The 52,651-nt window shown below is 62.6% G+C and carries 44 protein-coding genes (1 of these 44 running past the window's edge); 27 read left to right on the top strand and 17 right to left on the bottom strand.

Annotated elements, in window-relative coordinates:
• Positions 1–40 precede the first annotated feature (40 nt).
• Entirely contained in the window at positions 41–2,812 is a 2,772-nt protein-coding gene (locus VIZ63_RS02560) for a TonB-dependent receptor (RefSeq protein WP_331607920.1), read from the bottom strand.
• A gap of 430 nt (positions 2,813–3,242) precedes the next feature.
• Between VIZ63_RS02560 and VIZ63_RS02555 the strand changes: the two genes are divergently transcribed.
• From VIZ63_RS02555 to VIZ63_RS02540, 4 genes are all read left to right on the top strand, one after another.
• Positions 3,243–3,881 carry a sigma-70 family RNA polymerase sigma factor gene (locus VIZ63_RS02555; RefSeq protein ID WP_331607919.1) on the top strand — a complete coding sequence of 213 codons (639 nt, stop codon included), beginning with the start codon at positions 3,243–3,245 and terminating at the stop codon, positions 3,879–3,881.
• Entirely contained in the window at positions 3,878–6,430 is a 2,553-nt protein-coding gene (locus tag VIZ63_RS02550) for a serine/threonine-protein kinase (RefSeq protein WP_331607918.1), read from the top strand. The genes VIZ63_RS02555 and VIZ63_RS02550 overlap by 4 nt, the downstream gene beginning before the upstream one ends.
• 242 nt (positions 6,431–6,672) lie before the next feature.
• Positions 6,673–6,822, top strand: coding sequence for a hypothetical protein (locus tag VIZ63_RS02545; RefSeq protein WP_331607917.1), 150 nt, complete (start codon positions 6,673–6,675; stop codon positions 6,820–6,822).
• Between the two features lie 204 nt (positions 6,823–7,026).
• Positions 7,027–7,182, top strand: coding sequence for a hypothetical protein (locus VIZ63_RS02540; protein ID WP_331607916.1), 156 nt, complete (start codon positions 7,027–7,029; stop codon positions 7,180–7,182).
• A gap of 15 nt (positions 7,183–7,197) precedes the next feature.
• On the opposite strand, the gene VIZ63_RS02535 is transcribed toward VIZ63_RS02540, so the two are convergent.
• The 3 genes from VIZ63_RS02535 to VIZ63_RS02525 form a co-directional block, all read right to left on the bottom strand.
• On the bottom strand, positions 7,198–9,225 hold the full coding sequence (locus tag VIZ63_RS02535) for a M13 family metallopeptidase (RefSeq protein WP_331607914.1): 2,028 nt from the start codon (positions 9,223–9,225) through the stop codon (positions 7,198–7,200).
• Between the two features lie 110 nt (positions 9,226–9,335).
• Entirely contained in the window at positions 9,336–9,953 is a 618-nt protein-coding gene (locus tag VIZ63_RS02530) for a GIY-YIG nuclease family protein (protein WP_331607913.1), read from the bottom strand.
• 243 nt (positions 9,954–10,196) lie between these two features.
• The gene (locus VIZ63_RS02525; RefSeq protein ID WP_331607912.1) at positions 10,197–11,339 is read right to left on the bottom strand and encodes a metallophosphoesterase; all 1,143 of its coding nucleotides are present in this window, start codon (positions 11,337–11,339) and stop codon (positions 10,197–10,199) included.
• Between the two features lie 167 nt (positions 11,340–11,506).
• On the opposite strand from VIZ63_RS02525, the gene VIZ63_RS02520 reads away from it, so the two are divergent.
• From VIZ63_RS02520 to VIZ63_RS02505, 4 genes are all read left to right on the top strand, one after another.
• The gene (locus tag VIZ63_RS02520; RefSeq protein ID WP_331607911.1) at positions 11,507–12,070 is read left to right on the top strand and encodes a hypothetical protein; all 564 of its coding nucleotides are present in this window, start codon (positions 11,507–11,509) and stop codon (positions 12,068–12,070) included.
• A gap of 325 nt (positions 12,071–12,395) precedes the next feature.
• Positions 12,396–12,896, top strand: a complete 501-nt coding sequence (locus VIZ63_RS02515; protein WP_331607910.1) for an ECF-type sigma factor — start codon at positions 12,396–12,398, stop codon at positions 12,894–12,896.
• Between the two features lie 41 nt (positions 12,897–12,937).
• Positions 12,938–17,500 (top strand): serine/threonine-protein kinase PknK, encoded by a 4,563-nt coding sequence (locus tag VIZ63_RS02510; RefSeq protein ID WP_331607909.1) that lies wholly within the window; start codon positions 12,938–12,940, stop codon positions 17,498–17,500.
• A gap of 11 nt (positions 17,501–17,511) precedes the next feature.
• Positions 17,512–17,778 (top strand): DUF4242 domain-containing protein, encoded by a 267-nt coding sequence (locus VIZ63_RS02505; RefSeq protein ID WP_331607908.1) that lies wholly within the window; start codon positions 17,512–17,514, stop codon positions 17,776–17,778.
• Positions 17,779–18,195: 417 nt separating this feature from the next.
• On the opposite strand, the gene VIZ63_RS02500 is transcribed toward VIZ63_RS02505, so the two are convergent.
• Positions 18,196–19,404, bottom strand: coding sequence for an acyl-CoA dehydrogenase family protein (locus tag VIZ63_RS02500; RefSeq protein ID WP_331607907.1), 1,209 nt, complete (start codon positions 19,402–19,404; stop codon positions 18,196–18,198).
• A gap of 212 nt (positions 19,405–19,616) precedes the next feature.
• A complete protein-coding gene (locus VIZ63_RS02495) occupies positions 19,617–20,465 on the bottom strand; it encodes an aldo/keto reductase (protein ID WP_331607906.1) in 849 nt (282 codons plus the stop codon).
• Positions 20,466–20,660: 195 nt separating this feature from the next.
• Here VIZ63_RS02495 and VIZ63_RS02490 point away from each other — a divergent pair, with 195 nt between their 5' ends.
• The 9 genes from VIZ63_RS02490 to VIZ63_RS02450 all read left to right on the top strand — a co-directional run bounded on the left by VIZ63_RS02490 (position 20,661) and on the right by VIZ63_RS02450 (position 27,473).
• On the top strand, positions 20,661–21,392 hold the full coding sequence (locus VIZ63_RS02490; RefSeq protein ID WP_331607905.1) for an RNA polymerase sigma factor: 732 nt from the start codon (positions 20,661–20,663) through the stop codon (positions 21,390–21,392).
• Between the two features lie 21 nt (positions 21,393–21,413).
• Positions 21,414–22,748, top strand: a complete 1,335-nt coding sequence (locus tag VIZ63_RS02485) for a hypothetical protein (protein ID WP_331607904.1) — start codon at positions 21,414–21,416, stop codon at positions 22,746–22,748.
• Positions 22,749–22,943: 195 nt separating this feature from the next.
• Entirely contained in the window at positions 22,944–23,204 is a 261-nt protein-coding gene (locus VIZ63_RS02480; protein WP_331607903.1) for a GIY-YIG nuclease family protein, read from the top strand.
• Between the two features lie 86 nt (positions 23,205–23,290).
• Complete coding sequence (locus tag VIZ63_RS02475; protein WP_331607902.1) at positions 23,291–23,647, top strand: YciI family protein; 357 nt, start codon at positions 23,291–23,293, stop codon at positions 23,645–23,647.
• The gene (locus VIZ63_RS02470) at positions 23,647–24,864 is read left to right on the top strand and encodes an RNA polymerase sigma factor (protein ID WP_331607901.1); all 1,218 of its coding nucleotides are present in this window, start codon (positions 23,647–23,649) and stop codon (positions 24,862–24,864) included. Before VIZ63_RS02475 ends, VIZ63_RS02470 begins: the two co-directional genes overlap by 1 nt.
• Before the next feature lie 129 nt (positions 24,865–24,993).
• Complete coding sequence (locus VIZ63_RS02465) at positions 24,994–25,188, top strand: hypothetical protein (RefSeq protein WP_331607900.1); 195 nt, start codon at positions 24,994–24,996, stop codon at positions 25,186–25,188.
• 20 nt (positions 25,189–25,208) lie between these two features.
• Positions 25,209–25,913: a glutathione S-transferase N-terminal domain-containing protein gene (locus VIZ63_RS02460; protein ID WP_331607899.1), complete on the top strand. Its 705-nt coding sequence runs from the start codon at positions 25,209–25,211 to the stop codon at positions 25,911–25,913.
• Between the two features lie 153 nt (positions 25,914–26,066).
• Complete coding sequence (locus tag VIZ63_RS02455; protein WP_331607898.1) at positions 26,067–26,477, top strand: DUF6491 family protein; 411 nt, start codon at positions 26,067–26,069, stop codon at positions 26,475–26,477.
• Between the two features lie 153 nt (positions 26,478–26,630).
• Positions 26,631–27,473, top strand: a complete 843-nt coding sequence (locus tag VIZ63_RS02450; RefSeq protein WP_331607897.1) for a DUF2306 domain-containing protein — start codon at positions 26,631–26,633, stop codon at positions 27,471–27,473.
• A 125-nt stretch (positions 27,474–27,598) separates the two neighbouring features.
• Here the strand turns inward: VIZ63_RS02450 and VIZ63_RS02445 are convergent, their stop codons facing one another.
• A complete protein-coding gene (locus VIZ63_RS02445; protein WP_331607896.1) occupies positions 27,599–28,870 on the bottom strand; it encodes an Hsp70 family protein in 1,272 nt (423 codons plus the stop codon).
• A gap of 584 nt (positions 28,871–29,454) precedes the next feature.
• On the opposite strand from VIZ63_RS02445, the gene VIZ63_RS02440 reads away from it, so the two are divergent.
• Positions 29,455–30,012: an NAD(P)H-dependent oxidoreductase gene (locus VIZ63_RS02440; RefSeq protein ID WP_349261106.1), complete on the top strand. Its 558-nt coding sequence runs from the start codon at positions 29,455–29,457 to the stop codon at positions 30,010–30,012.
• A gap of 149 nt (positions 30,013–30,161) precedes the next feature.
• Here VIZ63_RS02440 and VIZ63_RS02435 read toward each other — a convergent pair whose 3' ends face one another.
• On the bottom strand, positions 30,162–30,806 hold the full coding sequence (locus VIZ63_RS02435; RefSeq protein ID WP_331607894.1) for a hypothetical protein: 645 nt from the start codon (positions 30,804–30,806) through the stop codon (positions 30,162–30,164).
• Positions 30,807–31,027: 221 nt separating this feature from the next.
• Between VIZ63_RS02435 and VIZ63_RS02430 the strand changes: the two genes are divergently transcribed.
• Entirely contained in the window at positions 31,028–31,975 is a 948-nt protein-coding gene (locus VIZ63_RS02430) for a response regulator (protein WP_331607893.1), read from the top strand.
• 547 nt (positions 31,976–32,522) lie between these two features.
• Here VIZ63_RS02430 and VIZ63_RS02425 read toward each other — a convergent pair.
• On the bottom strand, positions 32,523–32,795 hold the full coding sequence (locus VIZ63_RS02425) for a hypothetical protein (protein ID WP_331607892.1): 273 nt from the start codon (positions 32,793–32,795) through the stop codon (positions 32,523–32,525).
• 351 nt (positions 32,796–33,146) lie between these two features.
• Here VIZ63_RS02425 and VIZ63_RS02420 point away from each other — a divergent pair, with 351 nt between their 5' ends.
• Positions 33,147–36,080, top strand: a complete 2,934-nt coding sequence (locus VIZ63_RS02420; RefSeq protein WP_331607891.1) for a choice-of-anchor I family protein — start codon at positions 33,147–33,149, stop codon at positions 36,078–36,080.
• A gap of 107 nt (positions 36,081–36,187) precedes the next feature.
• On the opposite strand, the gene VIZ63_RS02415 is transcribed toward VIZ63_RS02420, so the two are convergent.
• From VIZ63_RS02415 to VIZ63_RS02400, 4 genes are all read right to left on the bottom strand, one after another.
• The gene (locus VIZ63_RS02415; RefSeq protein ID WP_331607890.1) at positions 36,188–37,345 is read right to left on the bottom strand and encodes an acetyl-CoA C-acetyltransferase; all 1,158 of its coding nucleotides are present in this window, start codon (positions 37,343–37,345) and stop codon (positions 36,188–36,190) included.
• Positions 37,346–37,370: 25 nt separating this feature from the next.
• The gene (locus VIZ63_RS02410; RefSeq protein ID WP_331607889.1) at positions 37,371–38,156 is read right to left on the bottom strand and encodes an enoyl-CoA hydratase/isomerase family protein; all 786 of its coding nucleotides are present in this window, start codon (positions 38,154–38,156) and stop codon (positions 37,371–37,373) included.
• Between the two features lie 300 nt (positions 38,157–38,456).
• Positions 38,457–38,801 (bottom strand): hypothetical protein, encoded by a 345-nt coding sequence (locus VIZ63_RS02405; RefSeq protein WP_331607888.1) that lies wholly within the window; start codon positions 38,799–38,801, stop codon positions 38,457–38,459.
• Between the two features lie 56 nt (positions 38,802–38,857).
• Complete coding sequence (locus VIZ63_RS02400) at positions 38,858–39,175, bottom strand: non-heme iron oxygenase ferredoxin subunit (RefSeq protein ID WP_331607887.1); 318 nt, start codon at positions 39,173–39,175, stop codon at positions 38,858–38,860.
• 227 nt (positions 39,176–39,402) lie between these two features.
• Between VIZ63_RS02400 and VIZ63_RS02395 the strand changes: the two genes are divergently transcribed.
• Both VIZ63_RS02395 and katG read left to right on the top strand, forming a co-directional pair.
• Entirely contained in the window at positions 39,403–40,587 is a 1,185-nt protein-coding gene (locus VIZ63_RS02395) for an MFS transporter (RefSeq protein WP_331607886.1), read from the top strand.
• A gap of 206 nt (positions 40,588–40,793) precedes the next feature.
• Positions 40,794–43,016 (top strand): catalase/peroxidase HPI, encoded by a 2,223-nt coding sequence (katG, locus tag VIZ63_RS02390; RefSeq protein WP_331607885.1) that lies wholly within the window; start codon positions 40,794–40,796, stop codon positions 43,014–43,016.
• A 1,023-nt stretch (positions 43,017–44,039) separates the two neighbouring features.
• Here katG and VIZ63_RS02385 read toward each other — a convergent pair.
• Entirely contained in the window at positions 44,040–44,432 is a 393-nt protein-coding gene (locus VIZ63_RS02385) for a GFA family protein (protein ID WP_331607884.1), read from the bottom strand.
• 232 nt (positions 44,433–44,664) lie between these two features.
• Between VIZ63_RS02385 and VIZ63_RS02380 the strand changes: the two genes are divergently transcribed.
• From VIZ63_RS02380 to VIZ63_RS02365, 5 genes are all read left to right on the top strand, one after another.
• Positions 44,665–44,892: an addiction module protein gene (locus VIZ63_RS02380; protein WP_331607883.1), complete on the top strand. Its 228-nt coding sequence runs from the start codon at positions 44,665–44,667 to the stop codon at positions 44,890–44,892.
• On the top strand, positions 44,892–45,188 hold the full coding sequence (locus VIZ63_RS25565; RefSeq protein WP_414703738.1) for a type II toxin-antitoxin system RelE/ParE family toxin: 297 nt from the start codon (positions 44,892–44,894) through the stop codon (positions 45,186–45,188). The genes VIZ63_RS02380 and VIZ63_RS25565 overlap by 1 nt, the downstream gene beginning before the upstream one ends.
• Positions 45,185–45,823 carry an NUDIX domain-containing protein gene (locus VIZ63_RS02375; protein WP_331607882.1) on the top strand — a complete coding sequence of 213 codons (639 nt, stop codon included), beginning with the start codon at positions 45,185–45,187 and terminating at the stop codon, positions 45,821–45,823. Before VIZ63_RS25565 ends, VIZ63_RS02375 begins: the two co-directional genes overlap by 4 nt.
• Positions 45,824–45,859: 36 nt before the next feature.
• The gene (locus tag VIZ63_RS02370; protein ID WP_331607881.1) at positions 45,860–46,477 is read left to right on the top strand and encodes a DUF3237 domain-containing protein; all 618 of its coding nucleotides are present in this window, start codon (positions 45,860–45,862) and stop codon (positions 46,475–46,477) included.
• Positions 46,478–47,222: 745 nt separating this feature from the next.
• On the top strand, positions 47,223–48,851 hold the full coding sequence (locus tag VIZ63_RS02365; protein WP_331607880.1) for an AMP-binding protein: 1,629 nt from the start codon (positions 47,223–47,225) through the stop codon (positions 48,849–48,851).
• Positions 48,852–48,978: 127 nt separating this feature from the next.
• Here VIZ63_RS02365 and VIZ63_RS02360 read toward each other — a convergent pair whose 3' ends face one another.
• The 3 genes from VIZ63_RS02360 to VIZ63_RS02350 all read right to left on the bottom strand — a co-directional run.
• A complete protein-coding gene (locus VIZ63_RS02360; RefSeq protein ID WP_349261105.1) occupies positions 48,979–50,985 on the bottom strand; it encodes an acetyl/propionyl/methylcrotonyl-CoA carboxylase subunit alpha in 2,007 nt (668 codons plus the stop codon).
• Positions 50,986–51,009: 24 nt separating this feature from the next.
• The gene (locus VIZ63_RS02355; protein ID WP_414703739.1) at positions 51,010–52,548 is read right to left on the bottom strand and encodes a carboxyl transferase domain-containing protein; all 1,539 of its coding nucleotides are present in this window, start codon (positions 52,546–52,548) and stop codon (positions 51,010–51,012) included.
• Between the two features lie 83 nt (positions 52,549–52,631).
• On the bottom strand, positions 52,632–52,651 hold the 3' end of the coding sequence (locus VIZ63_RS02350; RefSeq protein ID WP_331607877.1) for a hypothetical protein. Its footprint extends 184 nt past the window's final position; 20 of the gene's 204 nt are visible here — the last part of the coding sequence; its start codon lies off the right edge, out of view; its stop codon occupies positions 52,632–52,634.

Raw genomic sequence — 52,651 nt, 5'->3', positions numbered from 1 at the left:
GGCAGTACCGCAGCGGCCCGGTGGCACTCTTCGCAGGAACTTACTGGAACGAATACTTCAGACCCACGCTGAAGCTGCGTCCGATCGCGCCCTGCTGGTGGAACACAGGGTTGTAGTTCAGTCCTCCATACGTGTACGGATCGAACGGCGCCTTGGTATCCAGCAGGTTCTTGATACTGGCGTTGAACTCCCACGCCTCGGCGTAGGTATACGAGCCGCGCAGGTCGACGGACGTGAACGAATCCACTTTGCAATTGTTCGGCACTGAACCGTCCGGGTTGTAGACGCCGCAGACCTTGCCGGCCGGATCGGCCACCACGTAGTAGCCCTCGCCCGTCGTGGTCGTGTACGTGCCGTCTTCCACGTCGACCAGCGTTTCGCCTTCGTGGTCGATCATGTCCATGCTGCTGACATAGCTGACCGCGCCGGTGAGCGAGAGATCGCCGTAGTCCCAGGTGAGTTGCAGACGGCCTCGATCCGCTGGTGTACCGCCAGCGGCGCTCAGCACATAAGGACCGTGCGTGCCTGCGTATTCCAGCGCATCACTGCCCGGCACCTGGCGTTCGAAGCTGAGCACATGGGTCCACACGAGCGCCGCGGTCAACGTGCCGGCGCGGCCCATCTCGAAGCGGTGACGCAGATCGAGGTCGAAGCCATCGGTGTTGGTCGTGTTGGCGTTGACGAACGGTGCAGCGATCGTGGCCAGGTCACCGAACTCGTCGTAGAAAAGGAATGAGTTCGGTACGAGGCCGGGAATTCTCGAATCCGGCACACCGTTGACGGGCAGATCACCCACGACCACTGCCTGATCCGCTGAAACGATCTCGTTGTCGCGATCGATACGATAGTAGTCGACAGACAGGCTGGTGCCCTGGAACGGCTCATAGACGAGACCGAACGTGTACGCCTTCGCCTCTTCGGGCTTCAGATCAGGATTGCCGGTGGTGAGGATGCCGATATTGGTGAAGCCAAACGATGCGCTGTCGCCGCTTTCGGCCGGACCGGGCGCGCGAAAGGCTTCCTGGTAGGTGCCGCGTACCAACAGCTGCGAGAACGGTTTGAGCGTCACTCCCAGCTTCGGCGTGGTCGACGAGCCATAGTCGTCATAGTGATCGAAGCGCAGCGCTGCATTGAGCCCGAGCCAGGACGTCACCGGCGCATCCACCTCGGTGTACGCCGCGTACACCTTGCGGTCCTTCGAATAGGCGGAGTATCCGAGTCCAACGAGTTCGCCCGTGTCGGTATACGGCGTCGGCGGCGTGTCGATTTTTTCGCTGCGCCACTCCGCACCCACCGCCACACCCAGACGACCGCCGCGCAGATCGAGCAGCGAGCCTGAGACACGCCCATCTGCCATCGCCACCGAACTGCTCGGTTCGCGCACCAGCGTGGGCGAAATCCGATCCAGCAGCGCCTGAGAGTTCAGCGCCGGGTTGATACGGAACTCACCGGAGTTCAGCGCCGCCTGCAATACCGGGTGACGCAAGTAACCGGTGCTGGTGTCGGTGAGACGATTGTCGATATAGCCGACACCCGCGTCCCACTCCCAGTCGCTGCCGATCTCGCCCGTCAGGCCGACGATGCCGCGGAAGACTTCGGTTTCCTGCTCGCCATTGCGTCCGCCCAGCATGGTCGTGAGCAGACTGAGCGTGCGGGCGACGCCGGTCGGATTGTCAGGATGCCCCGCGGGCAGCACGGTGGTGTGCACGATCGGACTGGCGGGATTGGCCGGGTCGAAGACGCCATTGTCGTTCACGCCACCCGGCGTACCAACGGAGGTCACGTGCGAAGTGAAGTAGCCGAGTTCGGCATAGCCTTCCAGCGTGTCGCTGAACTGCAGGCTGCCGCGCGCCAGCACGTTGAACCGCTCGACTTCCGGCGCGATCTGGATGTAGTCGATCGTGTCGAAGACACACACGCCGGTGTCGGCGGAAACCTCCGGGCATGGCAGCAGATTGGTGCGGTCTTGGGGCTGGCCTCCGGGCACGCGCACCGATCCGTATGGCGTTACCCCGCTGAACGCGGGAACGCCGGGCGAGAAGTTACCGAAGCCGGCCGCCCGCGCACCCTGCCGGTTGTCGAAGAAGCCGATGCTGCGCAGATCGCTCGTGCCGAGATAGCCGCCGCGATCCCCTTGCGCGATGGCTTCTTCCTTCAGCGCCTCCACGGCGACATAGCCGCTGAAACGCTCGCTGCTCGTGCCGCCCATCGCAGACAACCGGTACGTGTCGCCGTCGCCGCGCGATGTCACGCCGGTTTCGCCGGAGATCGTCAGTCCGTCGAATTTGTCGCGCAGGATGATGTTCACCACGCCCGCCACCGCATCGGAACCATAGATCGCCGAACCGCCATCCTTCAGCACTTCGATGCGTTCCACGGCGTCGAACGGAATGGAGTTCAGGTCGACGAATGTACGCACGCCATCGTCGGCCAGGCCGTAGCTCGCCATGCGCCGGCCGTTGACGAGCACGAGCGTCGAATTCACGCCGAGACCGCGCAGCGAAATGCCTGCCGATCCGGCCGCGAAACCGCCGGTGGCTGCCGTTGGAATCGATCCCTGGTTATCGGCCTGGATCACGCTGCGGATGACATCGGCGATGTTGGTCGCGCCGGTTCGCTCGATGTCCTTGCGATCGACGACCTGCACCGGCGATGCGGTTTCGTCGTCGACGCGACGAATGCGCGAGCCCGTCACGACGATCTCCTGGATCGACGCGTCCTGCGCGAAAGCCTGCGGACCGCCCGTCACGCCGACGCATGCGAGCAGCGCGCAGTGAATCGCTCGCCGCAGCAAAAGGGTGTTCGTGCTCATACCGTCAAGATCTCCTGATGTTGGTGTAGCGGTACGCCAGCCGATGCGCGGCAAGCACGCGACCGCCATGCCGGACTTCCTGTCATGTCGTTTTCGTGGGCGTGGCAGGGCACGGGTTGGCGTTGCCGATACCTGGGTCAGCGGCAATCGCAGGCGAACCAGCTCATTTTTCTTTCGAAGCCATCGATTGAGCCGGTTTGCGACCCGTTTACGCTTTGAGACAGAACGACTGCGTCGCGCGACGGATGCGCCGTGAAGCGACGGCGCTGCGTGGGATCATTCACGAGGGCTGCCGGGTACTGGGCTGCGGGCCAGAATAGGAGCAGAAACCTCTGTTCTCCTCTGGTCCTCTCTGGCCAGCAGCCCAGTACCCAGCGCCCAGCAGCCCGCGCTCAGCACCCGGCACCACCACAAACTTGACCAAGTGCCCATGGACACACCTGCCCAGAGCGTCACGCAACTGCTCCAGCAATGGCGCAACGGCAACACCGCGGCAATCGCGAGCCTGATGTCGCTGCTGTACCGGGAATTGCGCGCGATGGCGCGTGAGCATGTGCGGCGCGAGCGCAGAAGCCACACCCTGCAGGGAACGGCGCTGGTGAACGAAGCTTTCATGCGACTGGTGAAACTGCGGTCGGTCGATATCCGCGACCGCGCTCACTTCTTCGCCGTCGCCTCGACCGTCATGAGACGCATCCTCGTGGATCACGCACGCGCGCGACTGAGCCGCAAGCGCGGCGGCGATGCGGTGCGGGTCGCCGGCGAATCCCTGGAACGCGTCCTGCACAGTGATGGCCTGGAGGCTGATCTGCCAGCCGTCGATTTCGACCCTGCCTTCGTGTTGCTCGACGCCGATCGCAGCGGGGACATCACTGCGCTCGATGATCTGCTGTCGCGACTGCAGACGTTCGACGCGCGTCAGTCGCAGGTGGTGGAGATGCGCTACTTCGGCGGTCTCACCGTGGAACAGACCGCGCAGGCACTGGACATCTCCGAAGCGACGGTCAAACGCGAATGGGTAGCCGCCCGCGCCTGGCTGCGGCGCGAGTTCACACGGGCCACCCAATGACGCCTGATCGCTGGCAAGTCGTGAAGGGCATGCTCTGCGCAGCGCTGGAGCAGGATCCGCAGCACCGCGAGCGCTGGCTGCAGCGAGCATGCGCAGGTGATGAGACCCTCCAGCGCGAAGTCCATTCGCTGATCGCCGCCCACGATGGGCCCGCGGACTTCCTCGATGCGCCGGTGGTGGAGCACGCGAGTCTCGCACTGCCCGCGACAGATTGGACCGGACGCATCGTTGGCCGTTATCGCATTCTCGACGAGATCGGCCGCGGTGGAATGAGTGCCGTGTTCCGTGCCGCCCGACTCGAAGAACAGTTCGAACACGAAGTCGCCATCAAGCTGCTCCACCGCAGCCACGATCCCGCCGGGCTGATGCGGCGCTTCCGCGCGGAACGACAGATCCTGGCCCGGCTCAGTCATCCGAACATTGCGCACCTGCTCGACGGCGCCAGCACCGAGGACGGTGTGCCCTACCTGATCATGGAGTACGTGCGCGGCGAACCCATCGATGCGTATTGCGAACGCCGCCGCCTCGGCCTCGCTGCGCGGCTGCGGCTCTTCCGCACGCTCTGCGACGCTGTGCATCATGTACATCGCCACCTGATGGTCCACGGCGACATCAAGTGCAGCAACGTGCTGGTCAACGAAGACGGCATCGTGAAGCTGCTCGACTTCGGGATCGCACGACTGCTCGATCCGGAGCACGGCAGTGCCTGTCACGCGCACACCTGCACCATTGCGCTCACGCCGGAGTCCGCCAGTCCCGAGCAGATTCGTGGCGAGCCCCTCACGACTGCCAGCGATATTTATTCGCTCGGCATCCTGTTGCACCGGCTGCTGACCGGGCAACCGGCCTACGAGCCGGATTCCGATGCCTACTACGAACTGACGCGGCACATCTGTGAACAGCCGCCGCGCCGCCCGAGTCTCGCGCTCGAGGAAACGACCGCTCCCTATTCATCCGCGCAGTTGCGCGGCGATCTCGACAACATCGTTCTCAAGGCGCTGCACAAGGACCCGGAACGCCGCTACGGCTCGGTCGAGCTGCTGTCGCAGGATATCGCCTGGCACCTGGGCGGCTTTCCGATCGCGGCCGCGCCGGAAAGTCGACGCTATCGACTGCAGAAATTCGTCGGCCGCAATCGCGCCCTGGTCGCCGTGGGCATGCTGTTCGGCCTGTCACTGGTGATCGGTATCGTCGCCACGAGTTGGCAGGCGCATGTGGCCGATCGCGAACGCCAGCGCGCGCAACGCCATTTCGACGACGTACGCGGTCTGGCGCAGACCTTCATGCTCGACGTGCATGATTCGATCACCTCACTGCCGGGCACGTTACCCGTCCGGGGAAAAATCATCGGTCACTCCCTGCGCTATCTGGATGAACTGGCGAGGGAGCGAGCCGATGATCCCGAAGTCCGGCGCGACCTCGCACGAGCCTATGAACGCATCGGCGATCTGCAGGGAGACGTGATGGCCACGAACCTCGGGAACAACGAATCCGCGCTGGTGAGTCTGCGCAGATCCCGCGACATGCGCGAAGCGCTCTGGTCCCAGGGCGTGCGCGACGATGCGCTGTTGCGCGAGCGGCTGTTGATCGAGTTGAAGCTGGCGCAATACAGCCAGGCGAATCGTTCGATCGGGGATGCGCTCCGATATGCCGACGCAGCTGCCGACCTGGCACACACGCTCACGCAACGGCCACACGTCACGACCGAAGACATTCGCCTGGGCGCCAATGCACTGGTCGTGCGCGGCACCATTCAGGCGATGAACGGTGCACTCGATGCGGGCCTGGAGGAGATGGATCGGGGCATACGGATCTTCGAGCAGCAGATAGGTGCCGGCAACTCACAGATCAATATTCGCCGCGGTCTCGCCAATGCGCTCTGTCGCCGTGGCGATCTGCTGGCCAAGGTCGGCGGCCGCTACGAGCCGGCCTATCCTGTGCACTTGCGGTCGTTCGAGCTGTTCGAAGCACTGATCCAGGAGTACCCGCTCGATGTGCATCTCCGGCACGAGGCGGCGCTGGTTCTCATGGATCTTGGCGACATAGCGGCACGCACCGGTCGCACACAGGAAGGTCTGCTCAGACGTTCGGATGCCGTCGAACGTCTGCGCGCCTTGTCCGGTTCGGAGCCGTTGCGCGAAGAACTGCGTTTCACACTCGGCTGGGCTTTGGGCGAACTGGCGGCGTCCGTCCAGGAGCAGGGCCAACACGTCCAGGCGGCCCGGTACCTGGACGAGGCGCAGTCGCTGCTGGGGAGCCTGTCGGGTGCGGCCGCGACGCGCCTCAACACCACGCAATTCCTCATGGCCATCAATGACCTGAAACTCGGCAAGCTCCGCATGGCACAGGCGGATGCGGTACAGGCCTCGCGCGATCGACAGGAAACCCTATGGAGCGAGGCGCATGCACTCGTGCAGCGGTCCACCCAGGTATTCAACGTCGCGAAGGACGATGCGGTACTCGCAGCAGAGGCTGTGGAGCACCTGCGCACGGCAGAGGCCGCGCTGCATGCATGCAATGAATCGTTGCGACGATTGCGACGGGTCTGACGGAGGGCTGCTGGGCGCTGGCCTGCTGGACTGCTGGCCAGCATCGGAACAGAGCCTCTGTGCTTCTCTGGCCAGCAGTCCAGCGCCCAGAGCCCAGCCCGCCGCTCAGCGGCCGCGTTCGCCGGCATTCCGCTGCGGCTTACCGGCAATTTTGATTCCGCTGTAACCCTGGAGGCCTCTGGCGTGTCCTAACGCTAACCCGCAACAACGCGGTCATCGCAGAGACAGATCAGGAGATCGCCATGTTTACCGTCACCAGCCGCAAAGTTCAGAACGCCATTTGCATGATGCTGTCGGCTGTCATCGTCAGCGCCAGCCTGTCCCTCGGTGCATTCGCGACCGAGTACGCAGCGCACAACGCCTACGCCGTGACGGTCACGCAGCTCTCGTAATCCCCCGCCCCCTGCCGGCGTTGCCTATCACGGCGCGCCGGCAGACTTTGGCTCCGAGCGAGAACGGAGTTAGAAGTTGAAGAAGATCTCCCTCTGATGATCCGATTCCTCTTCTTACGACAGGCAACAGACCCGCCCTTGGTCAGTACTGACCTTGTCACGCCGCCGATACATTGCGCTGCCTACAGACGATTGGAGATTGCGATGTTTGGCCTGTCGAGTATCAGCTGGAATGTTCAGCGCACTGTTTGCCTGGCGCTGACCGCCGCCATTGTCGTGACCAGCCTCATTGGCGGTGCCTATGTCGCGAATCACGCGGCGCATCCTGGTTATTCCGTGACGATCACGCAGCTGGCGTAGCAGCGACGTACGTCGTCACCAGACGTCGCAATGCTGTTCCGGTGGCCTCACCATCGGCGAACCGGCCTTGCAGGCAAACGCCTGCTGGAACTCGGGCAAGTTGGATAGCGGACCGATGACCCGATATTTCGCCACCGGGTGCGGATCGCCCTGCACCATCTTGCGGGCGAACTCCGGTCGCGCCGCATCGCCGCGGAACTGTCCCCAGGCGATGAAGAACTGCTGATCCTGAGTGAAGCCATCGACGTCGCCGGCCGGCGGCTTGCCGCGTTGTGAAATCTTGAAGGCACGATAGGCGATGCGGGCACCTGCCAGGTCGCCGATGCTCTCGCCCAGCACCAGCTTGCCGTTGTGGTGAATGCCGGGTTCGATGAAGTAGTTGTCGAACTGCTTCACGACACACTCCCCGCGTGCCTGGAATTTCTTCAGATCCTCGTCGGTCCACCAGTTCTTCAGACGTCCCTGGGCATCGTATTGCGCGCCCTGATCGTCGAATCCATGACTGATCTCGTGCCCGATGACGACGCCGATCGCGCCATAGTTGACGGCGTCGATCGCATCCATGCTGAACGCGGGTGGCTGCAGGATGCCGGCAGGAAATACGATCTCATTCAGCAGCGGGTTGTAGTACGCATCCGAAGTCGGCGGCGTCATGCCCCAGCGACCACGATCGACCGGCTGGTTGATCGTGTCGAGATTGTCTTTAACCCCGAACTGCCGCGCGGCCACGACAGACTCCCAGTACGCATTGCGGTCGATCGGCACCGCGCTGTAGTCCTTCCACTTGTCGGGATAGCCGATCTTTGGATCGAACGTTGCGAGCTTCTTCAAGGCTTTCTGTTTGGTCGTCGCACTCATCCAGTCGAGACCGTCGATCGTCTCGCTCATCGCCAGGCGCAGATTCTTCACCATCTCCTGCATGCGACCCTTGGCTGCGGGCGGAAAATATTTCTCGACGTAGAGCTTGCCCAGCGCCTCGCCCAGCAGGCTGTCCGTCGTCTCGACGCAGCGTTTTGCACGTGGCTTTCGTTCCTTCGCGCCCTCGAGGTACGCATCGCGGAACGCAAACGTCTCCTGCGCCAGCGGATCCGACAGTGAAGGCGCCGCCGCAGACAGCAGCTGCCACTCGAGGTACGTCTTCCAGTCAGTCACCGGCGCAGCCGCCAGCTGCCGGTTCATCTCTTCCATGAACTTCGGCTGCGTTACGTTCAGGTCGGCGGTGCCAACACCCATCGACGCATAGAAGGCCTTCCAGTCGAACTGTGGCGTGAGCTGCTGCAGCTGCGAAAAACTCATCTTGTGATCCGTCGCTCTCGGATCGCGCAGCGCCACGTTCTCCAGGGACGCCCTGGCCAGTTCGGTTTCCATGCGCAGCACGGTCTGCGCTGCCTGCTGCGACGTCTTTTCGTTCGCGCCTGCGAGCACGAACATCTTGCTGACGTGGTCGAGATACCTGACGCGGGCTTCCTTGAAGCGGTCCTCGTCCTTCACGTAGTAATCGCGATCCGGCATCCCGAGGCCCGCGGCATAGATCTGCGCGATGACGTTCGACGGCTCGTGATTGTCGGATTCGCCCAGGAACGCGAACGGCGCATAGACACCAATGCTCTGCAGCTCGGCGATGACCCGCTGTACATCCTGTGCAGTCTTCATGCGCTCGATCCGTGTCAGCAACGGTTGCAGCGGCTTCACACCAAGCTCGTTCGCCCGCGCCTCATCCATGCAGCCCGCATAGAAGTCACCCGTGAGCTGTTCCACACTGCCACGCGGCGCATTCGTCGCAGCCGTCGCTTCGAGGATCGTCTGCAGGCGATCCTTGGATGCCTCGCCGGCCGCCCAGCGGCGACTCCAGCGCGGCATCGATGCCGGAATCGGGTTCTCCGCGCGCCACTTGCCATTGGCGAACTCGAAGAAGTCGCCGCAGGCATCTGCCTTGCGGTCGATGTCACCGAGCTCGACGCCGTGCAGCTGGTCTTGCGCCAGTACAGCCGCCGGGATCGAACACACCACGAGGGCCGCGAAGGTCGTTACAGGATTGCGCATCGATTCCTTCTCCAATGAAGTGCACGAACACTATAGGCCGGAGCCGCAACGGCGGCGACCAGCGGACGCGACAGACAGTGCTCCAATTGCGGCGGACACCTGGCGGACAGTCAGGCCGGGAGCCGACTCGTCTGCATCACGAACTCGCGCGCGTGTGGATCATCGGCAAAGAGCGGGATCCCCAGATACCGGCAGGCGTCGAGCCAGTCGCGTAACGGCCGCAGCGCCTCGAACGGCTGGCGAGTTCCCGATGCATAGGCAAAGGCATCGCACACCAGCTGCGCCTGCCTGCAAGCCCACTGCTCGAATGCTGCTGACGAATGAATCAACTCATTGCGGATGAAGTCCGCTGCAGTCGCGAGTCGCAAGTTGCCGTCGAGCGCATCGATCGATCGCAGTCTTTCTTCCGCCAGTCCGAACTGCGGCGCACCGAACCATTCCGTAAAGCCGCCGGCTTCCCGCGGCACCCAGGACGGGCAATCGATACACGCCTGCGCCAGTACCTGTTTGAGTTCGGCTTCGAGCGCGCGCGCCGCATCGATCGAATCCAGTCGCAGCACCAGCGATTGATGCAGATCGAACCGTTCGAAGTAGCGCGGACTGAAGGTGTGGATCCGCTGCAGCGGATTGTTCGAGAACCCGACTTTGAACGCGGAGCAATCCGTCAGCGCAAACAGGTACACGAACCAGGCGAGGCTGTGACCTGAGATGACGTCGCGATGATCCATCTCACGGACCGTCAGTCGGGATGTTGGCGGGTAACGACGGCGCTCTCGCAAATGCAGAGCGTGCGGCCCCGGCAAGTGCAGAAAGGATCGCGGCTCCAGTGAGGCGCCGTCGAGTAAACGCTGTCATTGGACAATGTTAGCGGGTAAGAACGGCGCGGTCCTCCGACAGCGAGAGCTCGCACGGCACCCGTTCGACCAAAGTCGAATCCACGAGGGAAAAAACGGACACTCCGGAGACTCCTCTCAGCGCTTCGCCACCAGGCGAATACGCGTGATCTCCGACGGCGCACCGAATCTCTTCGGCGGCCCCCAGTAACCCGTGCCGCGACTGACATAGATCCAGAGCTGGTTCAGCCGGTGCAAACCGGCAGTGAATGGCTGCTGCAGCGGGACGAACAGATTCCACGGCCAGAACTGTCCGCCATGCGTGTGACCGGAGAGTTGCAGATCAAAGCCCGCATCCGCTGCGGCCGCTGCGGAGCGGGGTTGATGCGCCAGAAGAATCCTGACCGCCGCATTGGCAGGCGCACCGATCAGTGCGGCGGCCGGATCGCTGCGCTGCTGCGGATCGAAGTGATGAGCGCTGTAATCCGTCACACCCGCGACGACAAGTGCGGCTTCGCCTCGGGCGACCACCACGTGCTCGTTCGTCAGCACTTTCAGGCCCAGACGTCGCAGTTCACGCGTCCAGGCGGGTTCGCCCGAATAATATTCGTGATTGCCCGTGACGAAGTAGACGCCATGGCGCGCCGTCAATTTCGCCAGCGGCTGCACATCCGCCGCGAGTTGCGGCACGGTGCCGTCGACCAGGTCGCCCGTAATCGCGATCAGGTCCGCATCGAGTGCGTTGGCTGCGTCCACGATGGCATCGACATAGCCGCGCTTGATGGTCGGGCCGACATGCACGTCGCTGATCTGCACGATCGAAAAGCCGTGCAGTCCTGCGGGCAGGTTGGCAATCGGCACATCGACATCGACGACGCGCGCACGGCGACGGGCATTCACCAGGCCAACGACCGTTGCGGTCACTGACAGCGCGACGACGAGCAGCGCAGAAATATAGGTGGCGGAGGCAGCCCGGTGCGGCGCAAACAGCGCGAACACCAGTAAGGTGATGTCCCGCAACAGTGTCAGCACCAGCAGCGACGAGAAGAATCCCATCATCAGCATGCCCGCCCACGAGACCCGGTCCGCCAGCGATTGCCGCTCGATGGATCGGGTCATCATGCCCAGGGGCATCAACAGACTGGAGGCGACCAGGACCGCGACGCCAATCGCCCAGCCGAGCGGCGTCAGCCCCAGGTCCGGCAGCAACCGACTCCCTATATAGAAGTGCAGCAGCACCAGGACGGCGATTGCAGTCAGGAACGAACGGCTGGGGCGCACTGTAAGGGAGTGTTTTCCAGGAGGCAGGGCCGTTCAGTATCGGGCCCGGCCGGCCGGTTTCAAGGCAAAACACCTGACTGCGAGCGAATTCCCCGGCGAACCCTTCACGCCAGACGCAATGCAACCGACAATGTCCGAGCTCAGCGGTCAGCGAAGAACAAGATCCCATGCTCAAGGATTATCTGAAGCAAGGCGTACGCATCGAAGGCCTCTTCGATCTCATCAGCAAAGGTCAGGACGCCTTCGACGGCAGCTGGAGCTACGAGCACCACCTGACCTCCCGCAACCTGATCAAATTCTTTGCCGACGACTCGGGCCAGAACCCGATCCGTGTCCTGCCGTACAAGCGCGGCGAGAATGCCAGTACACCCATGGCCGGCGGCGAAGTGATCTCGGGTGAATTCACCGGCTGCATCATGGGCATCTACAAGGGCCGTGGCATCGCCACCGTCAATCATGTGGATACCGAAAAGAACGGCGACGGCGAGATGCCGCAGAAGGAGGCGTGGCTGAAGCTCAAGAAGACGAGCGGCTTCGAACTCTTCAACGAGTGCTCGACCCTCGGCCTGATTCCTGCGTTCATCCGCGGCATCAAGGACAAGAAGCTGATGAAGTACGGCACCGGCATCGTGATCCTGTGCGTGGCCTCACCGACGAAGTACTACAGCATCACCAAGGCCGCGGTGTTCAGGGACAGCGAACACAACTACAAGGTGCTGAAGATTCTCTGAAGACGGTTAAAAAAGAAGACATGGCGGCCGACTGCGTCGGCGAGGGGGCCTGCGGCAGGGAAGCTAGCGCAGGGAGGCCTGACGGCAGGGAAGAGAGATCTTTATCTTCCCTGCTGACGAACGTCAGCCTTCCTGCCAACAGCCCCCTTGCCGAGGGCCTCCATGTGATCGAAGGAAATCCCGCGGGACCTACCAAGTCGGCCGCCATTTCAGATGAGCCCGAATCGCCACAAAAACGGCTTCTAGCAGCGTTGCCGCTCGCCCTACCGCGATGCGAGCCGTTGAGCGCCTTTCAGGCAGGGACTAAGATCGGATCGAGGTGCCCATGGATGAGTTGTTCACGCTCGTGTATGCGGAATTGCGCAGGATCGCCGGGCGGCAACTGCGGGGCGAACGCTTCGGGCACACCCTCTGCACGACGGCGCTGGTACATGAAGCCTGGTTCGAGCTGTCGAAACTCAACCGCATCCAGTGGCAGAGCCGTTCCCACTTTCTTGCCCTGGCCGCACAGGCTATGCGCCGGGTGCTGATCGACTATGCGGTGGCCAGGCGTACCCAGAAGCGTGGTGGCGGTAAAGCCGTCGAATCTCTCGAAGCAGATGCGCTGCTGGTCGTGCACGAACGTGCCGACGATTTCATTGCGCTCGATGAAGCCCTGCAGCGCCTGATGGCGCTCAACGAGCGACATGCGCGCATCGTCGAGTGTCGTTTCTACGGCGGTATGAACGTCGATGAAACCGCCGAAGCGCTCGGCATCTCCGCTGCCACGGTCAAACGCGACTGGACCCTTGCCCGCGCCTGGCTCAACAAGGAGCTCGGCACATGAACAGCCGGGAGACAGACTCCGCAACGAGGACACACACATCGATGTCCGCCGCGCGCTGGTCGCGAGTCCAGGACGTGTTCACGGCGGCTATCGAATGCGAAACGGCACATCGCCCTGCCCTGCTGGCCCGCGAGTGTGATGGAGACGTGAGCCTGCTCCACGAAGTGGAGTCGCTGCTGCAAGGTCACGACAGCGCCGGTCTGATCGATGGCCTCGCGCGGGATCTGGAAGTGCCGGGCCACTGGCGAGCCCATGTCGATGCGATGGAATGGACGGGGCGCAGAGTGGCTCACTATGAAGTGCTGAGCCCGCTGGGCGCAGGCTCCATGGGGTGGGTGTACAAGGCCAGGGACGAGCGCCTGGACCGTACCGTCGCGCTGAAATTCCTGCCGCCGCACCTGAGCGCTCGCATCGAAGCCAAGGAACGTTTGCTGCTCGAAGCGCGCGCCGCCGCGGCACTCGATCATCCGAACATCTGCACGGTGCATGAGATCGGCGAGACCGCCGACGGACAGATGTTCATCGCCATGCCGCTGTATGAGGGCGAAACGCTGGAGATGCGTCTCGAGCGCGGCCCGGTCGCAGTCGCCGAACTGATCCGCATTGCCGCGCAGATCGCGAACGGTCTCGCCAAGGCACATGTGCACAGCATCGTGCATCGTGACATCAAGCCTTCCAACGTCATTCTGCTGCCCGATGGAGCGGTCAAGGTCCTCGATTTCGGTGTCGCCGCAATGGGTAATGCTGCGGGCAGTGACTGTTCGGGAGCCGCGATGGGCACGCTGGCCTACATGAGCCCCGAGCAGCTGCGCGGCGATCCGGTGACTCATCAGACCGATATCTGGTCGCTGGGCGTCGTCCTGCACGAGATGGCGAGCGGGACACGGCCCTTCCAGGGTGAGAGCGCGCGCGAACTCAAGTCGTCCATCGTCACCACGGATCCGCGGCCGCCGAGCGCCCGCCGCACCGAACTGCCCGGTGAGCTGGATGAAATCATTGCCCGAGCCCTGGCGAAGAACCCGGAGCAGCGCTACGCCTCGATGGCATGCATGGCGGCGGAGCTGGCTGCGCTCGCCGAACACGAACGCTACACGACGCCTGCGACGACGCGATCCACCGACGGCTCCACCAGCGTGTCGTCGGCGGGTGAGCGGCGCCGTGGCGTCGTGCTGATCACGATGGTGTCGGATTACGCAGCGCTCGTTGAGCGGCACACGCCCGACACACTCGAACGCCTCATGGACGACATCCGCGGTGCGGCAGTGGAGATCGTGCGCCGGCATGGTGGTCTGGTGAATCACGCCCACGATGAGGAGATCGTCTCGCTCTTCGGCGTGCAGGCAGGACACGAGGATGACGATCTGCGCGCAGTGCGCGCGGCGCTGGAACTGAGCACACGCACATTCGCGATCGCTCCTGCCGAACCGGGCGAGCCCGCTTCGCGCGTGTATGTGCAGTCCGGCCTGCACGCAGATTCGCTCGTGGTGCAGCGGCTGAATGCCGGGCCGCGGCGCTATGCCGTCACGGGCAGCGCCATGCAGGTCGCGCAACGCCTTGCCATGCTGGCATCGCGCAATGCCGTGCTCATCAGCCCCGAATGCCGGCGTCTCATCACGCCGTTCATCGAGTCGGAGCCGCAGGACCCCGTACCGCTGCGGACTGGCGATGCGCCCGTCACGCCATACCGGGTGCTCGGTGAATCGGGACTGCAGACACGTCTTGAAGCTGCGATGCGTCGCGGCCTGTCGACATATGCCGGACGCCACGCCGAACTCGAAACGCTGTTGCAAAGGTACTCGCAGACGCGCGACGGCCTGGGACAAATTGCCTTGATCATCGGGGAAGCCGGGGTCGGCAAAAGCCGCCTGCTCTATGAATTGCAGGAACGCATCGGTGCGAGTGACGTGCGCATTCTGCAAGCACGATGCCGTTCTCATGGCGGCGTTGCGCCGTTCGTGCCATTCGTGGACATCCTGCGTCAGGTCCTGCGGCTGGCGTCCAATCAGATCCGCCCCGACGTCGAAGCCGATGTCGTGGCGCGCATCCGTACCTTGGGCTCGGCATTGGAGCGCTTCATCCCGCTATACCTGCACCTGTTGTCCCTCGTCAGCGAGAGCCATCCGCTACCGCGCGAACTGCGCGGCGAACACTTGCAGCAGGCCATGCCCGAGGCACTGGCTGCGCTGTTCGCCTCGTTGACGGCACAGTTCACGACGGTATTGCTGCTGGAAGATTGGCACTGGAGCGATGAAGGATCCCGGGAAGCATTGCATCGATTGGCCGAGACCGTGTCGGCTCATCCACTGTTCGTGGTCATCACCAGCCGGCCCGAGTCGGTCGATCGCATCGAGCAGGTACGCGCCGCAACGCGTCTGCAGCTTGCGCCCCTGGGCTTCGATGCGTCGGTGACGATCATGCAGGACGTACTGCACGTCGACCGCGTTGCCGAGACATTGGCGCGACGCCTCTACGAGCGCACGGGCGGCAATCCGTTCTTCCTGGAAGAAACCTGCCGCACGTTGCTCGAACAGGGATCGGTCGCCACCGAGGACGGCGAAGGCGTGGCCGCCGGGGGTGTCGAGGCGTTACGACTCCCGGATACCGTTCAGACGGTCATCCGCACGCGCCTGGATGCGCTCGACAAGCACTCGCTCGAGGTACTGCGTATCGCATCCGTGATCGGGCGCGAGTTCACGCGTCCCTTGCTCGTCGAGATCGCCGAGCGGACGCTGGACGTACCGCGATCGCTCGAACGACTCGGCACCGCGGGACTCATCCAACAGATCAGCGTCGTGCCGGAAGTGGCGTATCGATTCAAGCACGCGCTGACGCACGAGGTGACCTACGAGAGCTTCCTGGGTCATCAGCGACGGTCCTGGCACAGTGTCATCGGGCGCGCGATCGAACGACTCACGCCGCAGCACGGCGATGAGCAGGCAGAACTGCTTGCCTACCATTTCGGGCGCGCCGAAGCGTGGCGACCCGCGATGCACTACGGCCGCCGCGCCGCCGATCGCGCCCGCGCACTCGGACAGTTCGCCGATGCACTCGCCATGCTCGATCGCGTGCAGCATTGCCTGACGCAACTGCCCGATGACGAGGAGCGGGCCGATCTGACGGCCGATGTCATGCTGGAGCAGGAACGACTGTGCGAAACACTCGGCCAGCGCGGACGGCAGCAGCAGATCGTGGGTGAACTCATTGCGCTGCTGGCGCCCCGCGGCGCATCGGCGCGACTCGCTCAGGCTTACTTGCGTCAGGGCGATCTGCTGACGCTGCGCAAGCACTTCGATGCCGCGGATCGTGCGCTGGGCACGGCATTGCGGGTGAGCCGCGAGCATGGCGATGCCGGGCTCGAACGTCATGCGCTGCGCAGCATCGGGCTGTTGCGCTGGCACGATGGACGACACGCCGAGGCGCTGGCCATCACCGAGCGTGCACTGATGATCGATCGTGAACGTTGCGACGAACTCGCCGTCGCGGGCGACCTGGCGAATCTCGGCATCATCCTCAAGAGCATGGGAGAACACCCCCGCGCGATTGCATGTTTCGAGGAAGCCCTCGCCATGCCTGTGCTCATGCAGGATCCTTCCCTGCTCCTTTACAGCCTGCAGAGTCTCGCCAACGTCTACCGGATGCTGGGCCAGCAGGACCGTGCACTCGAATATCTGCGACGCGCCAACGCAACGTCCCGCGATCATCTGTTGCCGATCCAGCGATCGTTTCATCTGATGGCGCTGGCCCATATCTGTCTGCAACAGGACCGGATCGACGAATCGCTGCAGACCTATCGTCACGCGATCGAACTCAGCCGCCGGGCCCATCACGCCGACGGCCTGGTGCAGGCACTGCGCACGCTGGGCGAAGTGCTGCTGGGTCTGAACCGGGACGACGAGGCGCTGCCTCTGCTCACAGAGGCGGCAACCCTGTTCGCCCAACTCGAGGATCGGGCAGGCGAGATCGAGGTCCGCAGTCACGGGGCAGCCATCCTCGAACGCAAGGCGCTGCCGCGCGAAGCGGCGATCGAGTGGGAGAAAATGCGCGACTTGTGCATTGCCGTTGGCAACGCGGCAGCGGAATTGACAGCACTCGAAGGTCTTGCACGCACAGCTCGCCAGCTGCCGGATACTCCCGGGGAGACGATTACACGGCTGGAAGCAGCACTGACCCTCGCCACCAGGCTTGGAGCGACGCGACGCGAACTGGTCCTGCGCAACTTGCTCGGCATCGAGCACTGGCAACGCGCCGACTATGCGCACGCCTTGCGGCATTACGAAACAGCACTCGGCCTGGCACGAGCACTCGAGGACCGTACCGCCGAAGGCTTGATCCTCAACAGTCTCGGCGTCACGCTGAGCCGATTGGGCCGGCACGAAGAGGCTCGGACGGCCCTCGAGGAAAGCGTCGAGCTGAACGGCGCCACGGGCGAGCATCTGCTGCAGGCTCACGCGCTCGCCGCACTGGGCGAAGCGTGTCAGCTGGCCGGCCGATCTGCCGAGGCACGTTCCTGCCTGGAGCGGTCGCTGGCGATCCGTCGCAGCCTCGACGATCGGATTGGCGAAGAACATCTGGTACAGCGTCTGGCGCAGATACCCGCTTGCTGAAGGAGTAAGTCATGCCCCGATACGTCATTGAGCGCACCGTTCCTGCGCTTTCGCGTGAGGAACTCGCGGCTGCCGCGCGCCGCTCCATCGCCGTGCTCGAAGGCATGCCGGAGGTGCGCTGGATCCGCAGTTACGTCTCCGACGCCGAAGGCAAGATCTACTGCGAATACGACGCACCCAGCCCCGAAGCAATTCGCGAACACGCAAGGCGCGCGGGTCTGCCCGTCGATCGCATCGCCGAGGTCGCACTGGAGATCAGCCCGGCGATGTTCGTGTGAGGGAGAAGGTGCTGGGTGCCAGGCGCCAGGCGCTGGTAAAGACTCAGGGGCTGCCGCGGGATCCGGGTGCCCAACATTCTTGTGGGTTCGACTTCAGTCGAATGTCAGAAGGGTCGCGCGCCTGCGGCGTAAACGTCCGGCTAAAGCCCAATGGCACTTACTTAAAGCCGGAAGCCGCACTCCTCTCGTCATTTGTGGGTCCGGCTTCCCCGTGGGATTCCCGTTGGTCACAGCCGGACATTCGAAGAATTCAGATGTTCGACTAAAGTCGAACCCACAATAAGAGGCTGAAAGAGCCTTAAGTAAGCGCCATTGGGCTAAAGCCGGACCCACACAGGCGCCGTTAAACAAGTTCTGATTCCGAAGCCTGGAGCCTAGCGCCTGGCGGCTTCTCCTCGCGCCTGGCGCCTTTCCTCCTCACCCCCACCGCGGTGTTTCATCCGGACTGATCCCCAGCAGCGTCTTGGCCATGAGTTCGTGCGTGAACATGGAGTTCGCCGGGTGAATGCGCCCGAGTCGCGCGTCACGGAACAGCTGCTCGAGCGCACTGCGACGAAAGATCCCGAACCCGCCGCCCAGTTCGAACGCGAGATCCACCACACGCCACGCATCCTCGACCGCGTGATACTTCGCCGAGACGATCTTCGCGGGCCACGACGCGCCGTGATCGACACCGTCGGACCAGTCCTTCGCGACGCTTTCCAGGTGCGGTTCGATCGTATCCAGCAGCAGGCCCATCTGGGCCACGCGGTGCTGCACTTCGGCGTGATAGTGCATCGGGCGGGACAGCGCGATCGAGCGCCGGGTCTTGATCGACTGGACAGTGAGATCCAGCGCGCGACGCGCCAGTGCGTAGTAGATGTTGCCGAAGCCCAGCAACGCCCACGCAAACACGCCGAGCACGAACGAATCCAGCCCGGCAGCGCCCGCAGGCACGACCCGCACGATGTAGCGATCTGGAACGAACGCGCCATCCAGAATCGTGTCGTCGCTGCGAGTGGCACGCATTCCCATGACATCCCAGGTTTCTTCGATCCGATAGCCTTCCGTATCGCGCGACATGAATCCGTGGACGATCTTCGGTGCGGCGGGATCGCTCGTGTCCATCCCGTGGACGCCGAGGTAGGTCCATACGGGTGACAGGCTGCCAAACGATTTTCGGCCGGTGAATCGATAGCCGCCTGCGACGCGTTCGGCCTTGGTGGTCGACAGCAACACCGGAATGTCATTGCCGCTTTCGGCGTGGCCTGCGGCAAAGACTTCACCCTTCGCGGCTTCCTCGAGCAACCATTGCAGCGAAGTATCGCCGGCACGGAACAGATCCGCGGCCACACCGGTCCAGTACACATGCATGTTGATGGCCAATGCAGTCGGTGCGGCGTAGTACGCCAGCCGGCGCTGTTGGCGCACCACCTCGGCGAGCGACATGCCGAGCCCCCCGAATTCGACCGGCACGGCGATCCGCAGATAGCCCGAATCGCGCAGCTCCTCGAAATCCTCCGTGAAGAAACGGTTCTGCCGGTCGTACTCCGGCGCGCGCTGCGCAAACCTCGACAGCATCTCCTCATCGAGCGGATCGGTTGGCGACCGGCGCAGTGTCTTGGCGTCGTCGATGCGGGCGTTCATCAGCGTTCCTCTCTGAGTTGAATTCAGGTTGGCGATCCGCGCCTCGCGGGCGGCGGATCTTCAGAGGGCAAAGCACCTCTTTCCAATGTCAGGAAGCCAGAAACGTGTGCCGATCGGCTCAGCACACAACGCAGCCGTACCTTGCGCTGCAGCGACGATCAGGTTTAGGGCAGCTTACGCCGGGCGAGGAATGCGGGGGAATCCCGGAAGACTCATTCGAGCAGCCGGGTGATCGCATCGCGCTCCGAGGCGGTCAGCTCGAACCCGAAGATCGCGAGGTCGTCGCGCAGATGCGCCGTCGACTTCGTCCCCGTCAGCGGCACCACGCCTTCGTGGGTCAGGTAGCGAAACAGGATCTGGGCGGGAGTGCTGGCATAGTGCTTCGCCAACGACTGCAGGGTCTCGCTCGCGAGCAACTGCGGATTGGCACTGAGCGTCCAGAAGCTCTGATACAGGACGCCGCGCTCCCGGCAGTAGGCGCGGATCTCCCGGTCGTAGCCCGTGTCGGCGTAGAAACGATTCTGCAGCACCGCGGGTTTGATGCGCGCTGCAGCATCGATCCGTTGCAGCACGGACAATTCATAGCAGTTGCTGATGCCCAGTTGCCGCACGATTCCCTGCTCCACCAGCGATTCCATCGCCCGCCACACCTGAAGGGTCTGCGCCAGTGTCTGCATCGGCGAGTGCAGCACCAGACTATCCAGGTACGTCGTCTGCAGATGGCGCAGCGAGGCGGCGAATGACTGCTGCACCTGCTCTGGAAGTGACGCGCGAGGATCGTAAGGAACCCGTTGCGGATCCTGGCCCGACAGCGATGTGAACTTGGTCTGCAGGTACAGATCCGTGCGCTTCAGCCCATCGCTCAGGCAAGCCGCAACGCCGTCACCCACCCCCGCCTCGTGATAGTGCTTCGGCTGACACGCTGTATCGATGCCGCGAAAGCCTGCGCGGATTGCCTGCGAAACCAGCGCGGCGGTCTGCTCCTTCTTCCACGCAGTGCCGTAGAGCAGCGCCGGGACCTGCACACCTGAACGAGACTGCACCAATGGAGTGGTTGGCATGGAGGGTCTCCGGTCATCCGGGTTTCATGGAACATTCGTCGATTCTCCGCGGAGAGAAGCACGTACACCAGGGAGTACAGAATTCGAAAAGTTTGCGGACCCGGTTTCTGCGGCTTTTTCAGTGCCGCAGGACCCGGTGCGGGAACCTTCCGGTCACGCGCCAGCATTGACTCTCCTGCAGGCACGGCTGAATCCATGATCGACCCGCACATCAATTCGACCAACGCGGCACTCAGGCGCAACAGGATCGGCGCGCTGGCGCAGTGCAGCGACGACGAACTCGTCGCTGCGGCGCGCCAACGGCACAACGCCGCCTTCGAAGCACTGATGCGCCGCTACAACCGTCGCCTGTTCAGAGTGGCGCGCAGCGTTCTACGCGACGCAGCAGCCGCCGAAGATGCGGTGCAGGAGTGCTACGTACAGGCATTCACGCACCTGCATCGATATCGACCCGGGGCCTTCGGCGCCTGGCTGACCCGCATCGCCCTCAACGAAGCCCTCATGATGAAACGTCGCCTGCGACGCACGACGGTGTCGCTCGATGACATCGAGGAGCAGGCCGATAGGTACCTCGCCGACGAATCGCTGACCACCCCGGATGCATCGCAGGAGACGAGCGCCAGGCAACTGCTCGAACAATCCATCGATACGCTGCCGCAAGCGTTTCGCACCGTGTTCCTGCTGCGCGCCGTCGAACAGCTGAGCATCGCAGAGACTGCAACGTGTCTCTCCCTCAACGAAGCCACGGTGAAGACGCGCTTTCATCGGGCACAGATTCGCCTGCGCAACGACATCACTCAACGCCTGCAGCAGGAACATCTCACGCTGTTCGACTTTGGCGCGGAGCGCTGCGATCGCATCGTGGCAAACGTGCTGACCCGGCTCTCGGGCATACCCACGTCTGCAACACCCGGCCTGCTGCTCTGACAGCTTCGGAGGGACTCGATCATGAAGCCGAAACACTTCGTCGCTTTGACAGTGACTCTTGCTGCCTTGCTCGTCGTAGACACACAGGCAGAGGAGACGTCGCATCACAGCAACGGACCGCGAAACATCACCGATTTCGCTCCGGAACTGCACGCGATCCGCGAGATCGACAAGGGCCGACAGGCCTTTCGCTACGGCACCTTCGGCGGCGAGGACTTCTGGGGCGATTCGCTCGGCCTGCATGAATCGATTGCAGGAGCAGCGAATGGGGGCGTCGGACCGGGTGTCAGTCCGAAGACTGCCCTCGCCGTGGGATTGAAGGTCGATGTCGAGGCGCTGCCTGGCAGGCTGCTGCGCGCACTTCGCAGGGGCGACGTCAATCTCGATGATCCCGCCGTCACGGTCGCGCTGCTGCGTCTCGGCGCGGTGGTTGGCGTTACCGGCTTCTTCGACAAGTCGAACCGACTGCAGTCGATCGGCATTCAATGCGCTCTGTGCCATTCCGTCGTCGACGACTCTTTCGCACCCGGCATCGGCCGGCGTCGCGATGGTTGGGCCAACCGCGATCTCAACATCGGCGCCATCGTCGCGCTCGCTCCACGCCTTGAACCGGTGGCTGGTTTGCTCGGCGTGGATGTCGCGACGGTTCGCGCGGTTCTCAATTCGTGGGGACCGGGAAAATTCGACGCCGAGCTGTTCCTCGACGGCAAGGCGTTCCGCCCCGACGGCCGCTCGGCGGCCACGCTCATTCCACCCGCCTTTGGCCTCGCCGGCGTGAACCTGCACACCTGGACTGGCTGGGGATCGATGACCCACTGGAATGCCTTCGTCGCGAATCTCGAAATGCACGGCAAGGGTACTTTCTACGACCCGCGCCTCGACGATGCGACCCGCTTTCCTATCGCAGCACGCGAGAAGTTCGGACACGTGACAGCGACCGAGGACCAGATCACGCCAGCGCTGGCATCACTGCATCTCTACCAGCTGGCACTCGCTGCGCCCGATGCGCCGCGCGGCAGCTACGACCCGGCAGCGGCCGCGCGGGGTCAGACGATCTTCAACGAGAAAGGACGTTGTGCGTCGTGCCATGTGCCACCACTCTTTACGGAACCTGGCTACAACATGCACACGCCGCAGGAGATCGGCATCGACGACTTCCAGGCGAATCGCGCGCCGGACGGGCGATATCGCACTGCGCCTTTGCAGGGTCTGTGGACGCATACACGCGGCGGCTTCTATCACGACGGGCGTTTCGCAACGCTGGGCGATGTGATCAACCACTACGACTCGCTGTGGTCGCTCGGGCTCTCAGGCGCCGAACGGTCGGATCTGGAGCAGTACCTGCGGTCGCTGTGACGTAGGGAACGGAAAAGATCTCCGCGGGGGGCACGGGGAATCACGACGTAGGAAAAGCTTTCGTTCGCACCTCCAGATCTCTCGTCCCCTGTGCTCCCTGTCCCGCGGGATTTCCTCCAGTCATGCCCCCGTGGAGGTCTTATTGACCTTCTCCCACTCCGTGATCTGAGCCCCAACGTCAGGTAGGCTCAAGGGATGACACAGTCCTGGTGGCTCTACCTGCTCGCCTGCGAAGACGGGCGCACCTATGCGGGCATCGCCACCGATGTCGAAGCACGTTTCGCTGTGCACAGTAAAGGCAAGGGCGCCAAGTTCACCCGCTCGAATCGTCCCGTCCGCGTGCTTGGGGCACGTGCGTTCGTCAGCAAGTCCGAGGCGCTCAAAGCCGAGGCAGCGCTGAAGAAGCTGTCCAGGGAAGAAAAACTCCTCTGGGCGCAGACCACCGGGACGGATTGATTTTCTTTGTCTGTCCTGTCGATTGCGTCGATCCGCGTTCGTATAGGGGATGAACGCCAGCGTGGTGCCGGCACGAGGAGAACGCGATGAAGCAGTACCTGATCAGCATGTACCAGCCCGATGGTCCCGGTCGTCCGGACCCGGAGTTCCTTGGCAAGGTCATGCGCGAGATCCATCAGATCCGCGACGAACTGCAGTCACAGGGCTCGTGGGTGTTCGCGGGCGGACTGCATGACGTGAGTTCGGCCACGGTCGTGCGCGTCCGCAATGGTGAAACGCTCATCACGGATGGGCCGTTCGCCGAAGGCAAGGAGCACCTGGGCGGATTCACCATCGTTCGTGTGGCCGACCTCGATGCTGCCCTGGGATGGGCGAAACGCTATGCCCAGGCCACCACCCTGCCGATCGAAGTCCGTCCCTTCATGGATGAAGGCGGCGACTGATGTCGTCGCTGCCGCTTGCGGACATCGAGCGGATATTCAGGGCGGAGTACGGACGTGCAGTGGCCGTACTGCTTCGCAGGTTCGGTTCGATCGATCTCGTCGAAGAGGCGGTTCAGGACGCTTTCGTTATCGCGGTCGAGCGCTGGCCTTCTGCCGGGCTGCCACCGAGCCCGGCAGGCTGGATCATCACGACGGCACGCAATCGAGCCATCGACCGACTGCGTCGCGAAACATCGCGCGAGGATCGCCATGCGGCCGCGCTGCTGCTCCAAGCCAGCGACGAACCGGAGGAAGCCGCTGTGCGCGATGATCGGTTGCAGCTGATTTTCATGTGCTGTCACCCCGCCCTCGCGATGAGCGCACAGGTCGCACTGACCTTGCGTCTGCTGGGCGGGCTGACGACACCAGAGATCGCTCACGCCTTCCTCGTTCCTGAAACAACGATGGCGCAGCGACTGGTGCGCGCCAAGACCAAGATTCGCGACGCCCGCATTCCCTATCGCATGCCGGCGGATGCGGACCTGCCGGAGCGGCTGCGTGCCGTGCTCGCAGTGATCTATCTGGTGTTCAACGAAGGTTACGCGGCAAGTGCGGGCGAACAACTGATCCGCCACGAGCTGTGCGATGAGGCGATCCGGCTGGCGCGCGTGCTCGTCGAACTGCTCCCGTACGAGCCGGAGACAGTGGGACTATTGGCATTGCTGCTGTTGCTCGATTCACGACGGGCGGCCCGGACCGATGCGAACGGCAATCTCGTGCTGCTGACTGATCAGGACCGCAGCCGCTGGAACGATGAACGCATCGTCGAGGGTCAGACGCTCGTGCGCGAGTGCCTGCATCGTAACGAACCCGGACCGTATCAGATTCAGGCCGCGATCAACGCCGTGCATAGCGACAGCAAAGCCACGGGGACCATCGACTGGCAGCAGATTCTGCAACTCTACGATCGATTGCTTGCCATGCAGCCCACGTCCATCGTGGCCCTGAACCGCGCGGTCGCCCTGGCAGAAGTGAAGGGTCCGGCAATTGCGCTCAGGCTCGTCGAGGAATTACCGCTGCACGACTACTACCTGTTCCACGCCATCCGGGCCGATCTGCTGCGACGACTCGGTCAGCACGAGCAGGCCATTGCGGCTTACTCGCTCGCCATCGAGCGCTGCGAGAACTCAGCCCAGCGCGACTTCCTGACAGGTCAGGCGCGCAAGCTGGCGGGATAGTCAGCCGTTCGTCGTTGCGATCTCATCGCGAAACTTTCGCTACATCTCGCCGCGCGCCATGTACAACGCTCGCGGAACCGACCCTCGATATGCGGAGTCTTTCAATAAATCCCTGCCGAGGGCTCCGCGATGACACGACTCGACAAGCCATTGAAACGCGAAATCCAGATCGGCGACGATCTCTACGTGGTGACGATCTCGCCGGAAGACCTGAAGCTGACACGCAAGGGACATCGCAAAGGCACTGTGCTGCGATGGCATGACCTGATCAGCGGCGAGGCGGCACTCGCCGTGGCGCTCAATGCTTCGGTCACCGAAACCTGATGATGCGGAGGAGATTCTTCATGAGCACTCTCGCCGACTTCCCCATTACGAAGAAGTGGCCGGCGAAGTATCCCGACCGTATTCAGCTGTATTCGCTGAATACGCCGAACGGGATCAAGGCCTCGGTGATGCTCGAGGAAACCGGCCTGCCCTACGAGGCGCATCTCGTCGACTTCGACAAGGACGAGCAGAAGTCCCCGGAATTCCGCTCTCTCAATCCGAACGCGAAGATCCCGGCGCTCATCGATCCACACGGACCCGACGGCAAGCCGCTGCCATTGTTCGAGTCCGGCGCGATCCTGATCTATCTCGCCGACAAAAGCGGCAAGTTCCTGGCGCGCGACGCCGCTGCGCGTTATCAGACGATTCAGTGGCTGATGTTCCAGGTCTCGGGTATCGGCCCGATGTTTGGCCAGCTCGGCTTCTTCCACAAATTCGCCGGCAAGGACTGGGAAGACAAGCGGCCTCGTGATCGTTACGTCGCGGAATCCAGACGGTTGCTGCAGGTTCTGGATCAGCGATTGGCCGATCGTCGCTGGATCATGGGCGATGACTACACCATCGCCGATATCGCCACGTTTCCTCTGGTGCGTAATCTCGTTAGTTTCTACGACGCCGGCGACCTTGTAGGGATCGCAGACCATCCCCATGTCACCCGTGCGCTCAACGCCTTCGTCGCGCGACCGGCCGTCGTGAAGGCAGTGAATATTCCGGCGCGCAGTTGATCATTCAGCCACGGCTCATTCACGCATCGCCATAGTGAGTCACGCATGTCGGGGTTTACTTGCGGCCAAGGTACCTTGCACCGTTGTAATGAAGGACCCGCAACTCCCTCCCCGGCCGCTCACTCCAACAGACCACAGCCGGAGAAAAAGTCCATGAACATCCGCAGCATGTTGCTACTCACAGCGCTGGTCGTGACGGCCAGTGCCTTTGCCGATTCGTCCACTACGCCACCGGAACAAGCGTCGATTCCCTTCGCCAGCAACGGTGGTATTCGTAACTGGCAGGCCGACCGGGACAAGGGCCTGTGGATCCAGGACTCGCGCGGCAAGTGGTACTACGCCGAATTCATGGGCGACACGTGCCGCGGTCTCAACTTCGCGACTTCCATCGGCTTCGATACGTTGCCGATCGGAACGCTGGATCGCACGAGTACGGTGATCGTGCCACGCGATGGCCGCTGCCCGATCAAGAGCGTGGTCAGCAGCAAGGGACCGGAGAAACGCAAGAAGTCCCAGCAGGAGATGCCCGCCGCCACGGAGAAATCGGACACGACGACCGATTGACGACGACCCATTGACGTCGGATCGCGTTGAGTTCCCCGCCCGGCCCGTGGCCGCAATGTGGCTCTCTGCCGGGCGAAACTCGGCTGAACGGACGAGGGCCCGCGCATTGCCGGGTGCTAGGATCGCCGCACTCCTACAAGGCTGGGCCCGAGCATGGCAACCACCGAGGCGCTTGCACGCCATCCGACCGCGACCGGGGATCGAAGCTCGCTGATATTGTGCTGGAGCAGCCGCGCGCTGACGGCAACGGTCTGGATCAGTGCCGCATTGTTCGGCCTCTATATCCTGGCGTTCTACGCAGCCGCACTGATCGACGGCAACATCGAGAAGTGGAACGAGGGACTGCCGCGGCTTTACGAAAGCCATACGCCGCTGGCCACCGCCGGTATCGGCCTGCACTTCGCAGCCGGCGGCATCATCCTGGCGCTCGGCTGCATTCAGGTCGTAAGCGCGATCCGCAACCGCTATCCGGCGCTGCATCGATGGATCGGCCGCGTCTACGTCAGCGCTGCGTTTCTCACGGGCCTCGGCGGACTGACCTTCATCTTCACGAAGGGCACGATCGGCGGTCCCGTCATGGATGTCGGCTTCGGCATCTACGGCGCACTGGTGTCATTCACCGCCGTTCAGGCGTATCGCCACGCAAGAGCACGACGCTTCGAGCAGCATCGGGCCTGGGCACTGCGGCTGTTCGCGCTCGCCATCGGTTCATGGCTGTACCGCATGGATTACGGCTTCTGGTTCCTGCTGGCCGGCGGCGCCGGACATACCGAGGAATTTCGCGGTCCCTTCGATGCCGTGATGGCGTTCTTTTTCTACGTCCCCAATCTCATCGTCGTCGAAGCCCTGCTGCGAGCACCACGCAGCAACGCCTCACCGATGTTCCGTTACACCGCTTCCGCCGCATTCACCGTCGCAACCGGCTTCCTGCTGCTCGGAACCTACTACTTCACGAAGGTCTACTGGGGACCGGCGATCCTTGCGCGGCTCGCTTAGACCGGAGACCGGAAAAGATCTCCACGGGGGACACGGGGAAAGACGGGCTCGGAGCGGAAGATTTTCTTTCCCCGTGATACCCCGTGTCCCCCGTGGAGAATTCTTCGGTTTCGTCTCTCGCCTTCTCAGGGCACGCCCATCAGCGCCAGGCCCTGGGCAACCGACGAGAACTCATCGCCGCCTACGAGTTTCTCTGCGCCGAATCTGCTGGCGAACTGATTGCGAACCGCCGGGACCAGTGAGCTGCCGCCCGTCATGAACACGCGGGTGATGTCGGACGGACGGACGTTCGCGCGCGTCAGTGCCTGCTCGGTGGTCGTCGCGATGTTGTCCAGGTCGTCCGCGATCCAGCGTTCGAAATCGCTGCGTGTCACCACATTGTCGATTTCGACGGGACCGGCCTTGAAACGCAGCTGCGCACGGTCCTGCGACGTCAGCGCCTGCTTCACGCGCGAGACCGCCTGGAACAGCGAGAAGCCCTCCTCGTTGCGGATCACGTGCACCAGTCCTTCGAAGGCCTCGCGGTTGTCCGCCGACTTGAGAATGTCATCGATGAGTCGCAGGTTCTGGCGCGTGTTCATCACCGACAGCTGATGCCAGCTGGAGAAATTCGCGTAAATCCACAACGGGATCGGCAGCGCCTTCGCTTCCGGCCGGAACACGGAGCCCATGCCGAGCGCGGGACACACGGCGTGGTAGACGATCTGATAGTCGAATCGATCGCCCGCGATGCCGATACCGGTCTGCGCAAGCGGCGTGATCTTCGGCTGCGCGCCGTCGGCCTCCACTTCGACGACCGAAAAATCGCTGGTGCCGCCGCCGAAATCGGCGACCAGCACCAGATGCCGTCCGGTGACCTTGCGCGCGAAGGCATAAGCAGCGGCCTCGGGCTCCAGACCGAATCGATCGGGTGCACGGCCAGCAAGTCGGAATGCTTCGGTAAGGCGCGTCTGCGCCAACGCATCATCAGGATTCGGACCGGCGAAACGGATCGGTCGCCCGGCAACGAGCGGCGTATCGGCCACGAATCCTTGCGATGACGTGGCCTCATACAAATGCGTGAGCAGCGTCCCGATGAGATCTTCGAGCGTGAACACCTGCGAGAACATCCGCGTGTCGGTGAAGGTCTTGCTGCCCAGGAACGACTTCATCGACTGCACCAGTCGCGCGGGCCCGGTGCGTGCGAGGTAGTCGGCCATGGCGTCGGCGCCGGCGCTGCTTACGGGACGCGCCGTTCGATCGATGTCGTTCGGCCTGAAGCAGAGCATCGACGGCAGAGTCGAGCTCGCACCAGCCCGCGTCTGCACGGGCAGCACCGCTGATCGGCCTTCCTGATCGACCACGGCAATGACGGTATTGCTGGTGCCGAAATCGACACCGACGGCGAGAGGACGCATGGGGATTCACGGAAAAAACGGGCCGCGCAAGGTACAGGCGTCGTTCGCGTCGGTCAATTCGAACGTCCCGGATTAGAATCGGAAGGAATTTCCAGTGGGGACACGGGAACACAGGGACGGAAATATGCCTGGTGAATGCATTCTTACCCCGTGATCCCCGTGCCCCCCCGTGGAGAACTCCGCTCCGCTCTGATCTCCGTCTGAAATCCGGCTCTTCAGCGCGAATTCACCGGCAAATCCACCGACGAACGAAATTCTGCCCGGACCCGCAACGGCTGACCGGCAGGTCACCGCAACTGGCCGGCCGGCTGCAGATTCACCGGAACGCCGTCGCTACTGTTCTTCCCACGCTTTGACGACCCGCAATGGCTTTTCGGTGACGATTACCCAGCTTCAATAGGCCCCCTTCGCCGGTGCGCGTCCACGGTGCGCACCGGCATCTTTTTCCGTGGCAACTTCCTGTGGATCCTTGCATCGCTCCTGGGCCCCGATTGATGCGTTGACTGAATGACACTTATCGCCGCTGCCCAATGATCCGGGCGCTTCCAGCGATTACTGTGTCGTCAACCAATCGACCGCAGGAGATATCGATGCCCCACAACATTGCCGTCCTCGTTGGCAGTCTGCGCAAGGACTCGTACAACCGGAAAATCGCGAATGCCATCGCAGGGCTGGCTCCAGCGGGAGTGACATTCGAACAGGTGCCGATCGGCGACCTGCCCCTCTACAACGAAGATCTGGAAACCAGTTCGCCGCCGGCGCAGTGGACGGCCTTCAGGGAAAAGATCAGGTCGTCGGACGCCGTGCTATTTGCGACACCGGAATACAACCGCTCGGTTCCCGCGGCACTGAAGAACGCGATCGATGTCGGCTCGCGCCCCTACGGCAAAAGCGTGTTCCAGGGCAAACCTGCTGCGGTAGTCAGCGCCTCCGTCGGTCCGATCGGCGGATTCGGCGCCAATCATCACCTGCGTCAGTCGCTGGTGTTCCTCGACATGCCGGTGCTGCAGCAGCCAGAAGCCTATGTCGGCAGCGCGCAGAACCTGTTCGACGATGCGGGGAAATTGAAGAACGCCGATACGGAAAAATTCCTGCGCGGCTTCGCGGAGAAGTTCGCCGAGTGGATCAGCAGGAATAGATAAAGCAGGTACACCAAGGAGCACAAAGTCGGAGCCCCCAAGAGCACAAGGGCGATTGAGCTACAGAGAAATAATTTCTGACCAGTTTTCTTTGTGCTCCTTTGCGGTCCCCATTTGTGCTCCTTTGAGTGCGTCCGTCCGTCTCAGCGCCTTCAAAGCGTCGCACAGCTGCTCGACGCTGCCGCATCGAGGCGAGGGAACGCCTGCGCTGCGATCTCCGAACGGCAGCGCTCGGGGCCGGCGACAGCAGCGCAGGAGATCGTCACATCTTTGAGCGCACGACTGCCAAGGTTCAGGCAGCGCACCGAATACGTCGTGGGTCCATCCGACTGCGGCTTCTGCTGGAAGCGCAGATACCAGCTGTCGCCGGACAGCGTTGCGAGCTCCAGGACACGGCTGCGGCATTCTTCCGTCGCCCCGTCACGGCAGTAGCGCTCCTCGCAGGCGTTGATCGATCCGGATTCGCAGGTCGACTGCAATTCCTTCTCACGCAGCTTCAGCTCCGCCGGACCGCCGCCCTTGGTCCATGTCATGCACGCAGTGTTATCGCCCGCGTTGCATTGAGTGAGCAGAGTCTCCAGCTCCTCGGGTGACTTTCGCGGGACCGGAGCGCGTGTCGCATTCGACGACTTCTTCGACTCCGTGATGCCTTTCACGAGCGTCGCGTCCGAGCCGCATCGCTTGTCGGAAAAGATCCTGGTGCCATCGGGCGCAGTGCACGTATAGATCTGCGCCGGCGCCTGCGTGTACGCCAGCAACATTCCTGCGATCAGCAAACAGCGCCAGACCACCGCCATCCATCCTCCGGATCGTTCCCACCTGCCGCCCGATCGGCCGGACTGGCGGTCGGGATCTTACTGCAGGCGCCCCGTCTACAACGAAAGCGGGGACGGGGCACATGCCCCGATCTGTGCGCCAGTCCACAAAGCGCCTGTCAGCGGCCGGCCGGAGCGGCCACAGAGGTACAGCTTCCGCATGGCCCGGCCGTTAACGTAGAGGCCAGAGACCCCCAATCCTTATGAAATCAGCGTCCGAAAACTCCCTGCCGCGTCGCGCCCTGATCGTGGACAACGATCCGGCGACGCTCGAGTCGACCGCTGCCCTGCTCAAGCTGCAGGGTTTCGCGGTCACGACGGCCAGCGACGGCGCCGAGGCTCTGACCGTGTTCGCGCGCGACTGGTATCCGCTCGTCATTGTCAGCCGCAACATTCCGACGCTGGATGGCATCGAAATCGCCTCGCGACTGCGTGTCATCGCGCTCGCCCCCGTGTACGTCATCATGCTGACCGGCAGCACCGATGCACGCGACCATGAATTGGGATATTGCGCCGGCGTCGATCAGTACCTGCTGATGCAGAACTATCCCGGCGAACTCGTCGGCAAGGCCGAGGCCGGCCTGGTGGCGGTGCGTCGTCGCCGTTCGTCGCGAACCGACCCTACCGATGAACTGGCCATCGTCGATCTGGAGAACGGCGCACACACTGCACGTCATCTCGTCGGTCGATTGCATGCCGAGATCGCCCAGTCAGCCCGCAGCCGCGGCATTCTGCAGATCCTCAGCGTCGAACTGCATACCGACGACGATCAGATGTTTGCACGCCTGAACCTCGGAACGTCGACATCGAACGCTCTGCTGCAGGCAGTGCACGATGCCATTCGTCCGAAGCTCGACTGGGTGGCGCGCCTGCCGGCGCCTGCACACACCTGCCGCATCGCGGTGGTCATGCCGGAAAGCTCGCCCGTCGATGCCCCGGCAGTCGAACAGCGAATTCGCAACGCCTTCGTGCACTGGAATACGGAGTCGGCGCTGAGCGATGTGCGGTTGAGCTGCGGACTCGCCACCCTCGCACGCAACGAGACGCCGCCGACGGCGCTGGATTTTCTCGGCCAGGCGGAACGCAACCGGCGCGGCAAGGACAACGCACGAACAGGAATCTTCCACGTGCAGCGGGAGAGTGTCGCGTAGAGCGGCGCAAGCGAGGAAGGCGGATGCAGAAGATCGCGATGCGGGCCGCTTTGGACTTGATTTGCGCCGCTGTGTCCCGCGGCTTTCCGCAGCTCCTTTGTCCGCCTGCCTTTTCTTCTGTGGGTCCGGCTTGAGCCGGACATCTGAGAATCGAATCTGTCCGGCTGAAGCCGGACCCAGAGAAAACCACTCAGAATGCCCTCAAGGCATCTTTGTATTAATCCGTCATGCCCGTGACCAACGGGAATGACGAATCTGGAATTGATCAGACCTTCCTCAAGTCAGAGCTCTTTTGGGTCACAGCCGGACAGATCTGGCCCGACCGGCAGGTAATCTCACCGGGAAGTCAAACCATAAACGCCGGTTCTTCGCGCCTGAGCGCATCGTGAGCAACAAGTCCGATTGCCCCGAACTGAGCATCTGCGCCATCCCGCCGTACAAGCAATCCACAAAGACTGTGGATAACCTCGGGACAACGGCACCTTGACTTTGACAGCACGCGGCAATTGGGCTGCAAGTGTTGGATTGATCAATTTTCGATCACTATTTATTTGCGGCGCGCCGTCGGCTTCGCTCGTTTTATTTGCCTTGCACGCTTGACAACCGTCGGGCTGTTCGCCAGCAACTTTTTCAGCTTCTTGCTCAGCGCCTGCAGTTCGGCTTTCGCGCGCTTGGCAACTTTTTGTGCCTGCTTCATCAGCTTGCGCGCCTCCCTGGCCTGTTCCTTGGCGTGCTGCCGTCGCGCACGCGCTTCCTGGCGTCGCGCTTCCAGATCGGTGAGCTTGCGAGTCATTCGCACGGTCGCTGCACGCTTCGCCATGGCATTGCCCTCATCGTTGTCCGTTATCGAGCCGAGTCGAGAATGGTCCCGTCATCGCAGAATCATCCACTTGACGCGACTTCCGAGCAACCGCCGCCAGACTCACAGCATCGGATCGATCCCGACGTCCTGGAGCGCAATCAGACGGTCACAAAGCTGCCGCAGGCACAGCAAATGCTCACTAAATGACACGTTCACATGACACTTTCATGTCACCGCTGCGAACGGCCACAGTCGCCGTCGCAGGGTTGCATGCGTTCATCATCCTGTAACGCGCGACCTCTGTAATGCCGCTCCATCAGAACACGCCTGCGGCGCCCGCCGCGAGGCGGCCATTCATTGGAGGTCTGCATGTTCGATCGCGCTGTTCCCGGCACTCTGTCTGCCGCTGTCGCTCTCATTCTGTCGTGCGCCGCTGGAGCGGCATCTGCACACGATCATCATGGCGGATCTCACGGCCACCACGATGACTGCGACGCGAATGCTGCCCCCATCACGCTGACGCGACTGGGCACCTACGACGCAGGCGACGCCGGTTCGGCTGAAATCGTTGCGTACGATGTGAAATCGCGGCGACTGTTCGTGGTCAATGCCGCGACGTCCACCATCGACGTGTTGAACGCGCGCAATCCGCGCCAGCCGACGAAGATCACCACCATCGACACTGCCGCCTTCGGTTCCCCCAATAGCGTGGCCGTCGGCAATGGGTTGGTAGCAGTCGCTATCCAGAGCACACCGAAGACCGATCCCGGCCGTGTCGCGTTCTACGATGTCGATGGCAAGCTCCTCTCTGCCGTGCGCGTTGGCGCATTGCCCGACATGCTCACGTTCACACCGGACGGCAACTACGTGCTGGTCGCCAACGAAGCCGAGCCGAGCGGGTATGGCGCCGGCCACGTCGATCCCGAAGGTTCGGTCAGTATCATTCGCATTCCCGGCAATGCAAAGCAGGTGCGCAAGCTGAAGGATTCAGACGTGCGCACGGCATCGTTCACACGCTTCAATGGCCAGGAAGCCGCACTGCGTTCACAGGGCATCCGCATCTACGGGCCGGGAGCCAGCGCCGCGCAGGATTTCGAGCCGGAGTACATCGCAGTCTCCGCCGACTCGCGCAAGGCGTATGTCACGCTGCAGGAAAACAATGCGATTGCCGAGATCGACATCGAGCGAGCACAGGTCACGCACCTGCGACCGCTCGGCTTCAAGGACTACAGCATGCCACCGCAGGCAACCGCGACGTATGAGTGGAAGAATCGTCCCTCGATCGGCGCCACAGCGGCCGGCCAGAAGCTGCAGCTCGGCGGATTCTCTGGCCTTGCCTTCGAAGGCGTGACGGGCGATGGTCAACTCAGCTTCATCACGCACACGGATCGCGGTCCGAACGGCGAACCGGTCGGCGTGCGTCGTCCCTTCCTGTTGCCGCAGTTCAATCCGCACCTGGTGCGTTTCACGCTCGATCCGGCGAATGGCCGCTTCGAATTGCAGGAACAGATTGCCCTGCGTGCGCCGAACGGCCGGCTGCTCACTGGCGTCTCCAACATCCTGCGATCGCAGGACGGCAATCAACCTTACAACGATGAAGCGCCGGTCGATCTGCGCGATCAGCAGCTGCCGCTCGATCCGCTCGGCGGCGATTTCGAAGGCATCGCCATCGATGCCGACGGCACGTACTGGATGGCCGACGAATATCGTCCGGCCATCTATCACTTCAGCAAGTCGGGCCGGTTGATCGAACGCCTGATCCCCATCGGCACGCATGCCGCAGCCGGCGTTGCGGTTCCCGCACCCGGAACTGCGGGCCACTACGGCACCGAAGCACTTCCAGCCGAGATCGCACAGCGTCGCCAGAATCGCGGCATGGAAGGCATCGCGATCCAGGACGGCAAGATCTACGGCTTCGTGCAAAGCCCGATCCGCAATCCGGCCACGCTGGCCAACGGCGCGCTCAATGCGATGAAGAACGTGCGCGTCGTCGAGTACGACCCGGCGACGCGCGCGACGCGACAGTTCATCTACATCATGGACAATCCACCCTCCGTCAGCGCCGATGACACACGCGCCGACAAGATCGGTGACGTTGCTGCCCTTCCCGGCGGCGGCTTCCTGGTGCTGGAACGCGACGACGATGCCGTGCCCGAAGATCCGATCGGGACCATCACCAAGAAGATCTATGCCACCTCGCTTCGCGAGGCCACGGACATTTCCGGCCTCGGAGCATTCCTCGTCAATGGCGTCTCCAGGACGGTGGACCAGATGACGGCCGACGAACTGGCGAGCGTCGGCGTCCGGCCGGCGACAAAGACGCTGCACGTCGATCTGGCGCAGGCAGGCTACGCCGGGGTCGAGAAAATCGAAGGCCTCGCACTGCTGCCGAACGGCCAGCTCGCGCTCGTCAACGACAATGACTTCGGCGTTGCCGGCATCGTCATCGACAATGCCACCGGCCGATTCACGATTGCACCGGGCTATGTGCCGGAGGACGTGGAACTCGGCCTCGTCAGCGTGCCGGGCCTGGACGCATCGGATCGCGACAATGCGATCAGCATCCGTTCGTGGCCGGTGTTCGGCATGTACCAGCCAGATACGATCGCCCGCTTCAGCGTCGGTCGCTCGACCTACCTGATCACTGCGAACGAAGGCGACGCACGCGACTGGACTGGCTTCGCCGAGGAAGCGCGCGTCGGCTCGCTCACGCTCGATCCGACCGCCTTCCCGAATGCAACCGCGCTGAAGAACAACGCCAGCCTCGGCCGCCTCAATGTCACGAAGAGTCTCGGCGATATCGACGGCGACGGCGACTACGATGCGCTCTACACGCTCGGTGGTCGTTCGTTCTCGATCTGGAATCCCGACGGCACGCAGGTCTATGACAGCGGCAGCGACTTCGAACGCATCATTGCAGCGGCCAATCCGGCGTTCTTCAACGTCAGCAACGACGATCGTACGTTCGACAGCCGTTCCGACAACAAGGGCCCCGAACCGGAAGCGGTGGCCGTAGGCGAAGTGGGCAAACGCACCTATGCCTTCATCGGCCTGGAGCGTCAGGGCGGCGTCATGGTCTACGACGTGACCACACCGCGCTCACCGGTCTTCGTCGACTACGTGAACAACCGCGACCTCTCCGTCGATCCTGCCACTGCTCCCGCGGCAAAGGATCTCGGACCGGAAGGCATCATCTTCATCGATGCCAAGGACAGCCCGACGCGCGACCCATTGCTCGTGGTGGCGAATGAGATCAGCGGCACGGTAACGATCTACGCCGTGAGCGAAACGAACAGGGATTGATCGCAGGGACGCGGGTTCGTGCCGCAGGGACGCGGCGCGGACTTTTTGGCAAAGAACAGAGGAAGGACACAAAGGAGCACAGAAGGGCGCAAAACAGAGTCCGCCGATCACAGGGCTTCGATGATCGTCACGTTCGCGAGGCCGCCGCCTTCGCACATGGACTGCAGGCCGTAGCGTTTGCCACGCGCACGCAGCGCATGCACGAGCGTCGACATCAGCTTGGCGCCGGTCGCGCCGAGCGGATGACCCAGGGCAATGGCGCCGCCGTAGACGTTCAGCTTTTCCGGATCGGCGCCTACCGCCTTGAGCCAGGCCAGCGTCACGGAGGCGAAGGCTTCGTTGATCTCGAACAGATCGATGTCCGAGAGCTTCATGCCGCTGCGTTCGAGTGCGCGCTTCGTGCCGGGAATCGGCTGCTCCAGCATCACCACCGGATCGCCACCCACCACCGTCATGTGGTGAATGCGTGCGAGGGGCGTCAGGCCATGCGCCTTCAGGCCACGCTCGTTGACGATCAGCAGGCCGGCCGCACCATCGCACATCTGGCTGGCATTCGCCGCCGACACGACACCGCCTTCCTTCAGCAACTTCACGGAACGAATGCCTTCGATGGTTGCGTCGAAGCGGATGCCTTCATCGGCCGTGTGCCGCCCGCCTTCGACGGCGAGCGGCACGATTTCCTTGTCGAATGCGCCAGCGCGGGTTGCTGCAGCCGCCAGTTGATGACTGCGCAGCGCGTACTGGTCGAGTTCTTCACGACTGAGTTGGTATTTGTCCGCAAGCATCTGCGCGCCGGTGAACTGGCTGAACGCGGTGACGCCATAGCGCTCGAGGATACGTTCGCTCCATGGACCGCCGAGACCGGCTTGTACGGCCAGAGCCGTCGGCGAACCCATCGGTACGCGCGTCATGCTTTCGACGCCGGCGGCGATCACGACATCCTGCGTGCCTGACATCACTGCCTGTGCAGCGAAGTGCACTGCCTGTTGAGAAGAGCCGCACTGCCGATCGATCGAGACGGCCGGCACGCTGTCGGGCAGCTTCGATGCCAGCACGGCATTGCGACCGACGTGAAACGCCTGCTCGCCGACCTGGCTGACGCAGCCGAAGACCACGTCTTCGACTGCGGCCGGGTCGATGCCGCTGCGATCGACCAATGCGTTCAGCACTTCGCCCGCCATGTCCGCGGGATGCCAGCCAGCCAGCTTGCCTTTGCGGCGACCGCCGGCCGTGCGCAGTGCCTGAACGATGTACGCCTCACTCATGGAGCCCCCGGCTCTTCAGTGCATCTCAGGTGAAATCGGGCTTGCGACGGGCAACGAATGCAGCGACGCCTTCGCGACCATACGGTGTGCGCGCCGACTCGGCGATCGAGCGTGCCTCGGCTTCCATCTGCTCCTCGAGAGTCGCGCCGAAACTCGACAGCAACAGGCTGCGGACTTTGCCCAGCGCCGGTGTCGCGGAGACCGCCAGTTGTTTCGCGACCTGGTCCGCTTCAGCAAGCAACGCAGCATCGTCGACGACGCGTGTCACCAACCCCAGCGTGGCGCCTTCTTCGGCGGACAGGCGGCGGTTCAATAGTGCAAGTTCCTGTGCACGACGCAGGCCGACGAGACGCGGCAACAACCAGGTCGATCCACCATCGGGCGTCAGGCCGATCGCCGTGTAGGCCATCGTGAAATGAGCCGAACGGGCCGCCAGCGCGATGTCGCCGAGCACCGCCAGACTATAGCCCGCACCTGCGGCCGGACCGTTGATCGCAGTGACCAGTGGCTTGTTCATACGCGATAGCCGCGTGACCGCCGCATGCAGGTACGCCGTGATTTCCTTGAGCATCGCCGGCAACTTGTCGCCAGACGCCGCAAATGAACCGACATCGCCTCCCGCACAGAACATCCGGCCCGTGCCCGTCAGCACGACGCAGCGGATCGCATCGTCTTCATCGCAGGCAATGGCCGCTTCCATCAGCGCACGCGCCATGGGAATGTCCAGCGCATTGCCCATGTCGGGACGATTGAGCCGCAGGGTTGCGATGGCACCGTCGCGTTCGAAAACCAGGGAAGAAGTCGTACTCATTGATATGTCGCCTGCACTTGAAGAAGGACTCGCTCGCGCCGCTGCCGCCGTGCATGTTGCACCGGTCGAACAACCCTGACGGGCTGGGCAAGACGAGGGCGCGCAGTATGGCCTTCCTGAGCTTTTGGGTCACGCCCACGATTCCCGAGGGGAAAGCAGCAGGAAAGCTATGCACAAAGGAGCGCGAGCAGAGGAATTCTTTACTTTGTGCGTCGCGCTGCAGCTCCCGACTGCACGTAACAACTCCGCGTCATCGGTCTGCGTCGCAGGCAGGAAATTTTCGTATGCGCGTGGCGCGGGTCAGGTCGCAGCCGGGACCGACATCCATAGGGTGTACACGATACCCGCAACGTATAACCCGCCAAAAATCTCCTTATTGTGACGAGCAAGCCAGAGCGGAAGGTAGATATCGAAGTTGTCCTGACGCTCGGGGGTATAGCGTCCAGCCACGTCTGTCAGCGGACACCGCATCCGGTTGGCAATCAGGACCACGACTTCGAGGAACACAAAGCCGATCAGGCCCCATGCAATCGGCAGCTTCCCGAGAAGCACGAAGACGGGAATGGCCAGTATCGATCCTGCGAATACGGCCCACACCAACGTGTGCACTGCCTTGATCGCGCGCAGCTTCGCTTCAGGTTCCATCGTCAACTCCCGAAGAGCTCGATGCAAACGCCGCCGCCGTCACATCGAGTGAACGGTCATTCTGGAACCGCCACCTCGATCCAGCCCTCCACCACCCGCACTTCATACGTCGCGATCGGTTTCGTCGCGGGCGGATTCATCGCTCTGCCGGTGGCGAGTTCGAATCGCGCGCCGTGCAGCGGACAGGCGATCCAGGTTCGGCCCATCCGTCCGCAATCGAGTTTTTCCTCGGCATGCGAGCAGATGCTGGAGATCGCGTACAAGCGTTCTCCGGTGTTGCAGATCAGCACGGACTTTCCCGCCACTTCCACTGCTTTCCTGGTTGTCGCCGGCAGCTCCGCTGCTTTCAACACGCGCACGAATGAACTCGTCACTGTCACCTGCTCGATTATCTGATCTGATGGTAGGGCCAACCTTAGCCCAATGGCACTGACTTAAGGCGATCGGAGGCTCCTATGTGTGTTCGCTTCCCCGGGAAGTCGAACCCGCAAGGAAATCTCACGCCGCCGTCAGGACTTCTCCCTCAGGATCGCAGTGGAAAGAGCCGGGATTTGATCTGCGGGGACATCGACGGCGCTGGAGGTTCAATGCCAGATGCAACATGCTCGCAGGGTCTACCCATGTCGTAGCTGCCCGGATGCAAGGCCGATTCCTGCTGCTGTTGATCCTCTGCTTCGTCGGCTTCATCGCCCTCGGCCTGCCGGATGCGGTCGTCGGCGTGGCATGGCCCGCGATACGCGCGGACTTCGACCTGCAACTCGACGCCCTCGGACCGCTCTTCATCGCGGCAACGGCGGGATCGGTCATCGCCAGCAGTTTCTCCGGCGTCGTCCAGTTACGCCTGGGGATCGGCAGGTTGCTCGGGCTCTCCTGCCTGCTCACGGCCGTCGCGTTGCTCGGATACACGTTAGCACCGGCCTGGTGGGTGATGGTGGCGCTGGGTTTGCTCACAGGATTGGGCGCCGGTGCGATCGACGCAGCCATCAATACGCACGCAGCGGTCCAGTACTCCGCGCGCGTCGTCAACGTATTGCACGCGTTCTACGCCGTCGGCGCCGCAGCGGGCCCTGCCTTGATGACGGCGACGCTCGCCTCGGGACATCGATGGCAAGCCGGATACCTGATCATCGTCGCAGTGGAGTTCGCGCTGGCAGTGGTCTTCATCGCTACACACAAACTCTGGCCACGCTCGAGCCGCCATCACGAAAACCATCGACCCGCGCGGCTGATCGAAACGCTGAAGCTCCGCAAGGTGCAGCTGTCGCTGGTGGTCTTTCTGCTCTACACCGGATGCGAAGCAGCCGCTGGCGCCTGGATCTTCTCGCTCCTGTACGAGGCACGAGGCATTGCGACGGGCGCGGCAGGTACAGCGGTCACACTGTATTGGATTGGATTGTTTGCCAGCCGACTTGGCTATGCGTTCCTGCCAGCGCAGGTACGTCCCGGAGTTGTCATCGGCGCGTGCATCGTCGCCGCCCTCGCTGGAGTGATTGCACTCGCTGCGAATCTGCATCCACTCATCGATACCGTTGCAATCACCCTGATTGGCTTTGCGTCGGGGCCGATATTCCCATCTTTGATCGCGATGACTCCGGCGCGAGTCGGCGGTCAGCACACGGCCAATGCGGTTGGCCTGCAGGTCTCCATGGCTGCCATTGGACTCGCCGCCCTGCCCGCTCTATGCGGCCTGAGCGCGCAAATGCTGGGACTCGAGTCGATTCCGCTGCTGTTGGCGGCGTGCTGGATCATTCTGCTCAGCGCGTACTGGGCACTCGCGCGGCACTGACACCACGCGAGTCGTCGCGTTTTGTGTCGCGTGCCCACGCTCATACCCTCGATTGTCTCTGCGCATCGATTTCCAATTGATTCGGACTATCGATTGGATCGGCTGTAGTCATTAGAGCTGCAGACAGCTTGCGGTACATTGCCGAGCGCCGCGCATCCGCCCGGCACAGTTCGTCGAGCCCAGGGCTCATATTGAGAGAATCGATAATGATTAAACAATCCGGATTCCGTAACGCCGTCTCCATAGCGGTGTTGTGCGCGATCGGCGCAGCGGCGCACGCAAATGATCGCCCACAAGTCCCCAACAACGATTACTGGTGGCCGAACCGATTGAGCCTGGAGCCGCTGCGCCACTCCGCCGCTGTAGCGGACCCGATGGGCTCGGACTTCAACTACGTCGAAGCCGTCAAGAAGCTCGACGTGGAAGCCCTCAAGAAAGACCTGATCACTCTGATGCGCACATCGCAGGACTGGTGGCCCGCTGATTATGGCCATTACGGTCCGTTCTTCATTCGTATGTCGTGGCACGCCGCGGGTACCTACCGCGCGATCGACGGTCGCGGCGGTTCGGATGGCGGTATGCAGCGCTTCGCGCCGCTGAACGCATGGCCCGACAACGCCAGTCTCGACAAGGCCCGTCGCCTGTTGCTGCCAATCAAGCAGAAGTACGGCAATTCGGTCTCGTGGGCCGATCTGATGGTGTTCGCCGGCACGCTGGCGATGGAAGACATGGGCTTCAAGACGCTGGGCTTTGCTTTCGGCCGCGCCGATGAGTGGGTTCCGGAAGAAGTGAACTGGGGTCCCGAAGGCCAGTGGCTGACCGACAAGCGCCACACGGGCGAACGCGAACTGGGCAAGCCGTTCGGTGCGACCGAGATGGGCCTGATCTACGTGAATCCGCAGGGCCCGGGTGGCAATCCCGATCCGCTCGCTGCCGCACGCGACATTCGTCAGGCGTTCGGCCGCATGGGCATGAACGATGAAGAGACTGCGGCACTGATCGTCGGCGGTCACACGTTCGGCAAGGCGCACGGCGCGCACAAGCCGGACGACTGCGTCGGTGCCGATCCGGAAGCGGCGAGCATCGAGGCGCAGGGCCTCGGCTGGATCAACAAGTGCGGCAAGGGCAAGGCTGGCGATACCGTGACCAGCGGCCTGGAAGGTGCGTGGACCGTTGCCCCGGCGCAGTGGACGAACAACTTCCTGCAGAACCTTTATGGCTTCGAGTGGGAACTCACCACCAGCCCGGCCGGCGCCAAGCAGTGGAAGCCAAAGGGCACCGCCGCGAACGCATTGGTTCCCGATGCGCACGATTCGGCCAAGCGCCATGCACCGATGATGCTGACCACCGACCTCGCGCTCCGCGAAGATCCGGCCTATCGCCAGATCACGCAACGCTGGCTCGACAATCCGCAGGAAATCGAAGCCGCCTACGCACGCGCGTGGTTCAAGCTGACTCACCGCGACATGGGTCCGTCTTCGCGCTATGTCGGTTCGCTGGTGCCAACCGAAACCTTCGTCTGGCAGGATCCGCTGCCCGCTGCTGACTACAAGCAGATCGACAACAAGGATGTGGCGAAGCTGAAGACTGCGATCCTGAGCTCTGGCCTCACGACTTCCGAACTGGTTCGCACGGCCTGGGCGTCGGCAGCTTCATACCGCGACACCGACAAGCGCGGTGGTGCAAACGGCGCCCGCATTCGCCTCGCTCCGCAGAAGGACTGGGCAGCGAACGATCCGCAGGAACTCGCCAAGGCGCTGACCGTGCTGGAAGGCGTGCAGAAGGACTTCAACGCCAAAGCCGGCAAGAAGCAGGTGTCGCTGGCCGACGTAGTCGTGCTGGGTGGCGCTGCGGCCATCGAGAAAGCCGCGCGTGACGGCGGCTACAAGAAGGTGGAAGTGCCCTTCACACCGGGTCGCACCGATGCAACGCAGGAGTCGACCGATGTGACTTCCTTCGCGCTGCTCGAGCCACAGGCTGATGGCTTCCGCAACTACCTGAAGACCGGCTACGAGCGTCCTCCAGCCGAAGCCCTGGTCGAGCGTGCAGCACTGCTGAACCTCACGGTGCCAGAGATGACCGCACTGGTTGGTGGCCTGCGCGTGCTGAACGCCAATGCCAGCGCCAGCAAGCACGGTGTGTTCACGTCGCGTCCGGGCACGTTGTCCACTGACTTCTTCGTCAACCTCGTCGACATGTCGACGGAGTGGAAGAAGGCAGGCACCGAAGGCCTCTACGAAGGCCGCGACCGCGCGACGGGTCAGGTGAAGTGGACTGCAACTCCGGTGGATCTGGTCTTCGGATCCAACTCGGAGCTGCGTGCGATTGCCGAGTTCTATGCCTCGGACGATTCGAAAGACAAGTTCGTCAACGACTTCGTCAAGGCCTGGAACAAGGTGATGATGGCCGATCGCTTCGACGTGAAGTGATCTGACCGTGGGCGGGAGCGGTAGGCTCCTGCCCTTTGGCTTGCAAGAAGAAGGGCTGGCGGAAACGCTGGCCCTTTTTCGTTGGGACGCTGGTGCCGTTGACGTTTTCACGGTGTGAGGACTATCTTCGGGCAAACAACAAATGTGCGCGGCCTATTTCCAGGACGGACTGGCGCGACATAAAGCTGGAAGCCAGAGTAGAAGAACAAGATGAAATCGGGGGATGCGACGTATGCCGACGGCATCCAGACACCGAACTCAGGCGGTCTATATCTGAGTTGGGCGCAGGAATAAACGTGTCAGCACTGAACGTAGCGGTACAGTTAGTTATTCCGACACTCAGCGTCGCCGATACCCGTGTGCTCCAAGCGCTTTTGTTCGCCCCACATCAAGCTGCAAGCGCGGGGCATCTTCGACGGCTTCTCGGGCTATCTGCAGTAGTTCAAGTGAACAACGCCATGGGACGGATCGGTAGAAAAGTCCAAGAAGCCTCTGGTGCTCATCCCGATGGACTCGCACCAGATGAGTATGAATGGTGGCATGTCATTGCCACGGGCGTGCACACCTCGGATCGCGGCTTCGCATGGCGACTCCGGAGTGAAGTGGTGGAGGCGCTCGTCGCGTGTGGGTATTCGAAGCGCGGCCCAGTACTCGAGAGCGAACTTGAGAGTGGGGAACCACTCTTCGAAGTGCTACGCGCGAAATCCGAGTCAACGCGTACGAGGGCAACCCCGTTGCAAGGGCCGGATGCATCGAGGCGCATGGCACAGTTTGCGCGACTTCGGTGAAACGTATGGCGACGTCGCTGCCGGGTTCATTCATGTACACCATCTCAAACCTCTCGCCGCAATCGGAACAGAGTACGAGGTAGACCCTGTCGAAGATCTCCGGCCCGTATGTCCGAACTGCCACGCAGTTGTCCACATGACCAATCCGCCGCGAACAGTTGAGGAGGTTCATCTCTTGTTACGGAACCGCAAGATGCCCAACGGCGAGGAAACGCCATGAGGAGTTGGTGGTTCCCTACTCCTCGAAGCGACTCGTGGCATCACGATCGCGCTCGTATCGTTTCGTATACGGAAACGGCGGCAACCATGACTCGCGACGGATGGTCCAGAGTTCGTAGGTTGGCCGCAGTTGGTCAGGGGCATCCAGCGATCCCAGGTTCACTTCGATTTCGTCGGCGGTGCGCGAGAAAATGGACGAGCCGCAGCGGGGACAGAAGCACCGCCCCGCGTAGTCGCGTGTTTCGCCATCGACCGTCACCGCATCCTTAGGGAACACCGCGGACGCGTGAAAAAGAGCCCCGTGATGCTTGCGGCAGTCGAGACAGTGACAAATGCCGACCCGGTATGGGAGTCCGGACGCCACGATTCGAACGTTGCCGCACAGGCAACCACCGGTGAATCGGTCCATGCTGCGTCTCCTCTGGAATCAAACGAGGAAATGTTTACAAGCACAGCACGGTCATTGCAATTGCGCGGCACGACAACGGGCGAGTCTGTGCCGGCAGCGTTGACGCTCCCGCCAACGCGGGACTATCTTCGTATCGACACTACACAGTCGACAGCGCCTGCCTCTCGCTATGCCCGAACTACCTGAGATCGCGGTCGTCTGATAGATTTGGATGCGCTTAACGGAAACGCCCATGAACGCCTCAGTCAAATCTCTTGGCATCGATCGGCTCCCCATTGAGGAGCGGTTGGCGTTGGTCGAAGAAATCTGGGACAGCATCGCCGCCGATAGCGGTGCTGTTCCCCTGACCGATGCTCAGCGGAGTGAGCTTGAGAAGCGCATCGCCGAAGACGATGCACACCCGCAAGACGTCACCCCCTGGGAGCAAGTCAAGGCATCGACGCTTTCCCGGCTCCGGTAATGACCTTTCGGCCGTTCTTCAGAAAAGCTGCGCGTCTTGAATATGACGAAGCAGCCAGCTGGTATGAAAGCCAACGCCCGGGACTGGGAATCGAGTTCGTCTCGGAAATCGGACACGCGCTGCTTCAGGCATGCGAAATGCCTCAACGGTTCCCGCGTATGTTGGCTGACATTCGGTGCGTTCGTGTTCGCCGGTTCCCCTATTCGATTTTCTTTCGAGTCCGCTCAGACCAACTTGTGGTCGTATCCGTGTTTCACGCGCGCCGCGATCCCGGTGTTTGGCGCGAGAGGACATGACCTCGACATATCCGAGCACTCAAACACCGCCTCCGGCTGAGTTAAAGCCCTCAGAAGATATGCGCAGCACCATACGAGCGGAAGTCGCATCGATTGAGCCATTTGATGCACTCGAGCGCGCGCACCGGGAAGATGTGCTCGCTTGGATCGAGTCCGATGCGGAGCTGTGCCGGATTCAAAAGCCGGCGACGCCACCCAAGCATCTGGTCTCGTACTTCGTATTGGTGGATCAAGACCATATTCTGCTGGTTGATCATAAGAACGCACAGCTATGGCTGCCAACCGGTGGGCACGTCGAGCCGGGTGAGCATCCGCGAGCGACGGTCGTACGCGAGCTGCGGGAGGAACTCGGGCTGGAGCTCAGCGAAGCGCTCGAGGCGCCACTGATGCTGACCATTTCCGAGACAGTAGGCATTACCTCGGGCCACATCGATGTATCGCTTTGGTACGTCATTGACGCTGATCGCCGCATTGGACTCGAACTCGATCGAGAGGAGTTTCATGGCGCGCGGTGGTTTCTTTTCTCTGAAGCACCTGTTGCCCGCAGTGACCCCCATTTGTCACGGTTCTTAGTAAAGCTGGCTCTGAAAAGCCGTTCAATCCGACCGCACGCGAGAGCGCGTGCTCCGCTTTAACGGCGAAGCTATGTGCTGAAGCGACGAACCACGACGATGAAAGCAAATGGCATTGATTCTGCGGCGGTGATCACCACGCCCATTCCTGAAGTTCGCGATGAGGCACTCGCAATGATGTCGCGCAGATACCTGATCGGTTCCTCCCTGGCGATCGCCGGAGCGTCCTCGATTGCCGAAGCCGCGGGGCCGGCACCGGCCACTGTGGCGACGCGCTTTGCATTCGAAGCCCACGTCACCGTGGATGCGCCGCTGGTCGTCGGACCCTCCACGCTCGGCCTCCGGCGTATCGCTCCCATCACGGGCGGCACGGTATCGGGACCTCGACTGCAGGGGCGTGTCGTTCCGGGCGGAGCCGACTGGCAGTTCGTGCGCAGCGACGGTGTGCTGGTCGTCGAAGCGAAATACACGCTGGAATCCAGCGATGGCGTGCTGATCATGGTGACGAACCGCGGCATGCGTCACGGGCCAACGGCGGTAATCGAGCGCATGGCGCGCGGCGAAGCCGTCGATCCGCAGGACTACTACTTCCGCACCTCGGCTGAGTTCGAGGCGCCGGTTGCCAGCGCTTATGCGTGGCTCAATCGCGCCATCTTCATCGGCGTCGCCGAACGCACCGCGAAAGCGGCGATCATCCGCTTTCATGAAGTGACGTAGCGCAGCTACGTCATCCCCGCGAAGGCGGGGATCCAGTTCCATACGAGCGGCAGCTACGTCATCCCCGTGACCAACGAATCCAGTCCCACCTATAGCGACATCGGCATACCGACCGCGACTTCGGATGGATTCCCGCCTGCGCGGGAATGACAGCGGTCTGACTTTCCCCCTGGGATTTCCCCGCGGGACTTCGTGCAGTCGTCCCGTGGGACTTCCTGCGGTCGTCCCGTGGGACTTCCTGCGGTCGTAATTTGTCATCTGAGACTCAGGAGTTGTCCGGCTAAAGCCTGGCTAAAGCCGGACCCACAAGGGAAAGGACCTGAAAGGGGAAGACAGGGCAATGGCCGCGAATCAGCTCCCCGCTCATTCGTCTCGCGTCCAGCTCCCGCAGTGGCGCCGACTTCACCTTGTTGGCGAAGTCGGCGAAACATCCGAATCCTCGATGAACACCACGCGGCGCGGGACTTTGCAGCTGGAGAGTTTTCTTTGCAGCGAATCCGATGATCGACTTCTCGCCGGGCTGCGCGCCCTCTTCCGGCACCATGCCTCGCCCTGAAATCGTGTCAAACTGGCTCTCGCGAAAGAAATCGTATTGATTGCCCGGGACGGCGGATTGACATCGCGCTACACGGTTGCGGCAAACACCGACAACAACCTGTACAACAACGATGCCGCTGCGAGTTCAAATCGAGGCGGCCCTGCGGATTCCCCTGGGTTTGCGGATTCATAGAACGGGCTTTCTGCAATGACGAGCGATTTCAATCGAAAACTCATCGCCGGACGACGGATCCGATGGAGCGATAGCCGCGCTGCGCAGGCCTATGCATCGGGCCTCTGGGTAAAGGAAACGTTGGTGGATTCGCTGCAGCGCGCCGCTCGGGAAACGCCGCAGCGCGTGCTGCTCGTCGATGGCGATCGCCGCATCGACTGCCGCACGATGCACATGCAGGCCACGACGCTGGCGCATGCGATGCTGCAACGCGCTCCGGCTGGCAGCGTCATTTCCTTCATGCTGCCCAACTGGCACGAAGCCGCCGTGGTGTATCTGGCGGCAACATTGGCCGGCATGGTGATCAATCCGATCCTGCCCTCGCTGCGCGAGCTCGAGTTGCGCTTCATCCTGCAGGATGCGTCGAGCCGCATGATCTTCGTGCCGCAGACGATCGGGGAGATGGACTACCGGGCCATGATGGATCGTGTGGTCGCAGACATGACCGATGCACCCGATGTGATTGTCGTACGCGGCGACGCCGGCGACTTCATGTCCTTCGAGTCATTGCTCGCATCCGCGAGCGCCGTCGAACTGCCGCACGTCGATGCCGACGCCGTGCGCATGATCATGTACACGTCCGGCACGACGGGTCGCGCGAAGGGCGTGCTTCACACGCACAACTCCCTGCATGCGCTGATCAATCAGCTCCGCGAACACTGGCTGATCGAGTCCGGCGACAAATTCCTGGTGCCCTCGCCCATCGCACATATCGGCGGCTCGATCTACGCTGTCGAATGTCCGTTGCTGCTCGGTACGACGGCGGTGCTGATGGAACGCTGGAATGCGGCCGATGCCGTGAAGCTCGTGGATGCCGAACAGTGCACGCACATGGTCGGCGCCACCCCCTTCCTGGAAGGCATGCTGACGGCTGCACGAAGCCTGGGAACATGCCTGCCGAGTCTCAAAATGTTCATCTGCGGCGGCGCCTCGGTGCCGCCCTCGCTGGTCGAGGACGCAACGGCGTACTTCGAACGCGCCATCGTCACTCGCGTGTACGGATCGACCGAGGTGCCGGTGACGACGGTAGGCGTCACGCAGCGCGAAGCTGCCGAGTACGCCGCGACCACCGACGGTCGCGCCGGCGTTGCCGACATCAAGCTCGTCAACCACAGCGGCGCACGCACGGGCGAAGGCGAGATCTGCGCGCGCGGACCCCAGATGCTGGTGGGTTACCTGCACGAAGCAGACGAGGCAGACGCGTTCGACGCCGCGGACTACTTCCGCACTGGCGATATCGGACGCTGGGTGGACGATTGCTACCTCGTCGTCTCCGGCCGGGCGAAGGACACCATCATCCGCAACGGCGAGAACATTTCGCCGAAGGAGATCGAAGACATCCTGATCGGCCATCCGCAGATCGCCGAGATCGCGATCGTGAGCCTTCCCGATCCGCGTACCGGCGAACGCGCCTGCGCCGTGATCGTGCCGAAGAATCGGCCGGGGCCGGATGTGGCCAGCCTGCGCACGTTTCTCGACGCGCGCGGCGTGGCGACATTCAAGGCTCCTGAGCAGGTCCTCATCACCGACACACTGCCGCGGAACGACGCCGGCAAGGTGCTGAAGCATCAGCTGCGCGCCATCCTGGCCGCCAATCGCAGTTGAGACCCGGATCATCGGCCTGTGGGTCCGGCTTCAGCCGGACAGCAAAGAAGGATGTCCGGCTGAAGCCGGACCCACTGCAAGAGCAAGAACAGGAGCCGGATCTGACCTTTCGCGGCTTCCCCAGTCCCTACTTCCCGCCCGATTCCTCGCTCTCCAGCGTCGCAAGCTCGGCGCCTTCGGTGACCTGATCACCCTTCGACACTTTGAGCTTGGCGACTTTGCCGGCTGACGGTGCACGCAGCGTGTGCTCCATCTTCATGGCTTCGATCACCATCAGCGGCTGATTGCGCTCGACGACCTGGCCTTCCTCGACCAGCACAGCGACGACAGCGCCTGGCATCGGTGCGGTGATGCGACCGGAACCACCAGCCTGCTCGTCGGCGCGAGCCAGCGGATCGTCGATCTCGATGTGCCACGTGCGTCCATCGTTGAACAGCGTCAGATCGCCCTGCTCGAAGACGGCGGTGGCGCGATGGCGCACTCCATCGAGGGTGGCACTGAGTACGTTTCCTTCAAGCGTCACATGCGTCGCCCTGATCGTGCCGCCTTCGTGCACGACGACTTCATAGCCATTCGGACGGAAATGCAGCGTGGCGCGATGCACTTCGGCGCTGTCGCGGAGACGCAATCCATACTGACTGTCGGCATTCAGATTCCAGCCGCCCACCTCGTGCCATGGCGAGTACGGATCGATGCGGGTTGCACCCTGGGCCTGCGCCGAATGACGCAGCAGGAAGGCCAATGCCGAGAGCGCCAGCACACCATCGGGTGTACGAGCAGGCGGCGGCAACAGATCGGCGCGGTGACGCTCGATGAACCCCGTGTCGATCTCACAGGCGGCAAAGGCCGGATGCCCGGCAATCGCCCCGAGAAAATCGATGTTGGTCGTGAGACCGGCGATCTGGTACTCGGCCAGCGCATGACGCAGCCTGCGCAGCGCAGACGGACGATCTTCGTCCCACACGATGAGCTTGGCGATCATCGGATCGTAATAGACCGAGATCTCATCGCCGGAGCGCACGCCGGTATCGACACGTACGTGCGGACCCTGAGCCGGTGGCTCCAGATGCGTCAGGCGACCAATCGCGGGCAGGAATTCACGCTGCGGATCTTCCGCATACAGGCGCGCCTCGAAGGCGTGACCACGACGCGTCAGGCGTTCCTGCGTCAGCGGCAATGTCTCGCCCGACGCCACCCGCAACTGCCACTCGACCAGGTCCTGCCCCGTGATCATTTCTGTCACGGGATGTTCGACCTGCAAGCGGGTGTTCATTTCGATGAAATAGAACTCGCCGCCCTCGTACATGAATTCAACGGTGCCGGCGCCGACGTAGTCGACCGCACGCGCCGCGGCGACGGCAGCCTCGCCGATGCGGGTGCGAAGTTCGTCGGGAAGCGCCGGTGCCGGGGCTTCTTCGATGACCTTCTGATGCCGGCGCTGAATCGAGCAGTCGCGCTCGAACAGATAAATGCAGTTGCCATGCGTATCGGCAAACACCTGGATTTCCACGTGTCGCGGCTGCTGCAGATATTTTTCCAGCAACAGCGTGTCGTCGCGGAATGCGGCAAGCGATTCACGCTTGGCGCCGGCGATCGCCGTTTCGAGATCGGCCGCTGCGTTGACGACGCGCATGCCCTTGCCGCCACCTCCTGCCGATGCCTTGACCAGCACGGGATAGCCGATCCGGTCGGCTTCCGCGCGCAGCGTCGCCACGTCCTGCGCCGTGCCGTGATAACCCGGCACCAGCGGTACGCCGGCCTTGCTCATCACGCGCTTCGAGTCCGCCTTCGATCCCATGACGCGAATCGCGTCGATCGGCGGACCGATGAAGACCACGCCCGCTTCAGCACATGCCTTGGCGAACGGCGCGTTCTCCGACAGGAATCCGTAGCCCGGATGAATCGCCTGCGCTCCAGTGCGCTTTGCGACGTCCAGGATCACATCACCGCGCAGATAGCTTTCGGCGGCGGCGGCAGGCCCGATGCAGACAGCTTCATCGGCCATCTGCACGTGCATCGCACCCGCGTCGGCCTCGGAATACACGGCGACGGTGCGGATGCCGAGGCGTCGCGCCGTGCGAATGACTCGCACCGCGATTTCGCCACGGTTCGCGATCAGGATCTTTTCAAACATGCTCATTGAGTAGTTCTCTGCCGCTTACATCCGGAACACGCCGAACGTGGTCTTTTCGATCGGCGCATTGAGCGCCGCCGACAGACCCAGCCCGAGCACTTTGCGCGTATCGACCGGATCGATGATGCCGTCGTCCCACAGACGCGCACTTGCGTAGTACGGATGCCCCTGGGTTTCGTACTGCTTGCGGATCGGATCCTTGAACGCTTCTTCTTCTTCGGCGCTCCAGGGTTTGCCCTTGAGATTGTCGCGCTTCACCTGCGCAAGCACCGCCGCTGCCTGTTCCCCACCCATGACGGAGATGCGCGAGTTCGGCCACATCCACAGGAAACGCGGGCCGTAGGCACGACCGTTCATTGCGTAGTTGCCGGCGCCGAACGAGCCGCCGATGACCATCGTCAGCTTCGGCACTTTCGCGCAGGCGACGGCCGTGACCATCTTGGCGCCATCCTTCGCGATGCCACCCGCCTCGTACTTGCGACCCACCATGAACCCGGTGATATTCTGCAGGAACACGAGCGGGATGCCGCGCTGACAGCACAGCTCGACGAAGTGCGCACCCTTCAAGGCCGATTCGCTGAAGAGGATGCCGTTGTTGGCGATGATGCCGACCGGATATCCGTACAGCCGTGCGAAGCCGCAGACCAGCGTGGTGCCGTACAGCGGCTTGAACTCATCGAGCCGGCTGCCGTCGACGACGCGCGCGATCACTTCACGCACATCGAATGGCTTGCGCGAATCGACGGGAATGATTCCGTACAGTTCTTCCGGCGAATACAGCGGTTCTTCCGGTGTCGCGGTCTGCAACGAAATCTGCTTGGTGCGGTTCAGATTGCTGACGATGCGCCGCGTGATCGCGAGCGCATGCGGATCGTCGTGTGCGTAGTGGTCGGTGACGCCGGAGATGCGTGAATGCACGTCCGCGCCGCCGAGATCCTCGGCAGAAACGACTTCGCCCGTGGCGGCCTTCACCAGCGGCGGACCGCCGAGGAAGATCGTGCCCTGGTTGCGCACGATGACGGCTTCATCGGACATCGCCGGCACATACGCGCCGCCCGCCGTGCAGCTGCCCATCACGACAGCTATCTGTGGAATTCCTGCCGCGGACAGATTCGCCTGATTGAAAAAGATGCGACCGAAGTGATCGCGGTCCGGAAAGACATCGTCCTGCGCCGGCAGGAATGCACCGCCACTGTCGACGAGATAAATGCACGGCAGCCGATTCTGCGACGCGATCTCCTGTGCGCGCAGATGCTTCTTCACTGTCAGGGGATAGTAAGTGCCGCCCTTCACGGTCGCGTCGTTCGCGACGATCACGCACTCCTGCCCCGCGACCCTGCCGATACCGGTGATGACGCCCGCGGCCGGCACGGCATCGTCGTACACGCGATACGCGGCAAACTGCGACAGCTCGAGAAACGGCGAACCCGGATCGAGCAACTGACGAATGCGCTCGCGCGGCAGCAGCTTGCCGCGCGCGGTGTGCTTGGCACGCGCGGCTTCGCCGCCGCCTGCCATGATGTCGGCGACCTTGGCGCGCAGGTCTGCAACCAGGTCGCGCATAGCCTGGGCGTTCGCGCCGAAATCCGCGCCGCGAACTTCGACCTTGGACTGGATGGTAGACACTCTCTGAAAGCTCCTGGCGCTTACTTACTGTTGTTGCGAT

The organism is Povalibacter sp. (genome assembly GCF_036520495.1).
GTDB lineage: Bacteria > Pseudomonadota > Gammaproteobacteria > Steroidobacterales > Steroidobacteraceae > Steroidobacter.
The sequence above is the reverse complement of the archived record's forward strand: the minus strand, read 5'-3'. Positions and strand labels throughout refer to the sequence as shown.

Bases quoted from the DNA above. Each gene is read 5' to 3' on its own strand.
- VIZ63_RS02550 (WP_331607918.1), top strand. From the start codon at position 3,878: ATGACGCCTGATCGCTGGCAAGTCGTGAAGGGCATGCTCTGCGCAGCG.
- VIZ63_RS02465 (WP_331607900.1), top strand. From the start codon at position 24,994: ATGACACGACTCGACAAGCCATTGAAACGCGAAATCCAGATCGGCGAC.
- VIZ63_RS02470 (WP_331607901.1), top strand. From the start codon at position 23,647: ATGTCGTCGCTGCCGCTTGCGGACATCGAGCGGATATTCAGGGCGGAG.
- VIZ63_RS02380 (WP_331607883.1), top strand. From the start codon at position 44,665: ATGAACGCCTCAGTCAAATCTCTTGGCATCGATCGGCTCCCCATTGAG.
- VIZ63_RS02505 (WP_331607908.1), top strand. From the start codon at position 17,512: ATGCCCCGATACGTCATTGAGCGCACCGTTCCTGCGCTTTCGCGTGAG.
- katG (WP_331607885.1), top strand. From the start codon at position 40,794: ATGATTAAACAATCCGGATTCCGTAACGCCGTCTCCATAGCGGTGTTG.
- VIZ63_RS02450 (WP_331607897.1), top strand. From the start codon at position 26,631: ATGGCAACCACCGAGGCGCTTGCACGCCATCCGACCGCGACCGGGGAT.
- VIZ63_RS02415 (WP_331607890.1), bottom strand. From the start codon at position 37,345: ATGAGTGAGGCGTACATCGTTCAGGCACTGCGCACGGCCGGCGGTCGC.
- VIZ63_RS02355 (WP_414703739.1), bottom strand. From the start codon at position 52,548: ATGCGCGACCTGGTTGCAGACCTGCGCGCCAAGGTCGCCGACATCATG.
- VIZ63_RS02495 (WP_331607906.1), bottom strand. From the start codon at position 20,465: ATGCCAACCACTCCATTGGTGCAGTCTCGTTCAGGTGTGCAGGTCCCG.
- VIZ63_RS02460 (WP_331607899.1), top strand. From the start codon at position 25,209: ATGAGCACTCTCGCCGACTTCCCCATTACGAAGAAGTGGCCGGCGAAG.
- VIZ63_RS02560 (WP_331607920.1), bottom strand. From the start codon at position 2,812: ATGAGCACGAACACCCTTTTGCTGCGGCGAGCGATTCACTGCGCGCTG.
- VIZ63_RS02540 (WP_331607916.1), top strand. From the start codon at position 7,027: ATGTTTGGCCTGTCGAGTATCAGCTGGAATGTTCAGCGCACTGTTTGC.
- VIZ63_RS02430 (WP_331607893.1), top strand. From the start codon at position 31,028: ATGAAATCAGCGTCCGAAAACTCCCTGCCGCGTCGCGCCCTGATCGTG.
- VIZ63_RS02365 (WP_331607880.1), top strand. From the start codon at position 47,223: ATGACGAGCGATTTCAATCGAAAACTCATCGCCGGACGACGGATCCGA.
- VIZ63_RS02535 (WP_331607914.1), bottom strand. From the start codon at position 9,225: ATGCGCAATCCTGTAACGACCTTCGCGGCCCTCGTGGTGTGTTCGATC.
- VIZ63_RS02385 (WP_331607884.1), bottom strand. From the start codon at position 44,432: ATGGACCGATTCACCGGTGGTTGCCTGTGCGGCAACGTTCGAATCGTG.
- VIZ63_RS02435 (WP_331607894.1), bottom strand. From the start codon at position 30,806: ATGGCGGTGGTCTGGCGCTGTTTGCTGATCGCAGGAATGTTGCTGGCG.
- VIZ63_RS02360 (WP_349261105.1), bottom strand. From the start codon at position 50,985: ATGTTTGAAAAGATCCTGATCGCGAACCGTGGCGAAATCGCGGTGCGA.
- VIZ63_RS02475 (WP_331607902.1), top strand. From the start codon at position 23,291: ATGAAGCAGTACCTGATCAGCATGTACCAGCCCGATGGTCCCGGTCGT.
- VIZ63_RS02370 (WP_331607881.1), top strand. From the start codon at position 45,860: ATGAAAGCAAATGGCATTGATTCTGCGGCGGTGATCACCACGCCCATT.
- VIZ63_RS02490 (WP_331607905.1), top strand. From the start codon at position 20,661: ATGATCGACCCGCACATCAATTCGACCAACGCGGCACTCAGGCGCAAC.
- VIZ63_RS02375 (WP_331607882.1), top strand. From the start codon at position 45,185: ATGACCTCGACATATCCGAGCACTCAAACACCGCCTCCGGCTGAGTTA.
- VIZ63_RS02425 (WP_331607892.1), bottom strand. From the start codon at position 32,795: ATGGCGAAGCGTGCAGCGACCGTGCGAATGACTCGCAAGCTCACCGAT.
- VIZ63_RS02485 (WP_331607904.1), top strand. From the start codon at position 21,414: ATGAAGCCGAAACACTTCGTCGCTTTGACAGTGACTCTTGCTGCCTTG.
- VIZ63_RS02395 (WP_331607886.1), top strand. From the start codon at position 39,403: ATGCTCGCAGGGTCTACCCATGTCGTAGCTGCCCGGATGCAAGGCCGA.
- VIZ63_RS02500 (WP_331607907.1), bottom strand. From the start codon at position 19,404: ATGAACGCCCGCATCGACGACGCCAAGACACTGCGCCGGTCGCCAACC.
- VIZ63_RS25565 (WP_414703738.1), top strand. From the start codon at position 44,892: ATGACCTTTCGGCCGTTCTTCAGAAAAGCTGCGCGTCTTGAATATGAC.
- VIZ63_RS02555 (WP_331607919.1), top strand. From the start codon at position 3,243: ATGGACACACCTGCCCAGAGCGTCACGCAACTGCTCCAGCAATGGCGC.
- VIZ63_RS02455 (WP_331607898.1), top strand. From the start codon at position 26,067: ATGAACATCCGCAGCATGTTGCTACTCACAGCGCTGGTCGTGACGGCC.
- VIZ63_RS02520 (WP_331607911.1), top strand. From the start codon at position 11,507: ATGCTCAAGGATTATCTGAAGCAAGGCGTACGCATCGAAGGCCTCTTC.
- VIZ63_RS02405 (WP_331607888.1), bottom strand. From the start codon at position 38,801: ATGGAACCTGAAGCGAAGCTGCGCGCGATCAAGGCAGTGCACACGTTG.
- VIZ63_RS02510 (WP_331607909.1), top strand. From the start codon at position 12,938: ATGTCCGCCGCGCGCTGGTCGCGAGTCCAGGACGTGTTCACGGCGGCT.
- VIZ63_RS02445 (WP_331607896.1), bottom strand. From the start codon at position 28,870: ATGCGTCCTCTCGCCGTCGGTGTCGATTTCGGCACCAGCAATACCGTC.
- VIZ63_RS02480 (WP_331607903.1), top strand. From the start codon at position 22,944: ATGACACAGTCCTGGTGGCTCTACCTGCTCGCCTGCGAAGACGGGCGC.
- VIZ63_RS02515 (WP_331607910.1), top strand. From the start codon at position 12,396: ATGGATGAGTTGTTCACGCTCGTGTATGCGGAATTGCGCAGGATCGCC.
- VIZ63_RS02410 (WP_331607889.1), bottom strand. From the start codon at position 38,156: ATGAGTACGACTTCTTCCCTGGTTTTCGAACGCGACGGTGCCATCGCA.
- VIZ63_RS02420 (WP_331607891.1), top strand. From the start codon at position 33,147: ATGTTCGATCGCGCTGTTCCCGGCACTCTGTCTGCCGCTGTCGCTCTC.
- VIZ63_RS02545 (WP_331607917.1), top strand. From the start codon at position 6,673: ATGTTTACCGTCACCAGCCGCAAAGTTCAGAACGCCATTTGCATGATG.
- VIZ63_RS02530 (WP_331607913.1), bottom strand. From the start codon at position 9,953: ATGGATCATCGCGACGTCATCTCAGGTCACAGCCTCGCCTGGTTCGTG.